The 57,671-nt window shown below is 49.1% G+C and carries 60 protein-coding genes (1 of these 60 running past the window's edge); 12 read left to right on the forward strand and 48 right to left on the reverse strand.

From position 1 onward, the window contains the following. Positions 1-303 precede the first annotated feature (303 nt). Positions 304-1,188, reverse strand: a complete 885-nt coding sequence (locus CLFS41_RS21595; RefSeq protein WP_007866132.1) for a tyrosine-type recombinase/integrase — start codon at positions 1,186-1,188, stop codon at positions 304-306. A 403-nt stretch (positions 1,189-1,591) separates the two neighbouring features. Here CLFS41_RS21595 and CLFS41_RS21600 point away from each other — a divergent pair, with 403 nt between their 5' ends. Both CLFS41_RS21600 and CLFS41_RS21605 read left to right on the forward strand, forming a co-directional pair. Then, positions 1,592-3,004 (forward strand): ATP-binding protein, encoded by a 1,413-nt coding sequence (locus tag CLFS41_RS21600; RefSeq protein WP_045093452.1) that lies wholly within the window; start codon positions 1,592-1,594, stop codon positions 3,002-3,004. Beyond that, complete coding sequence (locus tag CLFS41_RS21605; protein ID WP_007866138.1) at positions 2,997-3,695, forward strand: hypothetical protein; 699 nt, start codon at positions 2,997-2,999, stop codon at positions 3,693-3,695. The genes CLFS41_RS21600 and CLFS41_RS21605 overlap by 8 nt, the downstream gene beginning before the upstream one ends. A gap of 108 nt (positions 3,696-3,803) precedes the next feature. Here the strand turns inward: CLFS41_RS21605 and CLFS41_RS21610 are convergent, their stop codons facing one another. The 13 genes from CLFS41_RS21610 to CLFS41_RS21670 form a co-directional block, all read right to left on the reverse strand. Beyond that, positions 3,804-4,124 (reverse strand): cation:dicarboxylase symporter family transporter, encoded by a 321-nt coding sequence (locus tag CLFS41_RS21610; RefSeq protein WP_045093453.1) that lies wholly within the window; start codon positions 4,122-4,124, stop codon positions 3,804-3,806. Between the two features lie 85 nt (positions 4,125-4,209). Then, positions 4,210-5,121 (reverse strand): LysR family transcriptional regulator, encoded by a 912-nt coding sequence (locus CLFS41_RS21615; RefSeq protein WP_007866143.1) that lies wholly within the window; start codon positions 5,119-5,121, stop codon positions 4,210-4,212. 114 nt (positions 5,122-5,235) lie between these two features. Next, positions 5,236-6,504, reverse strand: a complete 1,269-nt coding sequence (locus tag CLFS41_RS21620) for an aminotransferase class V-fold PLP-dependent enzyme (RefSeq protein ID WP_200895107.1) — start codon at positions 6,502-6,504, stop codon at positions 5,236-5,238. A 251-nt stretch (positions 6,505-6,755) separates the two neighbouring features. Next, positions 6,756-7,844 (reverse strand): amino acid permease, encoded by a 1,089-nt coding sequence (locus CLFS41_RS21625; RefSeq protein WP_200895108.1) that lies wholly within the window; start codon positions 7,842-7,844, stop codon positions 6,756-6,758. A gap of 196 nt (positions 7,845-8,040) precedes the next feature. Beyond that, entirely contained in the window at positions 8,041-9,201 is a 1,161-nt protein-coding gene (locus CLFS41_RS21630) for a UxaA family hydrolase (protein WP_045093454.1), read from the reverse strand. Positions 9,202-9,204: 3 nt separating this feature from the next. After that, positions 9,205-9,489 carry a UxaA family hydrolase gene (locus CLFS41_RS21635; protein WP_045093455.1) on the reverse strand — a complete coding sequence of 95 codons (285 nt, stop codon included), beginning with the start codon at positions 9,487-9,489 and terminating at the stop codon, positions 9,205-9,207. A 22-nt stretch (positions 9,490-9,511) separates the two neighbouring features. After that, on the reverse strand, positions 9,512-10,798 hold the full coding sequence (locus CLFS41_RS21640) for a TRAP transporter large permease (protein WP_045093456.1): 1,287 nt from the start codon (positions 10,796-10,798) through the stop codon (positions 9,512-9,514). Beyond that, positions 10,791-11,288 carry a TRAP transporter small permease gene (locus CLFS41_RS21645; RefSeq protein WP_045093457.1) on the reverse strand — a complete coding sequence of 166 codons (498 nt, stop codon included), beginning with the start codon at positions 11,286-11,288 and terminating at the stop codon, positions 10,791-10,793. The genes CLFS41_RS21640 and CLFS41_RS21645 overlap by 8 nt, the downstream gene beginning before the upstream one ends. Positions 11,289-11,323: 35 nt before the next feature. Beyond that, positions 11,324-12,430, reverse strand: a complete 1,107-nt coding sequence (locus CLFS41_RS21650; protein WP_052665831.1) for a C4-dicarboxylate TRAP transporter substrate-binding protein — start codon at positions 12,428-12,430, stop codon at positions 11,324-11,326. Between the two features lie 206 nt (positions 12,431-12,636). Continuing rightward, entirely contained in the window at positions 12,637-13,479 is an 843-nt protein-coding gene (locus tag CLFS41_RS21655) for a helix-turn-helix domain-containing protein (protein WP_157140323.1), read from the reverse strand. A 234-nt stretch (positions 13,480-13,713) separates the two neighbouring features. Further along, positions 13,714-13,977: a 4Fe-4S binding protein gene (locus CLFS41_RS21660; protein WP_052665833.1), complete on the reverse strand. Its 264-nt coding sequence runs from the start codon at positions 13,975-13,977 to the stop codon at positions 13,714-13,716. Continuing rightward, a complete protein-coding gene (locus CLFS41_RS21665) occupies positions 13,964-15,916 on the reverse strand; it encodes an FAD-dependent oxidoreductase (RefSeq protein WP_045093458.1) in 1,953 nt (650 codons plus the stop codon). Before CLFS41_RS21665 ends, CLFS41_RS21660 begins: the two co-directional genes overlap by 14 nt. A 50-nt stretch (positions 15,917-15,966) precedes the next feature. After that, positions 15,967-17,376, reverse strand: coding sequence for a sodium:solute symporter family protein (locus CLFS41_RS21670; RefSeq protein WP_007866202.1), 1,410 nt, complete (start codon positions 17,374-17,376; stop codon positions 15,967-15,969). 155 nt (positions 17,377-17,531) lie between these two features. On the opposite strand from CLFS41_RS21670, the gene CLFS41_RS21675 reads away from it, so the two are divergent. Then, a complete protein-coding gene (locus CLFS41_RS21675; RefSeq protein WP_045093459.1) occupies positions 17,532-18,179 on the forward strand; it encodes a GntR family transcriptional regulator in 648 nt (215 codons plus the stop codon). 115 nt (positions 18,180-18,294) lie between these two features. Here the strand turns inward: CLFS41_RS21675 and CLFS41_RS21680 are convergent, their stop codons facing one another. Beyond that, positions 18,295-19,194: an ROK family protein gene (locus CLFS41_RS21680; RefSeq protein ID WP_045093460.1), complete on the reverse strand. Its 900-nt coding sequence runs from the start codon at positions 19,192-19,194 to the stop codon at positions 18,295-18,297. Positions 19,195-19,487: 293 nt separating this feature from the next. On the opposite strand from CLFS41_RS21680, the gene CLFS41_RS30275 reads away from it, so the two are divergent. After that, complete coding sequence (locus CLFS41_RS30275; protein WP_152649062.1) at positions 19,488-19,829, forward strand: hypothetical protein; 342 nt, start codon at positions 19,488-19,490, stop codon at positions 19,827-19,829. Positions 19,830-19,912: 83 nt separating this feature from the next. On the opposite strand, the gene CLFS41_RS21690 is transcribed toward CLFS41_RS30275, so the two are convergent. From CLFS41_RS21690 to CLFS41_RS21745, 13 genes are all read right to left on the reverse strand, one after another. After that, positions 19,913-20,413, reverse strand: a complete 501-nt coding sequence (locus tag CLFS41_RS21690) for a 4Fe-4S binding protein (RefSeq protein WP_045093462.1) — start codon at positions 20,411-20,413, stop codon at positions 19,913-19,915. Beyond that, positions 20,410-21,222, reverse strand: a complete 813-nt coding sequence (locus tag CLFS41_RS31035; protein ID WP_045093463.1) for a rubredoxin — start codon at positions 21,220-21,222, stop codon at positions 20,410-20,412. Before CLFS41_RS31035 ends, CLFS41_RS21690 begins: the two co-directional genes overlap by 4 nt. 224 nt (positions 21,223-21,446) lie before the next feature. Next, positions 21,447-21,833 (reverse strand): NifB/NifX family molybdenum-iron cluster-binding protein, encoded by a 387-nt coding sequence (locus tag CLFS41_RS21700; protein ID WP_007866232.1) that lies wholly within the window; start codon positions 21,831-21,833, stop codon positions 21,447-21,449. Continuing rightward, entirely contained in the window at positions 21,805-22,206 is a 402-nt protein-coding gene (locus CLFS41_RS21705) for a DUF134 domain-containing protein (protein WP_007866235.1), read from the reverse strand. Before CLFS41_RS21705 ends, CLFS41_RS21700 begins: the two co-directional genes overlap by 29 nt. Positions 22,207-22,532: 326 nt before the next feature. Next, positions 22,533-22,949, reverse strand: a complete 417-nt coding sequence (locus CLFS41_RS21710; protein WP_045093464.1) for a type II toxin-antitoxin system PemK/MazF family toxin — start codon at positions 22,947-22,949, stop codon at positions 22,533-22,535. 73 nt (positions 22,950-23,022) lie between these two features. Then, positions 23,023-23,562, reverse strand: coding sequence for a transcription repressor NadR (locus CLFS41_RS21715; RefSeq protein WP_045093465.1), 540 nt, complete (start codon positions 23,560-23,562; stop codon positions 23,023-23,025). Position 23,563: 1 nt separating this feature from the next. Beyond that, the gene (locus CLFS41_RS21720) at positions 23,564-25,297 is read right to left on the reverse strand and encodes an ABC transporter ATP-binding protein (protein WP_045093466.1); all 1,734 of its coding nucleotides are present in this window, start codon (positions 25,295-25,297) and stop codon (positions 23,564-23,566) included. Beyond that, a complete protein-coding gene (locus CLFS41_RS21725) occupies positions 25,284-26,060 on the reverse strand; it encodes an energy-coupling factor transporter transmembrane component T (protein WP_045093467.1) in 777 nt (258 codons plus the stop codon). Before CLFS41_RS21725 ends, CLFS41_RS21720 begins: the two co-directional genes overlap by 14 nt. Positions 26,061-26,101: 41 nt before the next feature. Beyond that, the gene (locus CLFS41_RS21730) at positions 26,102-26,704 is read right to left on the reverse strand and encodes an ECF transporter S component (protein WP_007866247.1); all 603 of its coding nucleotides are present in this window, start codon (positions 26,702-26,704) and stop codon (positions 26,102-26,104) included. Positions 26,705-26,812: 108 nt separating this feature from the next. Then, complete coding sequence (locus CLFS41_RS21735; protein ID WP_045093468.1) at positions 26,813-27,295, reverse strand: GNAT family N-acetyltransferase; 483 nt, start codon at positions 27,293-27,295, stop codon at positions 26,813-26,815. A 197-nt stretch (positions 27,296-27,492) separates the two neighbouring features. Further along, the gene (locus tag CLFS41_RS21740; RefSeq protein ID WP_347468747.1) at positions 27,493-28,770 is read right to left on the reverse strand and encodes a [FeFe] hydrogenase, group A; all 1,278 of its coding nucleotides are present in this window, start codon (positions 28,768-28,770) and stop codon (positions 27,493-27,495) included. Continuing rightward, positions 28,728-28,877: a 4Fe-4S binding protein gene (locus tag CLFS41_RS31215; RefSeq protein WP_347468748.1), complete on the reverse strand. Its 150-nt coding sequence runs from the start codon at positions 28,875-28,877 to the stop codon at positions 28,728-28,730. The genes CLFS41_RS21740 and CLFS41_RS31215 overlap by 43 nt, the downstream gene beginning before the upstream one ends. A 316-nt stretch (positions 28,878-29,193) precedes the next feature. Further along, positions 29,194-30,069 (reverse strand): LysR family transcriptional regulator, encoded by an 876-nt coding sequence (locus tag CLFS41_RS21745; RefSeq protein ID WP_007866258.1) that lies wholly within the window; start codon positions 30,067-30,069, stop codon positions 29,194-29,196. A gap of 185 nt (positions 30,070-30,254) precedes the next feature. Between CLFS41_RS21745 and CLFS41_RS21750 the strand changes: the two genes are divergently transcribed. Continuing rightward, a complete protein-coding gene (locus CLFS41_RS21750) occupies positions 30,255-31,295 on the forward strand; it encodes a YeiH family protein (protein ID WP_007866260.1) in 1,041 nt (346 codons plus the stop codon). 161 nt (positions 31,296-31,456) lie between these two features. On the opposite strand, the gene CLFS41_RS21755 is transcribed toward CLFS41_RS21750, so the two are convergent. Both CLFS41_RS21755 and CLFS41_RS21760 read right to left on the reverse strand, forming a co-directional pair. Further along, positions 31,457-32,368, reverse strand: coding sequence for a ketopantoate reductase family protein (locus tag CLFS41_RS21755; RefSeq protein WP_045093469.1), 912 nt, complete (start codon positions 32,366-32,368; stop codon positions 31,457-31,459). A gap of 17 nt (positions 32,369-32,385) precedes the next feature. Beyond that, positions 32,386-33,075, reverse strand: a complete 690-nt coding sequence (locus tag CLFS41_RS21760) for a cyclase family protein (RefSeq protein ID WP_007866264.1) — start codon at positions 33,073-33,075, stop codon at positions 32,386-32,388. A gap of 227 nt (positions 33,076-33,302) precedes the next feature. Here CLFS41_RS21760 and CLFS41_RS21765 point away from each other — a divergent pair, with 227 nt between their 5' ends. Continuing rightward, on the forward strand, positions 33,303-33,950 hold the full coding sequence (locus tag CLFS41_RS21765) for a GntR family transcriptional regulator (RefSeq protein WP_007866265.1): 648 nt from the start codon (positions 33,303-33,305) through the stop codon (positions 33,948-33,950). 92 nt (positions 33,951-34,042) lie between these two features. On the opposite strand, the gene CLFS41_RS21770 is transcribed toward CLFS41_RS21765, so the two are convergent. From CLFS41_RS21770 to CLFS41_RS21800, 7 genes are all read right to left on the reverse strand, one after another. Further along, positions 34,043-35,062 (reverse strand): zinc-binding alcohol dehydrogenase family protein, encoded by a 1,020-nt coding sequence (locus tag CLFS41_RS21770; RefSeq protein WP_007866266.1) that lies wholly within the window; start codon positions 35,060-35,062, stop codon positions 34,043-34,045. A gap of 51 nt (positions 35,063-35,113) precedes the next feature. After that, complete coding sequence (locus CLFS41_RS21775) at positions 35,114-35,566, reverse strand: YhcH/YjgK/YiaL family protein (RefSeq protein ID WP_007866267.1); 453 nt, start codon at positions 35,564-35,566, stop codon at positions 35,114-35,116. A gap of 32 nt (positions 35,567-35,598) precedes the next feature. Continuing rightward, the gene (yiaK, locus tag CLFS41_RS21780) at positions 35,599-36,648 is read right to left on the reverse strand and encodes a 3-dehydro-L-gulonate 2-dehydrogenase (RefSeq protein ID WP_007866268.1); all 1,050 of its coding nucleotides are present in this window, start codon (positions 36,646-36,648) and stop codon (positions 35,599-35,601) included. 64 nt (positions 36,649-36,712) lie between these two features. After that, positions 36,713-37,510, reverse strand: coding sequence for a hypothetical protein (locus CLFS41_RS21785; protein WP_045093470.1), 798 nt, complete (start codon positions 37,508-37,510; stop codon positions 36,713-36,715). A gap of 6 nt (positions 37,511-37,516) precedes the next feature. After that, a complete protein-coding gene (locus CLFS41_RS21790) occupies positions 37,517-39,655 on the reverse strand; it encodes a hydantoinase/oxoprolinase family protein (protein WP_045093471.1) in 2,139 nt (712 codons plus the stop codon). Positions 39,656-39,873: 218 nt separating this feature from the next. Next, positions 39,874-41,268 carry a hypothetical protein gene (locus CLFS41_RS21795; protein WP_007866271.1) on the reverse strand — a complete coding sequence of 465 codons (1,395 nt, stop codon included), beginning with the start codon at positions 41,266-41,268 and terminating at the stop codon, positions 39,874-39,876. A 163-nt stretch (positions 41,269-41,431) separates the two neighbouring features. Continuing rightward, positions 41,432-42,166 carry a GntR family transcriptional regulator gene (locus CLFS41_RS21800; protein ID WP_045093472.1) on the reverse strand — a complete coding sequence of 245 codons (735 nt, stop codon included), beginning with the start codon at positions 42,164-42,166 and terminating at the stop codon, positions 41,432-41,434. Positions 42,167-42,631: 465 nt separating this feature from the next. Here CLFS41_RS21800 and CLFS41_RS21805 point away from each other — a divergent pair, with 465 nt between their 5' ends. The 4 genes from CLFS41_RS21805 (at position 42,632) to CLFS41_RS21820 (ending at position 45,745) form a co-directional block, all read left to right on the forward strand. Then, the gene (locus CLFS41_RS21805) at positions 42,632-43,369 is read left to right on the forward strand and encodes a GntR family transcriptional regulator (protein WP_048929918.1); all 738 of its coding nucleotides are present in this window, start codon (positions 42,632-42,634) and stop codon (positions 43,367-43,369) included. A gap of 192 nt (positions 43,370-43,561) precedes the next feature. Next, positions 43,562-44,341, forward strand: coding sequence for an SDR family oxidoreductase (locus CLFS41_RS21810; RefSeq protein ID WP_045093473.1), 780 nt, complete (start codon positions 43,562-43,564; stop codon positions 44,339-44,341). Positions 44,342-44,391: 50 nt separating this feature from the next. Continuing rightward, positions 44,392-44,907, forward strand: coding sequence for a YhcH/YjgK/YiaL family protein (locus CLFS41_RS21815; RefSeq protein WP_045093474.1), 516 nt, complete (start codon positions 44,392-44,394; stop codon positions 44,905-44,907). A 10-nt stretch (positions 44,908-44,917) separates the two neighbouring features. Beyond that, the gene (locus CLFS41_RS21820) at positions 44,918-45,745 is read left to right on the forward strand and encodes a M28 family peptidase (protein ID WP_045093475.1); all 828 of its coding nucleotides are present in this window, start codon (positions 44,918-44,920) and stop codon (positions 45,743-45,745) included. Between the two features lie 56 nt (positions 45,746-45,801). Here CLFS41_RS21820 and CLFS41_RS21825 read toward each other — a convergent pair whose 3' ends face one another. The 11 genes from CLFS41_RS21825 to CLFS41_RS21875 all read right to left on the reverse strand — a co-directional run bounded on the left by CLFS41_RS21825 (position 45,802) and on the right by CLFS41_RS21875 (position 56,197). Continuing rightward, positions 45,802-46,635, reverse strand: coding sequence for a MurR/RpiR family transcriptional regulator (locus tag CLFS41_RS21825; protein ID WP_007866284.1), 834 nt, complete (start codon positions 46,633-46,635; stop codon positions 45,802-45,804). 4 nt (positions 46,636-46,639) lie between these two features. Further along, positions 46,640-47,524 carry an ROK family protein gene (locus CLFS41_RS21830; RefSeq protein WP_045093476.1) on the reverse strand — a complete coding sequence of 295 codons (885 nt, stop codon included), beginning with the start codon at positions 47,522-47,524 and terminating at the stop codon, positions 46,640-46,642. Between the two features lie 149 nt (positions 47,525-47,673). Then, complete coding sequence (locus tag CLFS41_RS21835; RefSeq protein ID WP_007866294.1) at positions 47,674-48,129, reverse strand: YhcH/YjgK/YiaL family protein; 456 nt, start codon at positions 48,127-48,129, stop codon at positions 47,674-47,676. A gap of 42 nt (positions 48,130-48,171) precedes the next feature. Further along, complete coding sequence (locus tag CLFS41_RS21840; protein WP_045093477.1) at positions 48,172-49,674, reverse strand: sodium:solute symporter; 1,503 nt, start codon at positions 49,672-49,674, stop codon at positions 48,172-48,174. Positions 49,675-49,769: 95 nt separating this feature from the next. Beyond that, on the reverse strand, positions 49,770-50,687 hold the full coding sequence (locus CLFS41_RS21845; protein ID WP_045093478.1) for a dihydrodipicolinate synthase family protein: 918 nt from the start codon (positions 50,685-50,687) through the stop codon (positions 49,770-49,772). A gap of 42 nt (positions 50,688-50,729) precedes the next feature. After that, positions 50,730-51,425, reverse strand: coding sequence for an N-acetylmannosamine-6-phosphate 2-epimerase (locus CLFS41_RS21850; protein ID WP_045093479.1), 696 nt, complete (start codon positions 51,423-51,425; stop codon positions 50,730-50,732). A gap of 273 nt (positions 51,426-51,698) precedes the next feature. Then, positions 51,699-53,207, reverse strand: a complete 1,509-nt coding sequence (locus tag CLFS41_RS21855; RefSeq protein ID WP_007866306.1) for an AMP-binding protein — start codon at positions 53,205-53,207, stop codon at positions 51,699-51,701. 25 nt (positions 53,208-53,232) lie between these two features. Continuing rightward, complete coding sequence (locus CLFS41_RS21860; protein WP_007866308.1) at positions 53,233-53,460, reverse strand: acyl carrier protein; 228 nt, start codon at positions 53,458-53,460, stop codon at positions 53,233-53,235. A 28-nt stretch (positions 53,461-53,488) separates the two neighbouring features. Then, entirely contained in the window at positions 53,489-54,895 is a 1,407-nt protein-coding gene (locus tag CLFS41_RS21865) for a condensation domain-containing protein (RefSeq protein WP_045093480.1), read from the reverse strand. A 20-nt stretch (positions 54,896-54,915) separates the two neighbouring features. Beyond that, positions 54,916-55,860 (reverse strand): alpha/beta hydrolase, encoded by a 945-nt coding sequence (locus CLFS41_RS21870; protein WP_045093481.1) that lies wholly within the window; start codon positions 55,858-55,860, stop codon positions 54,916-54,918. Between the two features lie 19 nt (positions 55,861-55,879). Continuing rightward, entirely contained in the window at positions 55,880-56,197 is a 318-nt protein-coding gene (locus CLFS41_RS21875; protein WP_007866314.1) for an SCP2 sterol-binding domain-containing protein, read from the reverse strand. A 161-nt stretch (positions 56,198-56,358) separates the two neighbouring features. On the opposite strand from CLFS41_RS21875, the gene CLFS41_RS21880 reads away from it, so the two are divergent. Both CLFS41_RS21880 and CLFS41_RS21885 read left to right on the forward strand, forming a co-directional pair. Further along, the gene (locus CLFS41_RS21880; protein WP_007866316.1) at positions 56,359-56,976 is read left to right on the forward strand and encodes a TetR/AcrR family transcriptional regulator; all 618 of its coding nucleotides are present in this window, start codon (positions 56,359-56,361) and stop codon (positions 56,974-56,976) included. A gap of 183 nt (positions 56,977-57,159) precedes the next feature. Continuing rightward, positions 57,160-57,671 carry the 5' portion of a transglycosylase domain-containing protein gene (locus CLFS41_RS21885; protein WP_045093482.1) on the forward strand. 2,308 nt of this gene lie beyond the right edge of the window, so 512 of the gene's 2,820 nt are visible here — the first part of the coding sequence; the start codon lies at positions 57,160-57,162; its stop codon lies off the right edge, out of view.

Genomic DNA, 57,671 nt, shown 5'->3' on the forward strand with positions numbered 1-57,671 from the left:
CACTGTTTAACATGTCCCCTTATTTTTATCCACCACGGAATAATCATTCTGCGGTCAGGCAACTTATTTAAACACCACAGAATAATCATTCTGCGGTATTTTGATGACAATGTTTAAATGAAAATCAAATAAAAATGGGTATTGTGACTTTTGAGTGGAACTTCAAAAGAAAAAATACCCATGACGAAAAGGCCGGTTCATGATTTTATCCTTCCCGGCCTCATTGTATTGGAGAAAAAACAGCTTTATGTATATTGACTCCCCCCACATTTTGTTATAAAATACATACAATGCAGGTTCTCATTATTTGATATGCAGACTCATCACCACAGAATGATTATTCTGTGGTTTTTTATCGTCAAAACCAATTTTCATTTTTTCCATGATTTTTTCATACTGGCTGATGCTGGCTGTTACATAAATTCGGGTTGTTTCTATAGAAGAATGTCCCAGTATATCTGCAAGATTAGCCAGGTTCTTTTCAATGGAGTAAAAACATTTCGCAAACAGGTGCCTGAAATTATGCGGAAAAACCTTAGTTGGTTCTACCCTTGCATCCTTACATAACCGCTTCATGGCATGGCATATATTGCTCCGGTCTAAATTCCGCCCGCTTTTTGTCCTGAAAATACATCCGCTTTGTATATTCTGTATCCTGGTATATTCCTTTAACATCCTGACCAGTTTCTTGGGAAAAATAATGACCCGGTATTTTCCCTTCATATATATTTCCGCCTTTCCCAGCTTTATGGCTTCCACGGTCACAAAAGGAAGTTCGCTGATCCTGATTCCTGTTCCATATAAAACAAGCATCAGATAATATAACTGCTTTTTGTTATTTCGGTCCGCTGCTTCCATAAGTTTTTTGTAATCCAGTTCCGTAAGTTCCCGCTTTTCATCAATATAGGCCCGTTTCTGGACTTTTAAAAATTTGACCCGATATTCTTCCAGATCCATAAATCTTAAAAAAACATGAATGGCAGAAAGTTTAACATTCACAGTCTGAGCTTTGTACCTGCCAGTCAGATGCTTTCGGTATAGCAGTAAGTTCTCTTTGTTTAATTCCCTGTCCTGCATAAAGACCAGCATTTCATTGACATCGTACAGGTATTTGTGAATGGTTGCCGCAGCTTTTTCTTCATTACACAGATAGTCCCTAAATTCATCCATACACTCTTTTTGTTTCATAACTTCCTCCGTGAGTTCTGTTGCGCGGTTTCATTTGGTTGGTTAATTCTTAACTCTGCCTTATAGTTTTTCTATTTTAGAGTATTTTCATTCTTTTATATAGGAATTTTCCACATTTACCAAATTAATCCCTTTGTATGGCATGATAAATATTGCGCCTTCCCGCCTGTGGAACGTTACAACATGGAACTGCTGCATATATAAAAATCACCTCCCGGTATGGTCAGGCCGTACCAGAAGGTGATTTTATTTTGAATTTGTTTTGGCATCATTTTGGCAGTCTTTATATGTCGAATGTCAATTTTTTAATATCCATATCGTTAATTTTATTAACGTTTTTTTGCATTACATTTGACATCTTTAGGTAATTATTATATAATATAATAATCTTGGAGGTAATAGAATGATGGAAAACAATGTAGTGCGTCTTGTCCAGCTAGAGATAAAAAACATAAAAAATGTAGTACGTGGTGTTATTAACTTGGAACGGAAAAATTCAGAAGACAAAAGAATTGGCAGTATTCTAGGAATTTATGGGCAAAATGGGTCTGGCAAGACAGTAGTGGTTGACTGCATGGTATTGTTAAAATGCCTGTTAACAGGACGCCAGATTCCACATGCATTTTATCAGTATATACGATACGAATGTAAATATGCACAGATTTTATATGGCTTTCAGATAAAAAGGAACGGTACCCTTTCATACGCTGAATATGAGGTTACGTTACAAAAAAAGGATGATGATCAGGGTTTTATTGTCAGCGGTGAAAAGTTAAGCAGCAAACGACTCGATTTAGATACCAGAACAAAAATAACACCTGTATTTGAATATGTAAAAGGAAGAAAAGTTTTATTTACTCCGGCAAAATATTATAAAGAATTTGAAAAAGACATTGATTCCATGGTTGCATTGGGAATCGCACAACAACTTTCTGAGAATTTTAATGAAGATAATCAGAAGTCGGAAGTATATTCATTCCTGTTTTCCAGAAAGGCACAGGAGGTATTCTCAAAAGCAGACGGAGAGGCAAAAAAAATTCACGAGATATCATCGGTCCTCCAAACTTATGGGCTAAACGATCTTGCTGTTGTAGAAAATTCCCATTATGGGCTATTAGCGCTTAATATAAAGACGTTTCCCATGAATATTGACTGGCCAATAACCAATTTAGGTAAAACATCGGGAATTATGATCAATATGACCGGAATAAATGTTATTCCCAAAGACTTGTTCCCATTTCTCAAAAAAACAATTGATCAAATCAATGTGGTTTTAAAATCACTGATACCAGATATTGAACTGGAAATTTATCATGCTTTCGATAAACTGATGAAGGATGGTAAGGATGGCGTGCAATTTGAACTGATCACCATAAGGGATACAGCTCGTATTCCTCTTCTTTATGAATCGGCTGGAATTAAAAAAATCATTTCTATCTGTAGCAATTTGGTTGCATGTTACAATCGTGAATCTTATTGTTTAGTAGTTGACGAATTTGATTCCGGTATCTATGAATACCTATTGGGCATGTGCCTGGAAGCAATATCAGAAAAAGCAAAAGGGCAGTTAATCTTCACTTCCCATAATTTACGTCCTCTGGAAGTTTTAGATATGAGTGATTTGATTTTTACCACAATGAATCCGGACGATCGTTATTTGCGTATGTCCTATATTAAGGACACCCAAAATATCCGCCTTTCCTATTTACGCGCAATTAAATTAGGAGGACAGAAGGAAAAGCTTTATCGTGATACCAATATTTATGAGATTGAACTGGCGATGCGCAAAGCGGGAAGGGTAGGGCTGTATGACTAAAAAAATTATCCTGGTTTTAGTAGAAGGTCAAACAGACCAAGATACACTTGCCGTTGTATTTACACGTCTTGTGCAGAATCAGGATGTTGAGTTTGAGGTGATCCGAACGGATTTAACTGCACAGGATAAGATGACCGCCAAGTACATCGAAGCAGCTATACGAGAAGAAATCGATAAATATTTTCGTAAAAACCCCTATCTTATACAGGAAGATATTTTAAAAGTTATACAGTTGATTGATACAGATGGAGCCTTTATACCTCATTCAATGGTCCAACAGTCTAAAGATAGGGTAACATCGTATCATGATGATTATATCGATGCGAAAGATAAAGACCGGCTAATCCGGCGAAATATAAGCAAACGGAACATTGTATATCAACTATACCACCAAAATGAACTGTCCGGCTTTCCTTATGAAATTTATTATTTCTCAAGAAATCTTGAACACGTTATGCATAACGCAAACCAGGAATTAAGTCCAGAGCAGAAAGAGGATTTGGCATTGGAGGCGGCTCTGCGCTATCACGAAAACCCTGAGGCATTTCTACAATTTATCAATGATGAGACTTTTAGTGTTCAGGGAGATTATCAGAAAACATGGGAGTTTATCATGGAAAACGGTAACTCCTTAAAACGATACACAAATCTGGCAGTATTCTTTTATCGTCTGGGGATCGGAATTAAATAGGTTACCACATAAATCTCCGGGAGCTCTTTTTATACGAAAGAATTCCCGGATACTTATTGTTTTTGTTGTAACAGTTCAGGACACCCATTCTCCTGCAGTCCGGAACTGTTACGTTTTTGTTTTAAGCGTATTGAGAGGTGGGTTCCTATCATAAAACACATCCTCATCCATCTCCCCAAGCGGACGTGCTACCAGGGCTGTTCCCACCAGATCGCTCACATTGTCAAGTAATGTATGGGCAGGATCATTCACAGGCCGGATTGCTGCAGGGATGGGAATAAACCCCAAAGGTATACCGAGCATTTCCAACAAAACAGTTGACGAGATGATGCCCGATCCCTTCACACCGGCCGAGCCAATGGATAGTATGATCCTAAGAAATGTAAATTGGGCGATTCTTCCAATTGAAAGATCGAAACTGTACAGCATGTATTTCCCAAGGGATCCCCCATTTTACATACACCGCTTGTGATACTGAAGAATACCAATGGAACAATGAGCATTTTCAGCATTCTTAAAAACGCTGTGGATACTCTAACCTGAATAAATCCGTATTGCTGATAAACTGGTTAAAAATACTCTCAAAGGTACGAATACCGCCTATATTCTGTTTGTTTGGATATTTGTGTTTCACCTTATAACATACCCAGTCCGGCGGCGGATCCTGGATATCATAGATTTGGACATGATAGCTGCCCAAAATGGTTTTTACGCTGCTGAGAGGAACAATGGACCAATACCGCTCATCATCCAAAAAATTGGTCAATGCCGTAACAGAATCGATCTTGATATGAGGGGTAACAGTAGCCGGCCACCAGTAGTCATGCCATTTCATATAATCATATCCCCACGGCTGGAAAATCTCCAGCGAAGGGTCCAGTTCCGATGGGTGGATCTGCCTTGGCTCTCCCGGGCATTGACATGGTTTGATCAAAACAAACTTTTGGCAAAATACAGGTTCTGTGATCAGTTCCGGATAACCGGCATCTGTTGACGCGAACCCGATATCCGCCTCCCTGCTTCTCACCAAATCATATATGACCGGCGTATGCTCTGTCTGTATCCTTACATTTACCTCATATTCCTTTTTCGATATTTCCTTTAGGATTTCGGGGAGAATTGTGGTGATCACACTGTCAATGGAGGCAATGGATAACGCTTTGGAATAGCTGTGTTTCAGCTGCTCCATCTCCTTATGGAGCGCAACCCAGCGCTGGGCAATGGACATAAATTCCTCCCCCCGGATAGTCAGTTCAATATTGCGTTTGCCTTTCTGGCGGATAAATAGCTTATACTGAAGCTCATCCTCCAGCCTTTTCAAACGATGGGTAACCGTGGACTGCGAGACAAACAGATTATCGGCCGCCTTTGTCAGGTTTAATGTATCAGCTGCTGCAAGATATGTTTCCAGGTCGATAAAATCCATATGAACTTCCCCCTTTAACAATGTTATGGATATTATATCGGCGCAGCATCCTGTTTGTCAACGAAACCACGTACGATCCGCTCTTTTCGCACCTTCATGCCTGGCGTCACTTTCTTAAAGGGCTGCGATCTCCTTTGTCACTGCAAGGAACCGTTCAATCTCCTCTTTGCTGTTGCAGTGAAGCGGAGAGACCCGGATCGCTCCATCCAGTCCAAAGGATTCCAGCATCCGTTTGGAATACAGGCTGGATGCCACTCTTTCATAGACGATTACACTGCGTTTTTCATATTCTTTTACCGCGGCAGCATATTCTATATGGTCAAATCCGATTCCAATGATTAGATCCCTCTGTTCCAGGTCAGGATTATCCATAAAGACATGCACTCCTTCCATATGGCGAAGGCCCTGCATTTGCTCCGTACCTTCCAGCATGAGATAAAGAAGGGCGCGCTCCTGAAGCATGATCTTGGTCATACCCTCCACAAACAGTTCTCTCCTGCCCTTTTTTTCCTGGCAGGCTGCCAGGCTGCACACATAATTTACAATTTCGGTGATCATTGCATACTGGGCCGGTGCAGGGCTTCCAAGCTCCCATTCAGTTTTCTTTTTTCCTGCCAGCTTGTGGTGAGGGAGCGCAGAAAACCGGTCAGAAATATATGCTGCTCCGATCCCTCTGACTCCAAAGAATTTATAAGGCGCAAAGGTGACCGCATCCACATCCAGCTGGCTAAAGTCCATTACACCATGAGGTGTGTGCTGCACTGCATCTACTATGATATAAAGGTCCGGCTTTATCGCTTTTGCAGCCTTTATTATTCCTGGAATGTCAAATATGGCTCCGGATATATTGGATGAATACATTACACTTAAGAGACATGTATCCTGATCGATCAATGCCGTAATCTCCGCTGCATCCACTCCTCCCGTATCCGGGTTGCTTTTCGCCACCCGCAATTCTTTTCCTGTTTGATCCGCATAATACCCGGCGGCATCAAAAGCAGAGGGATGCTCCAGTACCGTTGTCACAATATTGGTTCCCGGTATATTTTCCGCAACAGCACCAACCAACTGAAACATTGCCTGGGAAGCGGTCAGGGAAGTGACGATCGCACCTCCTTTTACATTGAATATAGTCCGAATATCATCCTTTCCTGCCTCCTCCAAAGACTGCAGATAAAGGGCCATCTCATGATTACGCTCTGAACAGTCCGGAATCATATCCACCTTCCGGAATCGTTCCTCTGCCTTTTTCAACCGGTAAGAACCTCCTGCATTATCAAAAAACAGCCTTGGGGTTCCATTGGCATCCTCATCCATGTAATAGAACGCATCCCTTACGCGTTTCATTTCCTCGTTGCCCATTAATTTTCCAAATTCCATCATTATTCTTCTCCTCCATATACTTGATTTTTCTTAATAAGATACAGGTAAAGTGGAACCCCTGTAAGTGTACAAACAATTGATATCAGCGCCACAAAGGGCTGATACATGATGGTGGACACCAAAACAAATATCCCGCCAAAAGCCCCCAAAATGGGCACAAGTGGATACAGCGGTACTTTGTACGGCCGTTCACGGTCCGGCCATTTCTTTCTCAATATAAAAATCCCGGCAAACGTCAATATGTAGAAAAACTAGATTACAAATGAACCAATATCGGTAAGTATATTAAAGTCACCGATACAGACCAGCATAATAATAGTGAGGGCCATCAGGAACATTCCGCTGTTTACCGGCATATCGGTTTTTTGATTCAGCTTCCTGAAAAATCCGCCAAAAGGAAGCATATCCCTCAAGCCAAGGGCATATGGAATCCTCCAGCTGGCCCTGACAAATCCGGTCTGTGAACCAAACACGGAAATCATAATTCCAATGGTAATCAGCTTACCGCCAAAGCTGGAGAATAAGATTCCTGCCACATCCGATGCCGGGGTGGCCGTTGCCGCCAAGACATTCGCCGGAAGGACGCGCAGATAAGCTACATTGATGGCTAGATAGATCAGTGTTACCATGCTTATTCCTCCTACAATGGCCTTTGGCAGATCACGTCCCGGATCTTTCATCTCCCCTGCAATATTGGTAACATTCATCCATCCGTCAGTTGCATAAAGTGTGGCCAGCAATGCGGCTGAGATAGCGGCCCCCAGAGGACGGCCCGGGTCAGTAAACGGGATCAGTTCCACCTTTACCGGGTCCGGATTAAAAAGCAGCCCCGCCACTATAATTAAGATTAGTGGGATAAATTTTAAAAATGTTGCTAAATTCTGCAAAATGTCCGTTGCTTTATTGCCGATAGCATTTACAAAGTTCACGAAAAGTACGATTGCAACAGCAATGGGAATGACCGTATCTTTGCCAAGCCCTAAAAGGTTGGCTGCCTGTGTGGCACAGATCACAGTGGCTGCCGCAATCCTGACCGGATAAAAAATGATCGTCTGCACCCAGGCAATCAAATATCCCCAAAATTTCCCATATATAGCTTCCATGTACGTCATCATTCCACCGGTCTGTGGAATCAGCGTGCCAATTTCAGCAATGGTCAGCCCCCCTGCCAGTGCCAGGCCGCCGCCAAGCCCCCAGGCAAGCAGTCCAAGTCCTGCGGTCCCTGTTGCCCCAAACACAGCGGTTGGTTTAAAAAACACCCCTGATCCGATGATCGTTCCAATCACCATGATAAATGCGCTGAATCCTGATACTTCCCGTTTTAATTTGTCCTCTTTCATAAGCATTTTCTCCCAATCCATTATTAGACCAGATCATTTCACATGTGAGTTCCTTTGATCTCTGGCTTTACTATACTACGAAAGGATCATGCTATAAAATGAATTATTTATGGTCAAATTATTGATAAATTTCATAATAAAAAATGAAGGATCACCGAAACTCCAGTGATCCTTCATTATCTTTTTTCTCCACCCACTAATTAAAATTACACAAACGCGCCATGGAAATCTGATTAAACCCAAGTATTTCAGCCGCTGTCTTTTTTCCATCCACCACACTTAACAGTTCTCTCATAAGCGACCCCGCCACCTCGTTGATCGTCCTGTTTCCTTTTATCACATCGCTGGCATCAAAATCCATATTATCCTTCATCTTTTGGAAAGTTTGCGGATTTCCGGTAATTTTTATCACTGGAGCGATAGGATTGCCCACCGGGGATCCTAAGCCTGTTGTAAATATGATCACCTGGGCTCCTCCTGCTACCATACCTGCAACAGACGCAGCATCATATCCCGGTGTATCCATAAAGACCAGTCCATGCTTAACCGGACGCTGTGCATAAGCCAGCACCTCTTTAATTTCTGATTCCCCTCCCTTTTTAATACATCCCAGGGATTTCTCCTCCGTTGTTGAAAGTCCGCCTTTGACATTTCCCTCTGAAAGATTGTCCATAAAAAGTGGCTCCCCCACAATCCTAAACTGCTCATTATAATGTTCTGCATAGTCATATAATTCCTGTACCAGCTTTTTATCCCTCATCCTGGATGCCAGAATATGTTCCCCGCCAATGATCTCCCCTGTCTCACTGAGAATGGATGTGCCTCCATACCCCACCAGCACATCGCTTACCCTTCCCAGCACAGGGTTAGCCGCAATACCGGATGTTGGATCGGAACCACCGCATTCCATTCCCAGTATCAGTTCAGAGAGGTCAGCCGGAACACGCTTTTCCATAGAGGCAGCCTCAGCCATCTCTCTTGCCAGACGTACTGCCTTTTCCACTGTCTTTATCGTTCCCCCGCATTCCTGTATCACAAGTGTTTCTAAAGGTTTGTTAGTCCTCTCACTGATTGCTGCTTTTAATATATCAATGGATAGGTCATCACATCCAAGGGAAACTGCGATTGTTCCATAGATATTGGGATTTGCGGCAAACCCTGCAACTGTATCCAATGTAATCTGCATATCCATTGGGCTTTGTGCACACCCTGACTGGTTATCAAAGGTAACCGTCCCCTTAACCTGTTCACTTATCATCCGGCAGGTATCACTGGCACACACACTGGCTGGCAGGATCAATACCCTGTTCCTGATGCCATACCTTCCATCCGGCCTTTTATATCCGGCAAACTGCATCTGCTATTCCCCCTCGTTCTTTTTAGTACTCTCAATATTATGAATATGTACATGTTGGCCTCGTCTGATGGTTTCCATGGCAATCCCTATGATTTCCCCGTATTTTATCACATATGTACCTTTGGCAATTCCCCTTACCGCTATTTTGTGATAGATTGGTATATCATCAAGGACTCGCACCGTATCTGCTATCTCCCCTTGCATATACCTTATCAGTTCCTGTTTTTCCATTGGTTTGAGTACCACCGCCACATTATCTCTCTCGTCAATCAGTATTCCATTTACCATACCACTATTTTCTCCTTCTTAATCAATATAAAAGATTTACGATTCCCACTGAAAAGATGGGAAAGTACGTTATAAGCATCAGCCATAAAAGGAGAAGCAGATAAAATGGGATTCCCTCTTTTATAAAGTCCTTCATATTGCATTTTGTCACCCCGCAGGACACAAACATCAGGGTACCAAACGGCGGTGTCAAATCTCCTATGGCAGAATTAAATATAAACATGATCGCAAACTGTATCTCATTGATTCCATATGCCATTGCCACCGGTGCCAGAAGAGGGACAAGTACGATCATTGACACATTTCCTTCCACAAACATGCCAACAATTAAAAGTAAAATATTTACAATCATAAGAAACACATATTTTTGATGGATCGCAGACAAAATGATCTCTGTCAAATGCTGTGGAACCTGCTCCTTTGTTAAGATCCATGAGTATGCCGAAGCTGCCCCTATGATAATAATGATGGAGGATGTTGTTGTGACCGTTTCTTTTACTCCCTGGATAAAGTCTTTCATATTCATTTCATGGTATAAGACACCAAGAAACAGCGCATAAATAATTGCAACAGAGCCGGCTTCTGTCGGCGTGAAAATGCCCATGCGGATCCCCCCGATAATAATGATCGGCAGGCACAAAGGCAATGCCGCTTCCTTAAGCGCATGTAAGAATTCCTTACCCGTGATCCCCTTTGTCCGTATGGGAAGATAGCCTCTCTTCTTAGAAATCCCATGGACAAGTATCATCTCTGATATACACAGCATTGCTCCAACCCCAAGGCCTCCGATAAACAGCTTTCCCACAGAAACATTAGCAATGGAGCCGTATATGATCAGCGCAATCCCCGGTGGGATCAGAGGCGTGATCATAGCTGAAAAGGCGGTCACCACAGTTGAAAATTTAAGTGAAAACCCCTTGTCCACCATGGTGGGAACAAGCATTTTTGCTTCCATTGCCGCATCTGCAAGGTTGGAGCCGGACAAGCCTCCCATCAATGTTGACAGAAGGATGTTCACCTGCGCCAGACCTCCGACCATGCCTCCGGTAAGTGCTTCACAGAAATTCATGACACGTTTGGTCACACCGGAATAATTCATAAAAATACCGGCACAGATAAAAAAAGGAATTGCCAGCATAGGAATGCTCTCGCATCCTGCAATGACCCGCTGTGCAAATATCTGCGCATTGACAGAAGGGGTCATAAGAAAATAAACGACTGGCCCGGACATAACTGCTGCCAGTACCGGAACTTTCAGCAGCAAAAAGAATAATACCGCTAATGATGCGAGCAATACAGGGCTACTCACCGTTCTCCCTCCTTTCCCTGTAATGACGTATAGTGACAATTGAATAATCAATGACCATCAGGACACAACCAATGGGTATCACTGTATACAGCAGGTCATATGGCACATGGAGAATACTTGTCACCTTCCCGGTTTTGGCCATCTGCATCAGCAGCCTGTTGGACTGCCAAAAAAGAAACACCAGCACAACACAGGTCACAATATATGCACCAAACTCCACGATTTCTCTAACCTTGCGCGGGAATGAATCCACGAAGATATCCACCGCCACATGACTCTCTGAAAGGAAGGCAGCTCCTGCCCCCAGATAGGAAAGCCATAAAAAGCATCCCAATTGTATTTCCTGCTGCCAGACAAAGGGCGCATTAAACAGATATCTCATGATCACTCCTAAAAATGTTACCAGAACAAGCACACCTCCTATAATTCCAGCCAGGATCACATCTAAATTTTTAAAAATCGTCCATATCAGGATCTTCCTATTCTTCATTTATACCTCCTTAACCGGGACAACCCCGTCTAATATTACTGAGCCAGGATGTCCTGTATAGTCTGGTACAGACCATCTGACCAGTCTTTTGTCACCTGGGGATCTTCATAAAAAGCCTTTGCCTTTTCCTTAAATCCTTCCATCACATCCTGATCAGGCACTACGATCTGAACTCCTTCATCCTCAAACTGTTTCGTATACTCATCTTCCATGTTGCTGCTGATCTCATTATTATAAATCCCAGCCTCTACGCACGTCTGGGTCAGCCATTGCTGCTGATCCTGGTTCAGTCCGCTGTAGATGTCCCCATTACATATTAATGTGGAGAAGTCCTTGACATGTCCGTCCAATATAAGATACTTGGCCACCTCCTGGAAACGGCCATTGTACAGTGTGCTCAGAGGATTCTCTAACCCGTCAATTACCTTTTGCTGCAATGATGTATATACCTCGCTTAAAGACATGGGCGTGGGTACGGCCCCCAGTGCGGAAAAACCTGCAATCTGGATTTCCGTATTGGGAACACGGATTTTCATGCCCTTTAGATCCTCTACGGTTTGTATTGGCTTTACACTTAATGTATGGCGGTCCCCGTACATCCAGTTGGAGGCAATCGTCTTTATCCCATATTTCTCCAGTTTCTCGCATTCTCCAATGTACCAGTTGCTTTCTGTTACCTTCCACACATCTTCCCATGTGTCAAACATATATGGGCCAAACATGATTCCAAAATCCTTTACACCCCGGTCTGCATAAAATCCCGGATCCGCTAATGTAATTATATTTTCACCAGCAATGATCTGATCGATCATCTCATCCTGCGTTCCCAATTGACCAGATGGAAACAGATCAATACGCATGGTCCCCTGGCTGGCTTCCCCCAACAGTTCCGCCCAGCGATTTGCCGCTAGATCAAAGGGCTCCCCCGGGTTATTTTCATATGCCAATTGTAATACAATGGTTTCTTTCACTTCTTTTACATTCTTTTTTTCCTCTGCTTTTACACCTGCCTTAATATCTTCTTTTACAGTTTCCTTTCCATTCCCCCGCTTCTCTCCTGATGTGTTTCCGCTGCATCCAACACACCCCGCCACCAATAACATAACCAATACAAAACCCGCTCTTTTCTCTAACTTATTCATAAAACCCCTCCTGTGTAATAATTTCAATATTTACTATATATCACAATATTTACAGTCTTTCCCCCTCTCTTCTTTCTTTTATAAGACTAATATATCGCTCGGGCTCCATTATTACATTATTATTTCAGCCATGTATTTGTTTATATCGGACATTTTTAAATAATAAAAAAATGAGGGATGTCCCTCATTCTGTCAACATCAAATGTTTATTTCACCCGCTGAATGTCCCCCTTACCTTTCCTGTACATAACTGGTGGAATTCCATATGTCTTTTTAAAAACCTTGCTAAATGATGCCAGATCAGTAAAGCCACAGTCACTGCTTATTCTTGTAACAGAAAAGTCCGTTTCCAACAAAAGTGCACAGGCGTGGTCCAACCTGCATTTTATAATATAGGACATGGGTGTCCGGCCATATATCTTTTTAAACAGCCGCGTATAATGCCGTTCCGACAAATGGGCAATGTCAGCCAGCTGACGTATCACAATATGTTCCACATAGTGGGTTTCCAAATACTCCATGCTTTCCTCCATATTGCAAAAGCTCTCATGGAGTCCGGTTTCCTTTGGCAGATAGCGGCTGGAAAGAAAGATCATCAGGCAAAAGAAATACTCCCGGACAATCACATCATATCCCAACTGTCTTTTCCTGAACGCTTCCAGAGTCAGTTCGCACAGCGCCTTTACAAATTCCAGATCTTCTCCCCAAACACCCATTGTATTTGTAAACAGGTGCCGATACCTGTAATACGGGGAACTGATAAAAAAAGACTGCATTCCTTTCAGTTTCTTTAACTGCTTGTTCATGCTCAGAATTCTGTCAACATCAAAGGAAAAAATATAGTACTCCGTCCCTTCTTCTTGTAAAAAGCAATGCTTAAATCCAGGTACAAGCACTACTACGCTTCCAGTTTCCACCGGTATCCTCAGATTCTCTACCACATGCACGGCTTTACCTGCAGTAAATATGATCATCTCCGTATATTTATGTACATGGATCTGATCATTTAACTGTGCAGCATTTTTCTCCATATAAAATTCAGAATTCATAGCTGGGAATTCCTGTATCTCACAAATCTCCATTCATACCCTCCCCTGACCAGCATTTTCCTATAAGGGTACATGTCTCATTACACTGAGCATAGTACAGTCCCTGGTGAGTGTCAATTAAGTATACTGTCCCTGATATTACATATTCTGCCTGGCTTTTTTATGGACGCAACAAAAAAGGCTGTTCCCGCCGCATCAAGGCCAGGAACAGCTCTTCATAAACTTCATCACCCATCAAACAAACTTAGTCTGATTCATCAGCGGATGTCTCAACCGAATGGCCCCCTTTACAGGGCACGCCATCACACAGGAACCACAGTAGTAGCATTCCCCCGGATACATCACAATGGGATGCTTTCCCTTTTCCGGTGAAGGGATCATAATATCCACCTGACAGACGGACGCACACTGGTTGCAGCCAATGCAGAGCTCCTGGCAAAAGGAAAGGGGCTTAACACTGCATGACACGGGCTCTGCCCGAAACTCATTCTTCTTCATATGCCCATGCCTCCTCCTTTATATAGTCCTGGTTGCAGGCCTCATACTGGGACTTTACGTCCCCGTAATACCGCTTTGGTACCCTTCTGCTGCAGATCTTTCCGTCCTCCTGGCAGATGGTGATAAAGCACTGGTCCTCCTGTGGATCCATCTGGGGATAATCACTGCGTTCAAAGCACAGAGGCGCTGAGCTGGATTTTCTCAGCAGACAGGCATTTAAGATCAGCTTGCACACTTCCAGGATATCCATCACCTCGTGGGCGCGCATCAGTTCATGGGGATTGGCACAGGAAAGGGCGGGCACATATTCCTTTTCATAACTTTCCAAAAGCTCCAGCCCCTGCATCAGCAGCATATCATTCTTTACGCCGCCGCAGTAATTCTGCATGGCCTTGGAGATCGCCTTGTTAAGCTCCCTCCAGTCCATCCCGTCCTCCACAAAAAGAGGGGCGTAAAGCCGTTCCTTTTCCCGGTTCACATCCGCCCGGTCCGGCGCCGTAAGCTCCAGGGCGCTGCTGGCAGCTGCCGCTTTCCTTCCCGCGTAATAACCGGTAGCCGCTGCAAAACCGCAGCAGTCCGAAGCGTAAAGCTGGTCACCTGCCGCATAAAGCCCCTGGATATTGGTCTGCAGATCCCAATCATGGAAAATCCCTCCCGGCGCTCCAAACAGCTGGCGCTCCTGGGCCAGGAAGGCGGCGGACTGCCATCCGGTTCCATAGGACTGGAGACGGTGTTTTGCAGGGTCAAATCCGCGCTCTGTGAAATTCTCCAGAACAGGGATTTTTGTCTTTCCTTCCTCCCCCACCATCATGCCCCAGATCACCCGGCGCTCCTCATCCGGCATCCGGCTTAAATCCGCATAAAAGGGCAGCTGGTATCCCCGTTTCATCAGCTCCTCAAACTCCAGTGTCTCGGGTCCGCGGTATTCATATTTGGGATTGTCGATCACCCCGCCTTTCAGGAAGAATTTCTGCCCCTTGGCAGGATAGTACCGCTCTTTTACTGTTTTCAGTTCCTTTCCGTCCCTGTCCACATAAGGGATCTCCACTCCTCTGGCATCCACCATGGTGGCCGCATACCAGGTGTTATGGTTATTTCCCGTGCTGTAGGGAGGGAAACTCCTGCCCGCGGCTGAAAATTCCCCCTGCACGGATTTCTCCATCATGGTGAACTCCACTCCCGCCCTGTATCCCATGGCATGGCCGCTGCCAATACTCTGGGTTGGACGGAATTCGCTCAGTCCCACCTGATCGGAATCAAAGAGCCAGATCCTGGCCGGACGGGACATGGCAAGAATAGTGGTCCTGGCGCTGAATACCAGGAATTTTGCCGTATGCACATTCATGCCCATGGCGCCGATACAGCGCCTGGTTCCGTTTTCCTTTGCTGTCAGCAATGCCGTGGCCTCAGTCCTGTCATAGATCACCACTCCCAGGCGCTTCAGTTCCTTATAGAGTGCAGGCTTGAAGGTGCTTCCCCACACCCGCACCGTGAACTTATTCTCATAATCGTAGGCAAACATCAGGCCTGTTTTTTCATCCCGGAAATCCGCCCCCGCAAACTCCCCCTGTGTATCCCTGATCTTACCTCCAAAGGACTCCATGTCCTTAAGTCTGTGCCAGCCCTCCTGGCACTCTATGTAGTGGGCGATCCCGTTGCTGTACCCGTCCTGCTCATCAATGTAGGCATTGGCAATCTCCTCTGCCGTCACCTTGGAACAGGGATTGGTACAGGCGGACTCCCAGTGGTCAAAGCCGCTTCCCGCAGCTCCGCTCCTGACCGTTGCCCCTTTTTCCACCAAAACCACCTTTTTTCCTTTTCTGGCAGCTGCTATGGCTGCATAACAGCCCGCGATTCCGCCGCCCAGGACAAGGACGTCCGCAGACACCTGCTCCTCCTGGTCCATCTCATTGGGATAAGGCCATTTAAAATCCGACATATTACCTCTTTTCCGTGCCCAGAAACCGGTCCTGGTTAACTGTACACAAACTAATTTTTTGCTTTCCGGTCAGCCATACTGAATAGGATCAGGAAGGCTGCGGAAATCAGATACGCGATCATCAGTGAAAGATCCGTATTCATCTTCCCGTAAAGTGGGCCGGGTATACCAAATAAGAAGGACACCACTCCCACAATACCGCCGGCAATGGCAGCTGCAAACGCACCCTTTCTTGTGGCTCCCTTCCACACCAATCCGCCCAACAGGGGGATCAGAAGGCTTCCCATATAGGGGTAATTAAATATGATCATGGCATCCAGGATGTCCGTCATATGAAAGGCAAAAAAGATGCCTGCCAGGCTGCCCACAAATACAGTTGCCTGGGAGATCAGCTTGGACTTTGGAAGGTCATCCAGATTATCCACCTCGGGATGGAGGAATTTGTTATAAAAGTCCCTTGCAAAGGAAGCCCCCATGGACAGGATCACACAGTTGGCGCTGGACATGGCCGCTGCCAGGATGGCTGCGATCACGATCCCTGCCAGCACCGGCGGCAGGACTCCGGTTGCCGCTATGGTAAAAATACCGTCCGTAACACCGGGGAACAGGCTTCTTGCAGCCACGCCGATGGTGGAGCAGAATCCGCCTATGATGATGACCAGGATACCGCCTATGATACAGCCGATCCTTGCTGTCTTTGCATCCTTGGATGACTGGATCCGTGAATAGGCATCATAGGAAACAGAGATGGACAGCAAAAAGGGAAGGACCAGATACACGAACCTTGAACCCATTCCGGCAGGGATAAAGGGAGTTGCAAAGATCTCGCCAACACTTCCCCCGGCTCCCACATACCGGATCAGGATCGCCACTGCCAGGATGGGTACGCCCACTGCGATAATGGCGGTCTGGGCCACATCGGTCAGCACAACGCCCCACATGCCTCCCACCGTGCAGTAAATCAAAATAACCACTGCTGTAACCACAACCCCTGTTTTAAAGGGGATCCCGAAACCGGCCAGAATACCGCCTGAAGCCAGAAGCTGGGCAATGAAGATTCCCAGAAGGCTGGGCACATTGCTGATCCAGGCCCACAGACGTATGGCCTTGCTCTCCCCATATCGCTGGGCAAAGTAATCCAAGGGAACATAACCTTCCTGTTCCCTGAGTTTTTTTGTGGTGACCAGTCCTGCGATGATCAGGCCCCCGCCGCATCCAAATGCATAATACATACCGGGCCATACCCCCAGGTCATAGCCGTTGGTGGCGCTGCTGAGCACGATCCCCACTCCGATCTGTACTGCTGCCAATGTTATGGCAGTCATGGTCACATTCAGCTTTCTTCCCGCCACCAGATAATCAGACGTTGCCTTATTCCTTCTTGCGGCAATGACTCCTATGAGAACCATTGCAGCAAAGTAGATGACACAGACAATTACTACAATTTTTTCCTTTTCCATACTCCATTTCCTTTCTTTTTCACTTTAAACCATTAAAGCCCATGTGTATTCTATCACTAAAGGCAAGATTTGGCAATATGCATTTTGCAAAATGCAAAATAATATGATAAACTGGATCATGATCAAACATTTTTCTATGTGAAAGGCAGTAAACCATGGATTTAAAAAAGACTTTATCCGAACAGATTTATGAAATATTGAGAAATGATATTCTTACCCAAGCCATCCCCTGCGGCTCCAAACTGACCCTTAAAATCCTCCAGGAGCGTTTTCAGGTCAGCTCCACTCCTATCAGGGAAGCACTGACCCGGCTGACGGAAGAACAGCTTGCCTCCTACTATTCCAATATTGGTGTTTCCGTGGTCAGCCTGGATGAACGGGATGTAAAGGAAATCTACCAGTTCATGGGGGACCTGGACAGCCTGGCTGTAAGCTACGCCTCCCTCTATCCCGACCAGGAACCCATTCTGGGAGAACTGCGGGAGAACCTGTCCCTGATGGATGCCTGCGGCCTGTCCTCCCCCAAATGGCAGGATCTCTCAGACCGTTTCCACCTGATCTTCTATGATTATTGTCAGAACAGCCGCCTGGTCCATTCCGCCCAGCGGATGCGCAGCCAGATGTCCATCCTGGCCTATCAGTATGAAAAACAGGCCCCAAAGCAGGACCTGATCTTAAACGAACACCATATGATCTTCCGTTTATACGAGGCAGGGGATCACCAGGGGGCCGTGGCCATGATGAGGGAACACCTCAGCCATTCCCTGGAATTTGCCCGGGAAATGCTGCATAGCCCGGCCTGATCTGTACCGGCAGTACTGACCTGCTTTTCTCCGGCCGGTGTTAACCTGATCTTCCCCGGCCGGTACTGACCCGCTTTGCCCCGGCCTGCCCCGTACCGGCTTTGGCCTTGGCCTGTCAGGACAGCCGGGCCCTTGCGATCTCCGCACACCCTACGATCCCCGGTTCCTCCAGGCAGGCGGGCTTAAACAGGATATCCTGAACCGCCTCAGGAACCAGGGCTTTATATTTATGGACGACTTCATCCAGGAACAGGTCCGATGATTTCATGCATCCGCCGCCCAGAACAAACACCTGGGGATTGATCACCATGGAAATAGCGGCGAACATTCTCGCCAGACCGGTGGTCATCCGGTCCACGATCTCCCTGGCCCGGTCATCACCCAACGCAGCCAGCCGGAACACCTCCCCCGCATCATTGATCCTGGGGCTAATGCCCTTTTTTCCCTGTTCCAATACCGCGCTGCCGCTGGCACATCCTTCCGCAGCCCCGGGAGCCAGTCCCCTGAAGGATCGATCCCCTTCCTCCACCAGGATACTCCCCACCTCTCCGGCAAAGCCCTGATATCCCTGGATAATATTGCCCTTCCAGATATATCCGCCTCCGATTCCGGTAGAAATGGTCACGTAATACATGGATTCCACATTCCCTTTGCAGCCGTGGATATATTCACCAAATGCCGCTGCATTTGCATCGTTTTCCACAAATACAGGGATATTCCACACATGCTCAATGGAGGTGATGAACTCCGGGGCCAGCATTCCCCCCGGCAGATTGGTGGCATGCTGCAGGGTTTTATCCGCCATGATCACTCCCGGGAAACACATTCCGGCTCCCTGTATGGGATACTCCTCCATGATCCTGCTTCCCATGGCTATGATCTGTTCCCTGAGCCTGTCCGCATCCGCCGCATCCTTTGTATATGATTCTCTCAGCGCAACCACTGTCCCGTTCCGGTCCACAGCCCCCGCACGTATCTTGGTCCCGCCCAGATCGATCCCCATCCAGTACTCCATCAAATCCCTCCTATGAAAACAGGACACTAACAGGCGAACCTCACCTGACCATGCCCTGCAAACCATATCCGCTAAATTGTGTCCATATTACCACAATTTTTCCCCCTGCGTCAATCCCATATTGCCCCCATTCCGGGCTGCCGGCAGTCTCCAATCCGGTTATTGCAATTTCTCATAAACCCGGTTACAATGTATCCGTAAACAGGGCGGTCTTACGTTCCCACGCTGTCATCCCCTCCCTATCCCCTGCCAAAAGGACGGTTTCATGAATACCATCAGATACATTACCCTCAGTGGACAAGGGCACACACGCCCCAACTGACTTTTCCCGCTATAACCCTGGCGAAATGATATCCTTTGTGGTTCCTCTTTATGTTGGAAACACCACCATCGGCGCGGTTGGAATGGATATAGACTTTGATGCGGTCAAGGACATGGGGATGCCACCAGGGTCTATGACACCGGATACGCCTTTCTCACAGATGACCAGGCAAATGTCAAGAGGAATTGCCGTGTACGAAGAACATGTGGACCTGACGGTCAGTGATGTATTTAAACGTGCAGATGAGGCCATGTATCAAAATAAGATGATGATGAAGGAACGAAAACAGGCAGAAGACAGCCCCTCTGCCTGACGGTGTCCCCCCAGGAAAGGAGCTGTCCTATGCCTTTCCTATCCTCTTTTTTGGGGCAGTTCCCCGGGTATCCCCTGCTACCTCTAATCCTCATTGCAGTGAATCATGTCCAGAAGCCGCCTAACGCTCTCCCCCGGAAAATCCTCCCCCGGAGGGTTGTCCAACAGGGACTGAAGGAACCGGCGGGCATTCCTGCTCTGGGGAAGCATGTATCCGGCCTCCCGAAGAATGTCCTCAGCCATCAGCCGGTTGGATTTCTCCATTGCCTCCGCCAGTTGCACAAGCACAGGATCTCCTCCCCGTGCTGCCAGGGAGCGTGCGGTACTCTCCTGCTCCGCCTTGCTCTTTGCCAGCGCCCTCATGGCTTTTACCACGGCTTCAGACTTGGGCTGCTGGGGCGGATACTCCAGGGGTACCATGGAAATGGCGCCTGATGGACAACTGTCCGCGCATACGCCGCAGCCAATACATTTATCCGGGTCAATGATGCTGTTCTCCGTATTGGTTGCCCCTGTGGGACAGACATACAGACAAAGACAGTCCTTTGTACACAGACGGATATTTCTCACAGCTAACTTTTTCATGCTTGTGACCTCCTCTCCACCTTTGACATTTTCCAGCTGGGAACCTTGCACACAGGGCAGATATCCGGCGGGGTATCTCCCACATAGATAAATCCGCATATATCGCAGACATACACATTGGTATGTTCCAGGAATCCGCTGCCCTCCCTCTCATAGCGTGCCAGAAGGGAATCCATCATAGCGGTCACCTTCCTGCTCCACACAAGGGCCCTCAGGGCGCCACGGTCCGTTTCACCCCCAGCCGCCTGGTCGGCGCTGGGAAATGCCGTGTCAAGGTCATATTCCGTCATTGCCTTCAAAGCCTTAACATCCCCTCCCCCGTCTGCCAAGGTCTTGTCCTTAAAATAGCCTGCCAGCCGCGTAAACAAGAGCGCCTCCTCCTTCAGATACTGCTTTTCACAGCCCCTGGCCAGATTGGAGCAGAGGGCGGACATTTCACCTGGCGTCAGTTCGCGCAGATCCTCCTCTTCCCCAGACGGTCCGGCCTTATCCGTCCCGGATGATTTCTCCCCCGCCTGTTCTGCCTTATCCGGCCCGGATAACTTCTCTCCCGCCTGTTCTGCCTTATCCGGCCCGGATGACTTCTCTCCCGCCTGTTCTGCCTTATCCGGCCCGGATGATTTCTCCCCCGCCTCACCTGCTTCCGGCAAAACCTGCTCCCTGAACATTTCCTTTGCAGCGCCGCACCAGGGGCATACCCAACCCCCGTGCAATTCCTCCCACCTGGTTCCCGGTGCAATGCCTGATGCCGGGATACCTGCGGCTTCATCATAAATAAAACCGCAAATACCGCATACGAATTTCTTCATACCTTGCCTCCTTCTGTCTGGCCTTCCGCCAGCATGATCCGTTGTTTGATGATGATTTAATCATACCAGGAACAGAAAGAAAATACTGTGACTAAGTCACATAAATAATAATTATTATCATTATTATTTTTTTCTTCCTATAAGGCAAGGCTTTCCATGAAAAAACTGCCTGCACAGCCTGTTTCAGGCTGCCGGCAGGCAGTTTCGTGTACGTTCGGCAGTCATCAGTGACTGCAGCTTCCTCCATGTCCATGGCAGCTGTGTTCCCCGCCCTCATGGTGATGATTGCACATGGTATCAGGGTCATATGCCAGATTCCCCTTTAGCAGGGCATCCACCGCCTCATCAGCATTGCCGGAGGCACCCGGATACAGCTCGATCCCGGCCTGGGCCAGAGCGGTCCTGGCGCCTCCGCCGATCCCGCCGCAGATCAGGGTCTCCACGCCCAGGTTCTTTAAAAATACAGCCAGGGCCTCATGGCCGCTTCCGCCCGTGCCTACCACCTGGGATGACAGGACTTTGCTGTTCTCCACCTCGTAAACCTTAAATGCCTCACAGTGGCCGAAATGCTGGAATATCTGTTCATTCTCGTATGTTACTGCAATCTTCATCAAATTCTCCTCCTGGTCTGTTATTACAGCGGCGCTTCTGACACCGGCGCTTCCCGCAGTCCTTGCCGCAGCAGTTCCCTGACTCCGGACACAGACGGTAATTGCCGCCCCGGATCTGCAGCTGCCTTCCATTCACCAGACAGTCCGCCAGCTTTTTCCTGGCAGAATTGTATACTGCCTGGACCGTAGTCCTGGCCACCCCCATCTGCGTGGCGCACTCCTCCTGGGTACAGTCTAAAAGGTCAATGAGACGGATGGTCTCATACTCCTCCAATGTAAGCTCCACCCTGGTTTCAGACTCCTGATTCAATGGGCCAAACACATCTATGGTTGGCTGGGAACAGACTCTTCTGGCTTTAAACGGCCGCGCCATATGTATTCTCCTTATCCGCTGTTTTGTTATTGACTTATGTCATTAACTATAATCCCATTATTGACATATGTCAATATCTTTTTTCATAATATCTTTTTCAGTATATCCTTGATACTGCTGAATTTTCTTATCCCGTACCAGAATTTAATCCCGCAGCCCCGCCAAGCCCACGCCTGGTCCTGACAGCCAATAAAACAGGAAGACAGCCGCGCCGCCTTCCTGAGATCAAGATCCTTTGTCATATTTCGCCTATCATATTTTACTTATCATATTTTACCTATCATATTTTCTCTGTCCTATTTTTACCTGCCCCATACGGCGGAAGGTCATGTATAAGACGGCAGGAATACCTGTCCCATTCCTCCTATGAGATGGCCCAGCCCCAGGCTGGTGACCATGGCCTGTTCGATTCCCTCCATCTGGCCGGAATCCAGATGACCTATGTATTCCTTCAAACGGTTCCGGTCAATGGTACGGATCTGCTCTGCCAATACAGTGGAATCCTGTTTTAATCCTCCGCGCATCCTGCGGATACACACATGGGTGGGAATGGCTGCCTTAGTGGAACGGCTGGTGATAGCGGCCACAATCACAGTGGGGCTGTATTTATTTCCCACATCGTTCTGGATCACCAGCACGGGCCGGATCCCTCCCTGCTCCGAACCCACAACAGGCGACAGGTCCGCATAATATAAATCCCCTCTCATAACGGTTTTGGCTATATTCTTATTTTCTCTATTCATAACATTACCTCACTGATGGATAAATGGTGTTTTCTACTGGAGAGTATCACCACTTTGGAGGCAATTAAACATATCAGTGCTGAATATAACCTTTTTTTTCTAACTCATCCTCAATCATCTGAAGATACCGTTCCTCCCCCGCCGCCACCGTATGGTAGTGGCTGCCGCCTGTGAGAGCTTTCAGGGGCTGGTCACGGGAGGTTTTCATATTAGCCACAAACTCAGCTGCATCCAGGCGGTTATTAATGATCAGGTCCACGGTTATGTGTCCGTACAGTTCATGCTCCACGGATACATCCAGCACCTTTCCGCCATAATCCACAATGGTCTGCAGCTCATCCAGGGTGTCCTCCGTGGCGTGGTTTACACGAAACACGCGCACACAGGTCCCTGCACCCATATCGGGATTATGGAACATATATCCCCGATAGGTTGACATGATCTCTTTGTTATCCGCCCTGAGAAGGGCAATATCCTGGACGATCACCTGGCGGCTGACTCCCAGCCTGCCTGCCAGCTCCGTACCGGACACCGGAGCTGTCCTGTTCTCCAGTATTTCCAGGATGTTCATCCTGCGCTTTTCACCCTCTGTCATCATTCTGCCTGCAGGCATTTTATCTCCCTCCAATCATATCCTCCACTGTGAGGAATGTCCCTTCGTAGCCCAGGAGTTTGCACAGTCCCGTCACATGGGGCTGCTCCAGACGGGCCTCAAAAAGGGCATCCATCTCATAAAACACCGTTCTCCCTGTTCCCCGGGCCAGAATGCGCCCATGGGCCATTACCAGGATCTGCTCGAAATACTCTGCTGCAAAATCCATATCGTGAAGGATGGCCAGTACGGTTTTCCCCTCCCGGCTCAGCTGGTGGACCATGGCTCCGATCCGGTTCTTTCCCCCTGCGTCCTGGGCTATGGTGGGCTCATCCAGGATCAGGACCTGCGGATCCATGGCCAGGACCGAGGCAATGGCCACCATTTTCCTGTCCGATAGGTCCAGGTCATAGGGATTTTCATTCTGAACAGTTAAAATTCCCGCTGTATCCAGGGCTTTTATTGCCATTTCCTCTGCCCTCTTCTTATCCATTCCAAGGTTCAGCGGACCTACCATCACCTCGTCCAGCACGCGGTTTTTAAAGATCTGGTCATCCGGGTTCTGGAACACATATCCTATCCTTCCGGCCAGCTGGGCCACGGTTCTTTTTCCTATGTCCTCTCCCTGCAGCAAAATCCTGCCCTTGTCCGGCTTTAACAAACCCTTCAGCAGCTTTACCAGGGTAGTCTTTCCCGCACCGTTCTGTCCCACAATGGCCGTGGGCCTTCCGTCCAACTCCAGGTTTAGTCCCTCCAGGACCGGACTGCCCTCTACATAGGAAAATCCCACATCCTCAATGGAAAATACAGACGGGCCGGCCTCAGGCTCCTGATCTGCTTTTTTTATCCCCTGCAGCTGTGTCGGAAAATATTCCCTCAAAGCCAGCGTCTGTTCCAATGTCACCGGATAACATTCCTGACCGACTTCTGGATCGCGTTCCGGATAACATTCCTGACCGACTTCTGGATTGCGTTCCGGGCAGCTCACTGAGAAAGCCCTGCTGACCCGGGTATATACCGGAGGCTCCACCCCCAGTTTCTTTAAGTCATCCCTGGCAAATATGCGCCCCGGCGTATCATACGCCACCTGTTTTCCATTGTGGAGAAGAAGGAGCCTGTGGCAATAGGAAGCCAGCTTCTCCATCTTGTGTTCCACCATCACAATGGTGATCCCGGATTCTGCCAGCCGGTCCACCACCCGGAACACATCCTCGCTCCCCTGGGGATCCAGCTGTGAGGTGGGTTCATCTAACACCAGGATCTCCGGCTCCATGGCCAGGATACTTGCAATGGCCACCCTTTGGATCTGCCCCCCGGACAGGTCAAAGGGGTTCCTGTCCCTGTAAGCGCCGATCTCCAAACGTTCCAGGCTGCATTCCACCCGATTCAGGATCTCTTCCCTGGCTACCCCCATGTTCTGTAGCCCGAAGGCCACCTCCCCAAACACCGTATCCCTGGCGCCCGACAGCTGATTAAAAGGATTCTGGAACACCAGCCCCACTTTCCTGCAAAGCTTTGACACAGGGGTCCGGGCCGCCTCCATCCCATCGATGAGGATATGTCCTCCGTATGCCCCTCCGAACATGGTGGGCACAAGACCCACCAATGCCTGGCACAGGGTGCTTTTACCGGCTTTGTTCTCCCCCAGGATTCCAATGAACTGGCCTTTCTCAATCTCAAAATCCAGCCCGTCCAGGGCCAGTTTCTCCGTGTGGGGATATCTATATTTCAGATTCTTAACCTCAATCAACGACATGGATCATCCTCCATATAACAGAACCTGCAATGAGCAGACACATGATCAGGATCAATGCCTTGTCCCTTCCGCCCATCTTTCCGTCTGTGAGAAAGGTCTTCTTTTCTCTGGAATCAAACCCTCTGACCTCCAGCGCAATGGCCCTCTCCCTTGTATTGATCAGGGAACTGCTGACCACGGGCGCGATAAGCGGGATGAACGCCTTTGCCCTCACAAACAGGTTTCCTTCCGTCTCCATCCCCCTGCTCCGCTGGGCATCCATGATGGTATTCATAGTGCCCATCATCTGGGGTATGATCTGAAACACGGAACTTATCATATAACCAAACTTGGGTGAAAAACCGATCTGTTCCAGGTCATCCACCAGCTGATCCGGCTTTGTAGACAGCACAAAGGCCGCAAATGCCAACAGCATGTTCAGTATATTAAACCCGATCCTGGCCGCGTACACCAGTCCCTCCCGGTAGAACTTAAACGGCCCCAGAACAAACAGCACATTCCGGTTGGCCTGGTTAAACAGCCCATGGATCAGAAACACAGTGGCAATGATCGTAAAGGAAAATGCGACCAGGGGGAAAACTCTGGCTGCAATCCTGCCACTGACCAGAAGGCACAGGCTCATTGCAATGAACAGGACAAACACCCACATTTTCCCTGTGATCAGGGGCACCGTGACTGCTGCCAGGATATAGAACAGTTTTGCAAAGGGATGGAGCCTTGTAAGGTATGTATCCTGCTCCACATAAAGGCTTATGCTTTTCATAAATACCCCTTTCTCTTATCTGCATGATATCCGAACACGCCCTAATCCAGGCGCTCCACCTTATTATCCACGTCATACAGGGATGTAAGCTTTTTAGGCAGGCCATTTATAATGGCAAAAACTACCAAAAGGGTGATCAGCTTATCAGGCACATCCACAATCACCTCGTCCAGCAGTGAACCCAGGAATACAGGCATCTTTGCTGCCTGTGACCATGCAAACACAGCATCTCCCCAGACATTTCCCGTTGTCCCTCCCCAGAAAACAATATTTAGCGGGGTGGAGATCACCACCGCGGTCAGGCCTGCCACACATGCGGTCAGGACAGCTCCCCTCAGTCTTCCCATCTGGCCCAGCCGTGCCATGATACCCACTGCCACACCAATGCCCAGGCTGGTGAGTGCATAGATTAACGTAATGGTGTCCCCTGTGGTAAATCCATAGATCAGGTTATTGGCCGCTCCGCACACTGCTCCGATGACCGGCCCTCCTAACACTGCTCCGATGCATGTGCCGATGGAGTCCAGCCACAAGGGCAGTTTTAAAACGGAAGCAAACAGCTTCCCAAGATAGTTGATCCCGATGCACGCAGGAATCAGGACAAAACAGGCTGCATTTAATTTAGTTTTAAACAAATGGTTCATACTCGATCCTCCCAGACTTTTTTTGCTGTCCAGAGGATTTTAACCCAAAGAAGCTGTCTTGTCAACCTATTACAGCTGACAAGACAGTTCTCTTAAGAGTTTATTATTTTATAAGTCCAGAATATAGAAATCACTGTCCTCATAGGGATGATCATAGACCAGAGGCAGCTGATCCTCCCCGATCTTCTGAAAGCCGGCCTTTTCATAAAACCGGTGGGCACGTCCCGTGTTCTTTGGCGTATCTAAAAGCAGGCTTTTTATATGGCGCTGCCGGGCAAACTCCACCAGCACATCATACAGCCGGCGGCCCAGATGCACAGGCTCTCCACGGTATTCCTCATACACAAAGAACTTCTTTAACAGGCCAAGCCCTCCTCCGCAGTCCATCAGGCCGATACTGCCCACGACCCTCTCCTGTTTTACAGCCACCCAGAAGTTCCCGCCTCCATCCAGATACGTTTCCTTTATATGAAGCAGCTCGGGCTGGTCTTCCACCGTGACCATAGGGCGTGTTCCGTCATTCTGGCAGTGTAAGACCAGCTGAATGATCTCATTTGTATCATTTTCAGTAAATGTCCGTATCTCTATCATATTAACAGCTCCCTTCTAATCTCCGTCCAATGATGCTGGTTTTTCGTTCACTTTCATCCGTTCACCGGCATCTGTCCTACAGAAATCTTTCTTAAATTATGATAACATAAAAACAGCTTTATAAAAACCGAAATATCTGAACCATTCATTTAATCATATTGAACTGTTAACTATGCGGCACGGCATCCCTTGTTGCCTTAATCTATTTCCTTCCCTTCCAGCTGTCCCCTTTTATCCCTGTATGATGTGTGGAGCATCTTCTCCGCCAGCTCACTGAGGGGCTTCTTATAAAACTCCTGATACAGGACCTTGATCTCCTCATTCTCATGGCTCAGGCGGACGGTCATGGCGCCATCCCTCTTGTATAAGCTGTCTATACGCTTTTGCCGCAGGGCATCCCCCTCAAACTTCTTATCCTTTGGCTGCCCTCCGCCGCCGATACAACCGCCGGGACATGTCATGACTTCCACAAAGTGATACTGCTTTTCCCCGTTCCTCATTTCCTCCAGGAATCTGCGCAGGCTGGCGGTCCCATATACGACCGCCACATTTACGGTCATATCTGCGATCTGAAGGCTGGCTTCCCTTACCGCCTCCATGCCCCTTACCGGTGTCAGTTCATACAATACCCCAGGTGCCTGTTCTCCTGTTATGTATTCGTAAGCGGTTCTTAAGGCCGCTTCCATTACGCCTCCCGTATTTCCAAAGATAACGCCTGCGCCTGATCCCTGGCCCATAAGCCGGTCATAATCCGAATCCTCCAGGGATGAAAAGTCGATCCTCTTCATCCTGGCCCACTGCGCCAGCTCCCTGGTAGTGATCACATAGTCCATGTCCCTCATATCATCCTCGCCCAGGTATTCCCCTGCCGCTTTCATCTCCTGCCTTCGGATCTCGTATTTCTTGGCAGTGCATGGGGTGACTGCCACATTCACGATCTTTTTGGGGTCGATTCCCATCTTCCGGGCAAAATATGTCTTAATGGTAGGCCCCTGCATACCGATGGGGCTCTTTGCCGTAGATATATGGGGAAGCATGTCCGGATAATAGATTTCCGCAAACTTGACCCATGCAGGACAGCAGCTGGTAAACTGGGGCAGCGGACGTCTTCCTGTTGTTATGCGGTCGATCAATTCGCTGGCCTCCTCCACAATGGTCAGATCAGCAGCAAAATTGGTGTCCAGAACATAGTCCACTCCCAGGGTGCGCAGCAGGGCCACCATCTTTCCCTGGACAAAGCTGCCCTCCTCCATGCCAAACTCCTCTCCCAGTGCCGCACGCACGGAAGGGGAGGTGGATACAACCACGATCTTGTCCGGGTCCATAACCTCTGCGGCCACCATTCCATACTCCGGCTGTTCCCTGATGCTCTCCACCGGACAGACATTGGCGCACTGCCCGCAGTTGATGCAGATGGCGGTATCCCCTGTTTTTAACAGGTCATAGGTACCCAGGACCCGATATAGTCCCGGCACATATCCCTGCACTGTCCGCACTTGATACACCGCTCCTCGTCCCTGAATATGGACACATTTTCCTTTTCAATGGGTACTCTGACTTCTGGTGATAAATGTTTGCTCATAAACTTCCCTCTTTCTTTGGCTGGTATTTATTGGTATATCGTCCTCTAAATATTAATAATAATTACTATTACTGTGTTTGTCAATCACTTTCCACCACAATTTCCGGCCACTTTTCTGATACAAGGCAGAGCCCGCCGAACACAGGCTGTTCATCTGATGTAAAACTGATCCCATTGAACACAGGCCGTTTACCTGATGCAAAGCTAATCCCGCATAAAAAGAGCCGGAATCCATACCGGAGCATGTTTAATCCTTGCCCCGGTACGGATTCCGGCTCTTCCTATTATATTTCATTATATTGCGGCTCGCTACAGCTCACTGCAGTTCCCTGCATATCTCCCTGTACTCGTCCCCGTATATGCTGCCTTTATTCCATATAAATGCAAAGTCGTGCTCCATCTGAAAATCCTTCAGCCGCAGCTCCCTGATGGTCCCGTCCTGAATCCCCTGCTCCACAGCGGTCCGGTAAAGGAAGGTAATACCTGAATCCTTTTCCAGGAGCTGCAATATCACATGCATGCTCCCCACCTCTGTCATATGGGCGAAATCACCCAGGCGTATGTTCTTGATCTCCAGGTTTTTCTCCAGGATATCCCTGGTCCCCGACCCAGGTTCACGGATCAGCAGGTGTTCCCCTAAAAGGTCCTTTAGCTGTCCGGGATCCTTCTTAAACTGATGGCAGGCCGCGCACACAGGTATGAACGGCTCCGTGCAATAGACCAAAGAGTCATATGCCTGCTGGTCATAATATCCTTCCACCAGGGCAAACTGTATTTCCCCGGATGTAAGTTTGTGAAGCAGCTCATCCGTGTTCCCGATGGCCACCTTGATGTTGGCCTCCGGGTGACGATGGATGTAACCGGCCAGAGGCGCTGATATGACAGATTCGCCAATGGTCCTGGTTGTGCCAAACCGGAGGGTAGGTCCCTGCTCCGGCACACAGCGCAGCACTTCCTTTAAAAATTCCTCGTCATTTTTTAAAGTGGTAGACGCCTGCAGAAGTCTCTTGCCTGCCGGGGTAAGATGTATCTTCTTTCCCTCGCTTGCGAACAGCCTGACGCCGTAAAGCGTCTCCAGATACCGTATATGCTGGGACACAGCCGGCTGTGTAATATGGAGCGCCTCCGCAGCCTTTGTATAATTCATATATTCACAGACAGCAAGAAAGGTATAGACTCTGAAATCCAGCATATCCTTAATCCCCCTTATCCCAACTTCTCCATACACCTATTTTTCGTCCGTTTTTGCCCAATCTTTCCTTATCATAACATAACTTTATCAAAATATAAATATATATAATTTTACTTTATGTTTTCCATAAGTTACCATGTAATGCGGATAAGAAAGAAAAAGTGATTACTTAGGAGGTTTTAGGAATGTTAGGATTAAAAAACAAATGGAAAGGACTTTTACTGTGCCTTGCCATCGCACTGCCATCCTGGTTTTTAGGGAAAATGTTTCCCATTGTAGGCGGCGCCGTGATCGCCATCATAGCCGGCATGATCCTCACCGGTTTCATCAAAAACAAAGGCGAACTGGAACCGGGCATCAAATTCACATCGAAAAAGATACTTCAGTGGGCCGTAATCCTCCTTGGATTCGGAATGAACTTAAGCGTTGTGCTGGAAACAGGCAGGCAATCCCTGCCCATTATCCTGTCCACCATTACCACCTCCCTTGTGATCGCATTTGCTTTACATAAGATCATGCATATACCGTCAAAGATCTCCACCCTGGTGGGTGTGGGTTCTTCCATCTGCGGCGGATCAGCCATAGCTGCCACCGCGCCGGTCATTGACGCGGATGACGAGGAGGTGGCCCAGGCAATTTCCGTTATTTTCTTCTTTAATGTTCTGGCAGCCATCCTGTTTCCCATGTTTGGTAAAATGCTGGGTTTTGACACAGCCTCAGGCAATGCCTTTGGAGTATTCGCAGGCACGGCCATCAATGATACCTCCTCCGTGACAGCGGCTGCCGCCACCTGGGACGGCATGTGGAAATTGGGTTCAGCAACCCTGGACAAGGCGGTTACGGTAAAACTTACCAGAACACTGGCCATTATCCCCATCACCCTGGTCCTGGCATTTATAAGGACCAGAAACGAGGAGAAGAATGACAAGGCCCAGGGGCAGGCCGTGAGCTTTAAAGATATCTTCCCATTTTTCATCCTGTACTTTATGGCCGCTTCCATCATAACCACCATTGCCCTCCAGGCCGGCGTGCCCATGGCTGTCTTCCAGCCGGTCAAAGAACTGAGCAAATTCTTTATCGTGCTGGCCATGGCTGCCATCGGACTTAACACTAATCTGGTCAAGCTGATCAAAACAGGGGGGAAACCGATCTTTATGGGCGCCTGCTGCTGGGTCGGGATCACGGGCGTCAGCCTGATGCTGCAAAGGGTATTGGGGATCTGGTAGAACCGGCCTGGCAGGACCGCTCTAACAGGACCGCCCTGGCAGGACCGCCCTGACAGAACTGCTCCGGCAGGACCGCAATGCTTAAAAAGGAGCCCCCGCGCCGGTTTGTCTTCCGGTGCGGGGGCTCCCTGTCTATTCCATTAAAAATACTCCCTGTAATTTCAGTTCTTACCTTCCAGCGCATGCACCATATTCACCACAAATTCATGGCTTGGCACAGGTACGCCCACTTTTGCGGCAGCGCGGACCACGGAACCACTGATGGTATCCACCTCTGTCCTGCGTCCGTCCCTTAAATCAGCCCGGATGGAGGTACAGCCATTGGGCGACATCTCTGATGTCTTCTTTACCTTGGCCATGATCTGTTCTTCATCTGCGGTAAGGCCCATGGCTTTTGCCACTGCCACCGCTTCCCTGATCAGGCTGGTTGTCATGGCCCATGCATATTCATTGGCCGCAATGTAACCCATATCCACCTGAAGGATGCCGGTCACAGCGCTTAATGAAACATTGGTAAAAAGCTTATCCCAGATCAGCTGCTGGATATTTTCATGTATCTTTACATTAAAACCGCAGCAATCAAAGGCTTCTTTTAATTTAGGAAGAAATCCATTCTTATCCTCGGTCAGCATGCCCACATTGGTGTTGCCCGCGCCGCCGCGCCTGATATGGCCCAGGCCCAAAACCGCGCCGTTATCCTCGGTGGTCCCGATAATGATATGGTCCTGATCCACAAACTCTCCCAATATATCCTCATGGCCGGAGCCGTTCTGGAGAGTCATCACATAGGTATCCGGTCCAATCAGGCCGCCGTTGCCTGAGAGGGCCGCCCTTGAAAACAGCGCCTTCACAAACAGGATCACCAGATCCACGGTCCCTACGCCCTCAGTGGAGGTAACTGCCATGGGGTTAAACAGGATATCCTCTCCATTTTCCTGGAGTTTCAATCCTTCCTTTTGAATATGCTCCACAACAGGAGCTGCCGTATCTACAAGATATACCTCATTGTGCTGTGACAGATGTCCGCCATAGATGGAGCCCATGGCCCCTGCGCCGATTACAGCTATTCTCATATTGTTCTCACCTTCTATTATGCAGTAAATCCCGGCAGGCCCTCGATGGCATACGCACGCACCGGCATGGAGTCGGCACCGATCAGTGGTAATGGAGTATAGGACATGAAGAACGTGTCAGTGGTCAGATCCTCCAGGTTCTTTAATACTTCCAGGAATACAATGTCAACTTCCATCAGGATATCATGGAACGGTTTTACATCCTCGTTGCAGTTTTCAATGGAAACACCATCGCCAAAGCCAACACATTTAACCTTATGGTTGCGGAACCACCATGCACTCTCAGCATTGATGAACAGACGCTTGTCATCAGGGCTGTTGGTAGCCGGTGTAAATGGAGGGAATTTCCAGTTGCTGTCAAGGATCACAATGTCGCCCTCTTTGATGCGGTCGCCGCAGGCACGGTCCAGATCAGCGGCGCTGATATGTGAGTTGGGCTCCAGGAAATCGATATTTACATAAATGGCACGGCCCATAAATGTGGTCAGCGGAAGCTCTCCAACCGACTTGCCATCCTCAAAGTGATGGTAAGGACACTCGCAGTGTGTTCCCAGATGTGTGGTCAGATCCAGTGCTGTGTGGAAATCCGGGATCGGGCCGCCTGTGTTGTAACGGATCAGATGACACCTTCTTGACTCTGTTGCGGGATCCAGAACCTTTGTTAAATCAACCAGTCTTAAACCATTACCTAAATCATATACGCTCATTACTATACCTCCTGCTTCTTTATGATACATTGTTTGTTGAGTTCATTATACCAGTATACCGGTATACCGGTCAAGTGTTTTTTCATTGACTTTGGGGACTATCTGGGGTATGATTAATTCAATATTTTCCGCGTGCTTGATCAGCGTGTTTGATCCATGTGCCTGAACCGAGTATTGATCCCCATGTTCGCACCATCCATACCAACGGGGAAGTAAGGAGTTTGATTATGGTTATCAAAAATTCACTGCAGTCACAAGCTTATGATACATTAAAGGAGCAGATCCTTTCCAACATCCTGACACCCGGGGTGCTTTATTCCGAGACAAAAATCTCCAAGGAACTGGGTATCTCCCGCACTCCCATGAGGGAGGCGCTCCAGTGCCTTTCCCAAGACGGGTATATCACTATCATTCCCAGCCGCGGCTTTAAGATACGCCAGCTGAGCAAGGAATCCATGAGGGAATCCATACAGATCCGCTGTGCCATCGAGGGCTTTTGCGTCCATCTGATCGCATCACAGCCCTCTGAGAAGCGCTGCCAGAAGCTGTTAAAAGACATGGAGCGCTCCCTGGCCCGGCAGAAAAAGGCGCTGGCCTCCCCGGCCTCCCGCAGCTCCTTTATCGAGGAGGACCACCGGTTCCACCTCCTTTTAGTCCACTATGCTGACAATGATGAGTTTAACCATCTGTTCCAGCGCCTCATGTACATGATCCATCTGACCACATCCAACGCCCTGTCCATTGAAGGGCGGGTCCAGGCCACCTTTGAGGAACACCAGGAACTTTATAACTGCTTAAAATCAGAGGACGGGGATAAAGCCTACAGGATCCTGATCGCCCACCTGCTGATGCCCCTTAATATGGATATTCTGTGATGTGGACAAAAAATGCATCTTACCACAGCCTTCTGCTGTGGCAGGATGCATCTTTAAAGTTGCCAAAGGGCAATTCATAGGATCAAAGATCTTTAATCCATCTTTACAACAACCTTCATATAGTTTCCCGGGTTCTTCTCAATGTCCCTGATGGTCTCAGGAGCTTCCTCCAGCCCAATGGTCTTTGTAAGGATCTTTGCCACATCCACTTTTTTGGTGTAGATCAGCTCAATGGCTTCCTCAAATTCCCCTGCGCTGGTGCGCGCACCGCGGATATCGATCTCCTTGCGGGTAATGACATCGGTGGGGATCGGAGTTTCCTTTGGCGGCCATCCGGTCAGGGTGATCCTGCCCGCGTGGCTGACCAGGTCAAGGGTCTGAAGCACCGCCACATTGGCGCCGCTGCACTCCATTACCTGCTGTGCCATTGTTCCGCCCGTGATCTCACTGACGCGCTCCACCGGGTTTTCTTCCCTGGAGTTGATCACATACTCAATTCCCAGTTCCCTTGCAAAATCCAGACGTTCCTGAACCAAATCCAGAAGGATGGCGTGTGCGCCGTATGCCTGGGCGATCATGCCTGCCAGAAGTCCGATGGGGCCTGCGCCGATAATGGCACAATACTCCCCTGCCTTTAAACCGCCTCTGTGGATCCCGTGAAGGGAAATGGTCAGCGGCTCAGCCATGGCTGCATCGGTCCAGTCCATATCTTCAGGCATTTTCACCAGCATGTCCGCCGGATGGCAGTAATATTCAGCCATTCCCCCGTCAATATGTACGCCCAGAACCTTCAGGCTGGTGCAGCAGTTGGTGCGGCCAATGCTGCAGGGATAACATGTTCCGCAGTAAAGATACGGATCCACGATCACTTTGTCCCCCACCTTTAATCCCTTGGGATTGTCTGCCGGGATCTCCTCAATGATGCCTGCCAGCTCATGTCCGATAATCCTTGGATAGGATACCAGCTTGTTGGTTCCCCTGAATGCACCGATATCGCTGCCGCAGATACCGGCTGTCTTAATGCGGATCAGGGCCTGTCCGGGACCTGGTACCGGCTTTTCCAATTCAACACAATCCACCTGTCTTGGTTCTGCCAGTTTAATTGCTTTCATTTCCGTTTCCTCCTTGTTACAAGCGCTTGAACCAGTGCCTGCACTGTCCAATTATAACGCCACTTTCACAACTACCTTTTTTACTTCACATGGCCCGCCTGCCTGGCATCTCGGCTTATGAGCATCCTCTGGGGCAACCACGATCAGATCGCCTTCTTCCAGGAATACGCTGCCTGAAAATTCAGGCTCCTCATAGAAGATCAGGTCATTGGCCTCATTGCGCTCTTTTTCCACCAGTCCGTCTCTCTTACACACCCCGAACTGCTCCCTGCCGGATACCATGTACTGAATGTCAAAATATTTCTCGTGAGTCTCAAAGGAACCCTGGCTTGCAGGAAATGTGGTATATTCCTGTACATTGGCAACCACCGTATCACCCATGATCGGATAGCTTCCCGCTGCCAGGGACTTGATATCAGTCTCAGCCAGCCACTTATAGGCGCAGGTAAATTTTTCTTCCAGGTAATTGTACTTCTCAGCAATACTTACATTTGAAAAAAACATTGTCATGACCTCCTTGTCCGAACCATATGTTATTATCTGCTTGCAATATCTTCTGTTTCCATATTTCCCGCTGCAAGGGACTGGACCTGCGCCCAGATCGCCTCATCCACGCAGACACCGTCTGCCATGCTCTTTGCACGGGTGGTAACAGTGCGCTCGCCCGGGCAGGTCACACGGCCGCCCTCCCGCTCCGGATGGCTTGCATCCGCCGCGGCCACACGTTTGTTGAGCATTGCCTGGATATCCTCCTTGTTTCCGAACAGATATGGGTCAAATGCAATAAAGATCTGGCAGCAGCCGGTACAGCTTCCGTTGTTCGCCTCATCCATGTCTGTTCCGCAGTTTCCGTTTGCCATAAGAGCCGCTGCCATGTCCAGGGCAATAGCCATTCCGCTGCCCTTCCAGTATCCGGTAGGCAGGATACGCTTGCTCTCCTCAATGGCTCCCGGATCGCTGGTCAGGTTGCCGTCCTTATCAAATCCGCCCGGGAAAGGAAGCTCCTTGCCGGCCAGACGGTAAACGCCCAGCTTACCGTAGGCATACTGGCTCATGGCCATATCCAGCACAATGGGTCCGTCTTCCCTTGGGATGGCGATGCAGAACGGATTGTTGCCAACTCCCGGCTCATCGCTTCCCCACAGAGGCATGCAGCTCTCAGTATTGATCCAGCTGATCCCCATGAATCCGGCCTCCGCCATACGCCATGCGTAGGTGCCGCCCCTCATCCAGTGAGTGGTATTCTTAAGGGATACACAGCCTATTCCGTGAACCTTTGCCAGTTCCATGGCGCGGTCAGCACAGTACAGGGCATTGGTGATGCCGATTCCAAGATGGCCGTCATAGTTCTCCACAGCGCCCTTTGCGCCCATTAACTCCGGCTTGCCTTCCAGGTTGATCCAACCCTTCTGCACATACTCTGCAAAGCGTGGAATACGGTTAAGCCCATGGCTCTCAACTCCGTCCGCGCTGGACTGGGTATGGATGGCGGAACATACCTCTGCCTGCTCCTCGCTCAGTCCCAGGTTTAAAAATGCAGTCTTTACAGTGTCTTTGACAGTATCATAGGGGATACGTAAACTCATAGTCCTTCTCCTTTAAACACATTTATATGATTGATTCTATGACCGATTCTATCCTTGCTCCGGATCAGTCCGGATCCGGCGCCTGTTCAGGTGCAAATGGCTCAAGCCCGGCAAACTCCATCATTTCCTCGTAAAGGCCGCTGGCTTCTTCGGGGGAATAGCCGTATACAAGAAACACGTCCATGACATAGGGGGCATAGGGGATGCCCGTTATCTCTTTTGCAAATGCCATGGCCGCGATCTCGCTGAGTGCAATGATGGTGGAGTCATTGTGTACAGGGCCCAGGGACCACAACCTGATCTTTTCTGTCTTTGTATAGATCTCGTGCTTATATTTTTCTTCCACATTATGGAAGAGCTCATGGGCCAGCAAAAGCCTGCTTATGTTCAGCCCCTCCGTCAGGATCTCCCTGATCTCCGGCTTTTCCAGGAATTTCTTTGCCTTTTTCACCGCATCCATGTAGATGCATATGGTGTCCGGAACCCGGTATTCGGCAAAGAGCACCCGGTCCGTCTTCTCCGGATAGGTGGGGTAGGACACCTTCATGCCCATGGCCTTTGCTATCACCTCAGGATCGGAGCTTTTGTACTCCTCCATCACCTTCCTGGCATATTCCTGCCCGCAGGCCAGAGCCTGCTCCATCCAGCTGCGGCGCTGCTCATCTGTAAATTTTCCATTCAGCGGCTCCCTTGAGAACACATACCGGAACCACTCCACCGGTTCGATGGCGGCCAGGTCCCCCAGCATCCGGTCCAGAGGCCGCAGCGGAAAATGGGGACGCTCATAGCGTTTCGTCCCCTGTTTTCCGAACAGCCCGTCTGTTATGGGCTTTAAAGCTTTCTGAAACTCTTCCTTGTTCATAATAAATTAAATCTCCGTCACTGATGCCACAATGAGGATATCCTCATCAGGTTCCCTGTCACCCAGATCCAGATCCATCAACAGGTAGATCTGATCCAGGTCAACTGCGCTGTAATCGCCCACACGCGGTCCCACACATACGAAGAAGTCAGGTCTTATGACCGTATCGGTCTTAAACACAGCCTCATCCTTCCACATCTGCTCAACCACTTCCTTATAATCTGCGACCTTGCACTTCACAACATTACCATTGGAACACTGAACCTTGATAAATCCTTTCTTATCAACGATACGCAGCGGATGCCTGTCATCACGCAGACCCTGGTACACATAGAATTTATCAGTCATTTCCGCCAGCGCGATCTGGCTTACCTTTGGCCCAAAGTCCTGGGTGGCCAGCTCACATGCCTCTGCCTCATCACATTCCTTTAACAGGTCCGTGGTCTTAACCTCCGTAGAACCGGTTGCAATGGCAGTTACCTTACCGGTCTGGTTGTCGATCTCGATATGGACTTCAACCGTATCCGGTGATGCGCCGGAGCTTACAGCCATATCAGCCGCTTCCTTTTTAAGCTCCCTGATATCGTCCTGGGAAGGATTAGGGATTACACGCTCAACCACGTCACGCACCATGGAAAGGGCAACTCCGATAGAGGAGATAACCTCCGCATTCTCAGGAATGCTGTACTGAAGTCCCATCTTTCCTGCACAGTAGGGAACCAGGGATGCAGCTCCGCCGCCGCAGCCCACCAGCTTCATGCTCTCATGGTCAAGCTGATATTTCTCTGCCAATGCATTGATACATGCATTTACTTTTTCAAAATCCTTATCCAGGATCTGTGTGGCCAGTTCTTCCACTGTAATGCCCATTTTATCCGCTACGGGCTGCATGGCCTTGCGGGCCGCATTGGCATTGCCGTGGGCAAAGTACTGCTCCTCGATCAGCCCCAGCACGTTAGCCGCACATGTATTGGTAAAGCAGATGCGCTTTCCATTCTTTAATCGGATGGTCACATAATCGTTCGGATCCCCCGGCTTGGGGCTTACCATTTCGATCTGCGGATCCTCGATCTCCTCCTCTGGAGTAAAGCATGCATACTCACAGCCTGCAATATGGGCAGAACGAGGACCAACGTCCACCACTGCCTTGTCACTGATACGCACCATGGAACCGCCTGCGCAGCCCAGGATACGCACATCCAGGGAACTGATGTAAGTGTCGTGCCCTCCGATCTGGGCATAGTCAACACCAGGACGGCCGTTCTTGATCACACCGATGTTGGTGGTGGTTCCGCCCACCTCAAAATAGATGGCATTGGAAGCACGCAGATACATCAGGGAACCCATAACGGAAGCAGCCGGTCCCGACAGTGCTGTCAGGATGGGACGCTTACGCATCTCACTGATTTCCATAACGCCGCCATCGCCTCTCATGATCATCAGAGGAACGGTAACGCCTGCCGCACGTACGGATGACTCGGTTGCATTGGCTGTCATCATCATTTTGGGCAGGATGGATGCATTGATTGCTGCAGTACGTGTACGGCGCGTAAGTCCGTACAGCTTTGTAATATCAGAAGCCATGGTAACCGGCACATTTTTCTTTTCCGCACAGCCATGGATCATCATTTCCTCATCCATGCTGTCCACACCAAAGGCCATGGAGGCAACAATTACCTGTGAGCCCTGGTTCAGTAATTCATCAATATTTTGGTTGATCACGTCTTCGGTCAGCATTTTCTTCTTGATAAAGGTATTGTATACCTTGATCATCCTGCCAACCTTTTCATCCAGAATAATGTCTTTAAGGGCCAGCTGGCGCTTTGCCAGAAATCCTTCCAGGCCGCCGCCTGCAACGCCGACCACGCCGACGCTTGCCACATCGCCTTCAATAAAAGCATTGGTAGCCTGAGTGGTAGAGTGGGCAACGAACACAACATCTTCTGGAGCGATGTTGTTCTCGCGCATACAATTCTGAAAGCTCTTTACAACACCGGCAGCAACGCCGCTCTTGTCGTCATGTGTAGTTTTAACCTGATTTTTTCCAATAATTTCATGGGTCTCATTATCCATTGCAACGCACTTGGTATAAGTGCCACCAACGTCAATCCCCATACGAACAGCTCTATGATTACGCTCTGCCATATTATCCATTCCTTTCACTCTACAATACTTTTCCAAGATTCTTTTGATCGTGGACCTTTATTACTGCTATAACGAAACATTTGTCGGGAGATATCCGGGCGCACATGATATACGCCCGGTTAAACAGAATATGCTTTTATTTTTTAAGAGAAATTCATTGTCAAATTGTAACTGTTCAGGACGGCTCATCTTCCTGACCTGAACTGTTACGTCAAATCTTAGATGAACCAAGCAGCTCCGAGTCCGCCTAACAGGATGAATACGGCAATATACTGGATCACACCTGTAAGGTAAGAGTTGGGAATTGATAGTTTCAGGAAGTCTCTGGATTCTACCTTGGTATAAGCAAGACCCCATGCAACCCATGACTGGGTGATACAGCTTCCGATATTAACAGTGATGGTTGGGATGGCAAATACGCCGTATAAAAATGGTACTGAGAAGGATGCAACATTAGATAACACACCCAGTGTAGCAGCACCACAGCCAACCAGTGTCATAGGTCCGCGGAACAGGCCCATGAAAAGCAGTACAGCAAATATTATACAAACAGCCAGTTCGCTCTTAGGCATTACATTTCCTAAGATCGCCTTGAAATAAGGAGATGCATAGGTAGCAACCTGGTTGAACATAGGCAGTGTAAGAAGGAAGCCTACCAGTGGAGCGGTATCAACCACACCATCATAGTAAAGCTTGTTAACCAGCTGACAGTTCTCTTTGAAGGATCCCTTCATCCTGCCGCAAAGGAACAGGGCCAGGAAACCAGCAATGATGAATCCGCCGATAACGGAGAAATCCAGCCAAATTTTCAGTACAACCGGTACGATTGGGAGGATCAATGTATACATTGGCGCATTCTTCTGGTCAGGAGAGGAATTACGGCTCTGAGCTGCCCATGAATGAACTGTCTTTGACTTCTTAAGGTAAACAGCAGCCAGTACAGTGGTTGCCACCAGCATGATGATCAGTGCTGCATAACCCCAGTGAGCCGCATACCATCCCAGTGTGAATTCAGGCATCTCATCAGGAGTGATGTAGAATGCACGGTACTGTGCAAAGTTAACAGGGTTCAGGTAGATACCTGCTGCAACAGATCCCATGAAAGAGAACATTGCAATTGCCTTTGGTACGCCAAGAGACATTAAAATAGGAAGTACGATAACGCCGATAGCGATAACAGGGCCAGCGCCGGTCATGGCGGTGAAGATCAGTGCTGTAACGATGTTTAACAGTGCGATGGTAACCATTGGCTTATCTCCGCCCAACTCAACGGTCTTACGGATCAGGGTAGATGCAATACCGGTATCCATCAGTACACGTCCAAACCATGCACCCCAGCAAACATTAACCAGTGTGGTACCCCAGCCTTCGGGAGCACTCTGGAAAATCTTGTTCAGGATAGACACCAGCTTTGTGTCTGTGCCTGCGCCAAACTGCAGAACAGGGTTGGCTTCAATGAATGCCTGGCTGGCGAACATGGTTCCTACCAGCGGCAGAACGGTCCAGACAACGGTAATCATCAAGAATCCGATCATCAGGTTGTGGCCTTTGATACAGTAGTATGCCAAGCCGAAGAAAGAAAGTAACAAAATTATACCAATAACGTATTCCATGGTATTCCTCCTCATATCTTTTTTTATTTTCCTACACGTGGAACTGCTTTGGGTTCCTGTTGCTTCAGGTCCCCTTCTCTCTCAAAACATCAGGATATTCTGGTTTCATCTCCCTTCATTATGTAATAAATATATTTCCATCCAGACCAGGCATACTCTGACCTTATCTGGAAAAGAACTGTGGATAGATTCCCTGGAGTGTATCCATGTTCCAGAGAATTGTGTTGAAATGGTTGGAACAGATCAGGGAAGCAGCTTCCGCATCCCCCCGCATAATGTTGTCAACCAGCAGGCGTCCCTCCACCTGGGTGTGTTCCCACCTGGTCAGGGAGGACATATAGACCTTAAAATTAAAGGTGCTGTACTGGAGATAGTTGACCCGCATCAGGTCACAGTCCATGGTCCTGAAATAATCCCATATATGCTCCTTGCCGCAAAAAGTGGACAGCAGGTAGCGCAGATGTTCATCCGCTGCCAGAAGTTCCAGCACCTCATTATCCCCTGTGATCTCCTTCTGTTTTGCAAGGGTCTGTTCCAGGGCCTCTCTCTGCTCCGGGGTCAGCCCCTGTCTGCAGATCTCCTCAATAACCGCCTGCTCCAGAACAATGTGGGTGTGCACGGACTGTTTGATCCGCTCAGGGTCGATCATGGTGACCACGGTCCCTCTCTGGGGATAAACCACTATGTAACCTTCCTCGATCAGCCGGGCCAGCGCATCCCTTACCAGGGCGCGGCTTACGCTCATCTGGGAGGAAAGGGAATTCTCGCTGAGCATCTCCCCGGGTTCGATGGCCAGGCTTAATATCTGATTGCGCAGAAAATTATAAATCTCATTTCTGGAATCGGCTTTCACAATCTTGTCTTTTACCTCAGGCACACTCTCATCCCCTCTCAGCACGCTTCGCCCCCCTGCCCGTAACGGGGGGTGCCAGGATTGCATACAAGTTATTTTCGCTTTTGCATACCAGTTTAGTTCAAAATTGCATATCAGCTGCGGAAATAACGGGTTGAATAAATTGTATTATTCTCAAGACATATACAAGATAACACATTTATCTCATGAGTGCAACACCTTTTTTATCATTTTACACATGATTTTCGTTAATTTTTTATTTAGTAGTTGCTTTTTTCACAAATAATGATAAAATTATATTAGAAAATGCAGTGGGAAAAATTGCATACAAGTTTGAGTTGGAATTTATTTACATTTTCTCTGTTCTGCTCCAATGTTTTAATATAGTGGAAATGCATTCTTATCAAACCTATCCTTGTATGCTATAATTTGATTTATGCCATTGACCGTCAGTGGAATACGTACCTGAACCGACTTGATTTTTACAGAATATTAAGAAAGGTGATTGCTATGTCACTACTTCCTTTTAATGATCCTAACAGCCGTATGATTGCGCGCCGCCCCTCAGAGGACGCACGCCAGTATGCATACCGCGTGATTAAAAACTGTATACTGGAGCTGTTCCTTCCTCCGGGGCAGAAGATGAATGAAATAGACCTGGCTTCCTCTTTAAATGTAAGCCGTACGCCTGTACACGATACCTTTACAAAACTGTCCAGGGAGAACCTGGTAGATATCATTCCCCAGAGAGGGGCCTTTGTATCCAGGATCGACTCGGAACGGATCGAGCACGCCATCTGGCTTCACACAAAGCTTGGCACCTCCATGCTTCACACCATCTTTATAAGGAATGTGAAGAAGAATGATCTGGAGTCCCTGTATTACAACCTGCGCCAGCTGGACGACTATCTTTACCAGGGCAACCTAAACCAGGCCCCCAGGCTGCTGTCTGATTACTATCATCAGCTCTATATACTGGCCGGGGACATGGACCTGGTATGGGAATCCCTGCAAAAGGTGGATATGGACCTGCAGCGGCTTTTGTACCTGGCCACCAGCAGTTCCGCGGTAGTGGAAGGTTTCCTGTGCGAGCTCACCAATCTGACCGATGCCCTGGCCAACAGGAACAATGACCAGGCCTGCCTGATCTACAGCCATCACATGTCCAGGATGCTGCTTCTGCTCCCGCCTTTAAAGCAGCATAACCCGGAATATTTTATATGCGGCAGCAGTGATGCCGCGTCCTGATCTGCAAAAAGAATCGCACGTAAGTGCCAGTGACATGTATCGCACGTAAGCGCCTACAGGACAGGCGCTAAGTGCTCATAACGAATCACTGCACTAAGCTCGTTTAAGACCTCGCTAAGTGCCAGTGACATGTATCGCACGTAAGCGCCTACAGGACAGGCGCTAAGTGCTCATAACGAGGAGGTATGTGATATGGAAAATTATAGGGATCTGTTCTCCCTGGAGGGCAAGACAGCACTGGTTACAGGAGGAACGGGAGGACTTGGAAGCGCCATTGCCCTGGCTTTTTTACAGCAGGGAGCCAATGTGGCCGTGTGCGGCGGCCATCCGGAAAAGGCGGCCGGACTGGCTGACTATGCGGCCCAGGCAGGCAGGAAGTTCCTCTCCATCCGCTGCGATATCCAGAAACAGTCAGACATTGACAATATGTTAAATGAAATCGAGGAACAGCTGGATACCCTGGACATCCTTGTTAACAGCGCGGGTATGAACCGCCTTCTGCCGGCTGAGGACTACACGGAGGATGCCTTTGACCAGGTCATGGGCCTGAACGTAAAAGGACTTCACCTGGTGACAAAGGCGGTGGGAAAGCGCTTTATGATCCCCAGGAATTACGGCAGGATCCTCAACCTGTCCTCTGTTAAGAGCCTGATCGGTACAACGGAAAATTATATTGCATACTGCGCCAGCAAGGGCGCTGTGAACATGTACACCAAACAGCTGGCCTGTGAATGGGGCAAATATAGGATCACCTGCAACGCCATTGCACCCACCTTTGTCCGCACACCCATCAATTCCTTTCAGCTGGACGATCCGGCTTTCTACAAAAAGCTGACGGACCGTATTCCCCTGGGCCGTATCGGACAGGAACGGGACATAGCGGCAGCGGCCCTGTACCTTTGCAGTGACGCGGCGGAGTTCGTAAGCGGACAGGTGCTGGCCGTGGACGGCGGGCTTACATCCATGCAGTAATAGTCGCCTGTGAGACTCCAAAATTACACTTTATAACAAGGAGGAAAACCATGATATTCGGAAATGTAAGTAATGAATTTTTTGATCAGCAGATCGCTGTGCTTCCGGCCGCCCTTCAGAGCGCCATCCGTTTTCTGAAGGAGAATGACCTGGCAGCCCACGAGCCCGGCAGATTCGACATTGAACTGGGCGGCGTCCCCATGATACTTCAGGTCCTGGACTTAAACACCGCTCCCCGCGAAACTTTAAGGCCGGAGATCCACCGAAAGAATATAGATGTCCAGTTCCTGGCTGCCGGCGGACCGGAGCGGGCGGGATATTATAATGATGACCGGACAAACCAGGTGGATGAGGATCTTCTCGACACTCCAAGAGATATCCTTTTTTATCACAATAATCCCAATGCCCCGGAAGGGACCATTGAACTGGTTCCCGGGACCTATGCTGTTTACTTCCCATGGGATGTGCATATTCCGGCTGTCCAGACAGGAGCCTCCCCTGCGCCGATCCGCAAGATCGTAATCAAGGTTCCCATGAGTGCCTGCGCCCCCGCGGCAGAAAACTGAGGTTTTGATTATGGATATGATCACTCATCTGGAAACCCTTGCCCAAAAGGATCCTGACCAGCGCCGCCAGGCACTGGCAGGGGTGCTTGAGGCCGAGGGGCTTTCTTATACCCTTCAGGAGGAGGAAGCCAGCTTTAAGAATCCAAGAGGCGTGGCAAATTACCTCCTGACCCCCTGGCAGGAAACTCCCTGCCTGCTTTTCTGCGCCCACTATGACGCGGTGCCCGGAAGCTTTGGGGCCAATGACAACGCGGCATCCCTGTGTATCCTCATTGCCCTTGCAAAGGAATTAAAAAGCAGAAATCTTCCCGCCCGGTTTGCTTTCTTTGACGGGGAGGAAAACTGCAATGCCGGCAGCAGGCTCTACGCCGCCCAGATGGATAAGTCCGCTGTTACGGGGATCATCAATCTGGATGTGTGCGGATTCGGCGATACCATTGCCATCTGCGGCAAGGGCCATGAGACCAAGCCGGTGCTGCGCCCATTTTGCGACAAAGCCCTGTTGGACAAGCACAATGGGCAGGTACTAAAATACCTTCCCAAAAGCGATGAGGTCTCCTTTGCCGGCAGCCGGATCCCCACCATGAGCCTGTGTGTGGTCCCCCGGTGGGACATCCAGTACTTAAAGGCCATGGCCACCTATGGAGACGGCTTTCTGGGCCGTCCCCCTGAGTTTGATATGATGCTGGAACAGATGGAAGTCATAACCACCATGCACGGCGGCTACCGTGATAATCCACAGTATGTGGAGGAAGATGCCATGATGCAGGTCTATGGGTATCTCCTGGAAGGAGTAACGGCCCCGCCTGCTGCGAAAAAGCGCTTCGGGCTTTTTTAGGAACCGGTTGAACCAACCGGCATTTAGATTAGGTTTAGATTGGTCTCAGGCCGCCCCTACCATACAGGATCATGCCGGCCTGTTTTCCCCAAAGCCTTAAGGGTACTGTCATGTAGGATCTCCCTCTCATACTTATCCTGTGACACATAGCAGGAATAAAAGATATCGGTCATCAGGAGTATGGGAAACTGAGGCGAGATTACATTTCCATGGTTCAGGTGAAGAAGGGACGGGATCAGCAGCACTTCGTCACAGAATCCATCGTACTCCGGTTTATTCTTGGCAGTGAGCAGGACGGTCCTGGCCTTTTTCTGATGGGCTTCCTGCAGCAGGAAGATCACATCTTCCGTCTCACCGCTGATACTGACTCCCAGCACCAGGCTGTTCTCATCCTGGAACACTCCCCGCATGCGCATCATGTCCCTGTCATCCATGGATGTGATGTCCACGCCGATCCTCATAAAACGCAGTTCCATCTCCCTGGCTGCCAGGCCGGAGCTTCCCATGCCGCACACAAACACCCGTGCGGCTTTGTTCATGTAACGGCAGATGCGCTCCACCTGTTTTTCGTTCACCAGGTTATAGGTCTTGTTCAGCAGTTCCTGATATGCGTTGAGTACGGTTCTTGTGTTGCCGGTCATGGATTCCTGCCGGACCACAAAATGTTCCCCATACTGGTAGATAAATTCCCTGTATCCCTTAAATCCGCATTTCTTGGCAAACCGTGACAGGGATGCCTCTGATACAAACAGCTTTCCCGCCACTGCTTTGGCGGAAAAGTCCGTCTCCTCCCTGTTGTAGATAAAAAAATCCGCTATATTCCTCTCCACCGTGGTGAAATTGTCGTAATTTGACTCGATTACCGGTATCACTGATTTCAGATATTCCATCCCATCATCCCTGTCTCTCTTTGAAATGGTAGTAGGCCCCTCTCATTCCGGCATCATTTCCGTGCTCTGCAAAGGCCAGAGCAGTCTTTTCCCGGATGCTGGATACAAGGTACCGGTCCATGGCCACCTGGATCCTGGGCCGCAGATACTCCTCCTGGGCCATGACGCCTCCCCCCAGCACCACCACCTGGGGATTGATCACATAGCATATATTGGAGATTCCTTTTCCCAGCACATCACACATGTCGTCAATGGCCTGGATACACACGCTGTCCCCTGCCTTGGCCAGTTCAAAGATGCGAAGGCCATTCCACATATGAACCGGTTCCCCCTTTGCAAGAGCCACCTTTGAGGCAAGGATACTGGCTGCTCCCAGAGTCTGGAAATCGCTGCCCTCCATATGCATGTATCCAACCTCACAGGCGCTGTTGCTAAAGCCGTGGTACACGTTTCCGTCTATAATGATACAGCCTCCGATCCCGGTCCCCACTGTAAGACACAGAGCGGACCGGCTTCCTGCCGCTGCCCCCGATACGGCCTCTGAAAGCCCTGCGCAGTTAACGTCATTTTCCACTTCACAGGGAAGGCCAAACTCCGATTCCATCCTGGCTTTGATCTTTGTGCCCGCATAATCAGGGATCAATGGGGCGGAGTAAAAGATCTCCCCCTTTTCCACATCCACCATGCCGGCCGTGGATACGCAGATCCCATCCACTCTCCACAGCTTCAGATATTCCCTTACAATGCCCACCGCCTTTTCCAGCAGGCTGGGGCCGCCCTTAAATGCCTCGGTAGGCATCTTATCCTTGGTCAGGAACAGTTCATTTTCATCCAAAACGCCGTACTTGATCTCTGTACCGCCAATGTCAATGCACACGTATTGTTTCATCCTTACTCTTCTCCTTTTTCTTCCTTGTTTTATTCTGCCGCAAAAGGCAAACCTGCCCTTTGCAATGGTTTGCCTTTTACATCTTCCCTATATTACTTACCTGTATTACTTACCTGTACTGCTTGCCTATATTAGTTCCTTGTACTGAATCAGTTATCGATCCTTACTTTAAAAATGGCCTTCTTGATCTGCTTTGGGCCATCCACCGCCACTGCGGTGCGGTGTCCGTCATGGGGGTAGCAGATCAGGAAATCTCCGGGACGCAGCACTGCGTGGCTGTTGGGTTCTCCCTCCAGAGGAAGGAAATCATCCTTTTGCACAAAATCCTTCTGCTCCATGTTCTCTATAAAGTTTAAATCAATCTGCTCCTGTCCGTCAAGCATTAAATGTACATCCAGGTATTTTCTGTGAGCTTCCCAGAAACGCTTTTCCGGTACAGTGGTTTCATATTCCACTACATTTACAAACAGGCGCTCTCCGTCTATGGGATGGCTGCCCTTTTCAAATCCGAGGAGATCATGGGCCAAGGCGTACTCAAAGCATTCTCTTACTGCCTGCGGCAGGAATCCATAGGTTCCTTCCTGGGTTATATTTCCAAAGATCATAGGTTATCCTCCTGTTCTGCCCTTGTCATTTCATGTATCAGATCAATTATGATAAATGGTTGCGTCCGCCGCCGGTTTGGATGTATCCCCGTCCATCTTTCTGGTGATGATACTTACCGGAAGACCCACAACCAGGGAAATGGCAATGGAGATAATGGAGTAGGACCAGATGGATACCGCGCCTGCCGGTGCCATGTATTTGATGCAGACCATGGTGATGGCTGCCACAAAGAACGCCACGTAAGCGCCTTTTGCATTGGCCACTTTGGTAAAGGTTCCCAGTACAAAGGTTCCTCCCAAAACGCCCAGCACAAGGCCCATAAATCCGTTAAACCACTCATATGCCGACTTGATCTCGCCGTTGGCAAGGATCATGGATACCAGGATGGCCACAACGCCCACGCCCAGGGATACGTACTGGGCAATCCTTGTCTGAAGGGCAAAGCTCATTTCCTTTTTGGACAGACGCTCCTGGATATCCAGTGTCCAGCTGGTTGCCACGGAGTTAAGTCCGGTAGACAGGGTGGACTGGGACGCCGCATAGATGGCTGCCAGCAGAAGTCCTGTAATGCCTACGGGCAGCTCATATGCGATATAGGAAGCAAAGATCTGATCCTGCTGCGCTGCCGGCGGGAGGGCATTCTGGCTGTAGAATACATACAGTCCCGTGCCGATCAGGTAAAATACGGTTGCAATAAAAATGGACAGCGCTCCGTTGGTCAGCATCATTTTGTTCAGTTTCTTTGTGTCCGTGGTGGTGGTGAAACGCTGTACAATATCCTGGCTGGATACATAGGAGGAACAGGTGTTAAATCCAGCGCCCACGATCAGCAGGAACACGCTGTCCTTTAAAATGTTGGGATTAAAAATGGGCTGGTCAGGTGCCAGGAACTTGCCCTGTCCCATGGTGGAAAAGATGGAGCCGAAACCGCCGTCAATCCCGTGGGCCAGGTAAAAGAGTGCAAAGGTAACACCCACCAGGAGCACGCTGCCCTGGATAAAGTCGGTCCAGAGCACGGATTTAAGGCCGCCTGTATAGGAGTAAATGATGGCGATCACGCCCATGGCAATGATCAATACATTTACATTGATGCCTGTCAGGTTGGACAATACCATGGACGGCAGATACATGATGATGGACATACGGCCTACCTGGTACACGATAAACATGACGGCGCCCAGGACGCGCAGGCCCTTGCTTCCGAAACGGATCTCCAGGTAGTGGTAAGCTGTATCAATATCCAGCTTGCTGTATATGGGCAGGAAAAACCGGATGGTGATGGGGATGGCCACCAGCATTCCAAGCTGTGCAAACCACATGATCCATGTTCCTGCATATGAATTTCCTGCCAGGGACAGGAATGAGATCGGGCTTAATAATGTTGCGAAAATGGACACGGAGGTAACCCACCACGGGATGGTTCCGTCCCCCTTAAAGAATTCCTTTCCCTTCATCTCCTTTTTGGAGAAAAAGAGGCCGGCAAATAATACTGCTGCAAGATATACAATAAGAATGATCAAATCAATTGTTGTGAACCCCTGCATATTTAAACTCCTTTTCTATCTGCCATGTCATTCCCGGCCCCTTTCATCCCTCCTGAAAGGGGCGGTGATGTTTTCCCTTTTGTGATGCCGCTGCATTAACAGTATTTGCCCACAGCCTCTCTTACCATACGCGCTGCTTCCCGTGCAATGGGAAGATCTTCCTCCACAAGCTGTGGAAGAGGTTCCCTTACCCCGCCCAGGTCCAGGTTCTCGTTGATCCGCAGCATTTCCTTAATGACTCCGTACATGTTGCCGTGGCAGGAGCACATTTTGTAGATAACCTCATTGGCCGCATACTGGACTTCCTTTGCTTCCTCCAGCTTTCCTGCCTTTACCAGCTCATCCATCTTAAGGAAAAGCTCCGGCATTACGCCGTAGGTTCCGCCGATCCCGGCTTCCGCGCCAATGACGCGGCCGCTGATAAACTGCTCGTCCGGACCGTTGAATATGATGTAATCCTTGCCTGCAGCCGCCTTGAACATCTGGATATCCTGCACCGGCATGGAGGAGTTCTTAACACCAATGACCCTGGGATTTTGGCGCATCTGTGCAAACAGTCCCTGAGTCAGAGCAACCCCTGCCAGCTGGGGGATGTTGTAGATGATGAAATCCGTGTTGGGAGCAGCCTCGCTCATGGTGTTCCAATATGCTGCAATGGCATATTCCGGGAGGCGGAAGTAGATGGGAGGAATAGCTGCAATGGCATCCACGCCCAGGCTCTCCGCATGTTTTGCCAGCTCCACGCTGTCCTTTGTGTTGTTGCAGGCAACATGGGCGATCACTGTAAGCTTGCCCTTGGCAACCGCCATTACATTTTCCAGCGTGGTCTTCCGGTCCTCCACGCTCTGGTAAATGCACTCCCCTGAAGACCCATTTACATAAACGCCCTTTACGCCTTTTTTAATATGATACTCGGTCAGCGCCCTTACACGCTCCGGGCTTACATTGCCCTCATCATCATAACATGCGTAAAATGCCGGAATGATACCTCTGTACTTTTCTAAGTTTGCCATAATCTTTTCTCCTTTCCCAATCAGGCGTCTTATGTCCGCCTATTAACCCTCTGCTTCAATTGCCTGGGCAAATGACCTGGTGATCAGCTGCGGCCTTGTAATAATGGACCCCACTACCACGCTGAATACTCCCAGTTCGATCACCCGTCTTGCTTTTTCCGGTGTGTTGATATTCCCCTCTGCAATGACCCTGTGCTTTACCTTTGCCACAATCTCACGTATGATGGAAAAATCATCCGACTCGATCTTCAGTCCCCGGCTCTGCTCCGTGTATCCCACCAGTGTTGTCCCAATAAAGTCAAATCCCAGTTGGTCCGCATGAAGTGCTTCCTCCACCGTGGAGCAGTCTGCCATCAACAGCTGGTCCGGATAGGCAGCCCTGATCTCCCGGTAAAACTCATCCAGGCTTTTTGCCCCCGGCCTCAAATCCGAAGTTGCATCCAGCGCAATAATCTCAGGCTTTACCTCCATCAGTTCCTCAATTTCTTTCATGGTGGGGGTGATGTATACTTTGCTGTCCTCATAATCCCGTTTTACGATTCCGATCACAGGCAGGTCCACCTGTTTTTGGATCTCAGCGATGTCCTCTTTGGTGTTGGCCCGAATCCCCGCCGCCCCGCCTTCCTTTGCTGCCAGAGCCATGCGGCCCATGATAAAAGAAGAATGAAGCGGTTCCCCGGGCAGTGCCTGGCAGGAAACAATCAGTCTTCCCTCTAGGTGTTCAACCCTACCATTCATGTCTGTTTCCTCCTGTTAAGGTTTTGTTAAGTTCTTGTAGCTTTAGTATAGCAGGTTTGTTTTTATTTTCAATAGTATCGGTATGTTCTGAAAGTTCTTTCATAAACTTTGAAATTCATCTGCCCTTTCGCACAATTTACAACGATAGTTTTTGTATAAAATGCACAATTATGCGGAGGTTGTTTCTCTAAAAATACAAAATCAGGAGGATTTCCCGGACAAAAAACTGGCAATGGGGAAATCCTCCTGTGATTTTGCTGGATTATTTAATTGTTAAAACCGCTTTATCTTCTTAGACGGCGTCTTCTCAAACTCCGCCTCCCTTACGATCAGGCTGTAGATCCTTTTATACACCGGCATATCCTTATTAAACTCGTCTATAAGCTCCCGAAGCCCTCCTTCTATATCCTTCACATGCCTCTTTCTGGCATACTCATAATCAGGGAATATCTCCGCCTCGATCACCTTGTCCTTTTCCCTTACCAGGACTTCCTTCACCAGGTCTGAGCGGCTCAGCTGGTTTTCCAGTTCCTCGGGAGATACATTTTCCCCGTTTGACAGAATGATCAGGTTCTTTCTGCGGCCTGTGATATAGAGGAAATTGTCCTCATCCACATACCCCAGATCACCGGTCTTAAGCCATCCGTCCTCCAGTGCCTGGTCCGTCTCCTCCTGCATCTTATAATAGCCCTGCATCACGCTGGTGCCCCTGACCCAGATCTCCTCATCCACGATCTTGGCCTCGCAGTTGGGAAGGAGCTTGCCCACGGAGCCGGTCTTATGATCCCATTCCAGGTTTGTGCTGATGACAGGGGAACACTCCGTCATGCCGTATCCCTGGAGAATGGTGATCCCGTACTCCTTAAACCGTTCCACATAGTCCGGGTCCAGATAGGCGCCGCCGCTGCATATAGTCTTCAGATTTCCGCCAAATGCGGCCTTGGCCACCATTTTCTTTGGCATCAGATTACCCGCATCCCGAAGCTTTCCGTAAATGGATTCGATCACCAGCGGAACCAGAAGCACGATCTCAGGTTTAAACAGCTTCATATTCTTCTGTACATGCATGATGGAATCATTGATACAGATGACAAGTCCGATGTAAAGTCCCTTGATGATATCCATGGTCAGGCAGTACACATGATTGATGGGAAGCAGGGTCATGGAGACCGTTCCTGCAGGAATCTTCATATCCAGGCACACTGCATTATCCACCAGGTTCCTGTGGCTGAGCATGACTCCCTTGCTCTTTCCCGTGGTTCCTGAAGTAAACAGGATGGTGCAGACCTGGTCAGGGTCAATGGCTGTCTCATATTCCCCGGTGTGGATCGCCATCTGCATGGAAAGGGACTGGATCCCGTCTCCGGGCTCAGCTGCCTGCATGGAAATGATCTGACGGACGCGGGGGCATTTCTCCCTCACCGCCTCCGCCACGTCCCGGCGTATCTCATCAAATATCAGCATTTCCACGTCCGCCCGGTCCAAAAGCCCGCACACTGCATCGGCGGGAAGCTGGGCATCTATGGGCACCGCAACGCTGCCGCTGCCCACGATCCCAAAATAACCCACGATCCACTGGTACGTAGTGGTGCCGATCAGGGCAATGTGTTTTCCACCCATGCCCATGGACTCCACCATGCGGCTCACGGACATGGAATCCCGGTTCACGTCCTGGTAGGACCGGTCCACGATCTCCTTTTTTACCTTATACCGAAATGCAGCCTCCGCCCCATAAGCCTCTGCCCCATGGCGGATGATATCTCTCAATGTTTCTACCGGCATAGCGTCCTCCCTTTTCTGTCTGCCATCAGTCCTGAAGCGACCGGATGTATTCCACTGCGTCTTTTACAGTCTTTACATTCACCACTTCCCGCTCCTCCACTTCCACATCAAACCGGTCCTCGATCTCTCCCACCATGCTCATAAAGTCATAGGAGTTAAACCCTAAGTCCTCAATAAAGCGGGATTCCTCGCAGATCGCCGAGGGTTCCACATCCACATACTCACAGATCAATTCCTTTAATTCCTCAAACATTGTTCTTCTCTCCTTTCAGTATTGTATCCTAAACCATATCGATTACTTGGCCCACTGTGCGGTCCGGATCCTCCACTCCCCTGAATATGATCCTGCACAGATAATAGTAAATATATTCCAGTTTTTCCGGCGTCACTACCCCGGTCTGGTATTCAAACCCAAAGTCCAGACCATTGTCCGAAGCCCTGTGGCTCACGGTGAGATACAGGGTATGGGCCGCAACTCCGTTGGAATAACGGGCTGTCTTATACTTGATATCCCCCAGCTTATCCAGTCCCGGTCCATCGTATTTCATGGCAAGGGGCTGGTAGGTCAGGCTTAAGGGCTCATAGGTCTGTCCGTCCCTCAGCTTGTAATAGTCATGGCGGTAATTAAAATACTCCGATGGACTGTAGTTTGCATGCCGGAAATACTGGTTCTGGGCATCCCGTATTTTCAAAAGGCCTTCCATGAATGTATCTTCCTTTGGCACAATGGTCCTGAAGGGAAAGCAGTGGATCCGGCTACCGCCGCAGCGCTTTTCCAGCAGCGTGGCCCGCCTTGCAATGGTAGTGGTAATGGACACGTCCTCCTGGTCATTTTCCTTCTGAAGGTAGGTACGCAGGCCCATAAGCAGCAGACAGGTCATGGAAACGCCTCTGCTCTCACAGAAATCCAAAAGCTTCCCGGAGGGCTCCCCTTCCAGATGGAAATTGGTGATATTTGCTTCCACATTGTCGGAGGTGTTGGTGGCTGCCCGGAGATTTCTGTTGCGGGTGGATCTTCTCTCCTTCAGCAGTTTTTCCGGACCGCATATGTCCGTAAATATGGGCTCGGAGGAAGCGATCATTTTCTCAAAAAACTCCCTGTCCTTTTCGCTGGACCGGCTGCCTGCCTCGTAAGCCAGATCCTTTTCCAGCTGCCTGATATAGGAGGACATTTCCTTGGGATAATGGATTTCCTCGTACAGACGGCTGCAATACAGCTCAATCACGTCCTTAAAAAACACGATCAGGGACTGGGCATCCATGGTCATATGGTCCACACATATGTAAAGGCCCTGATATCCGTCCGGCATCTTGATCATCACAATGTGGTGCATGGTGGAATCATAACGCTCAAAGGGGACCTCCGTCCACCGGCGCAGCATATTCTCTGCATCCTCTTCCTTCCAGCCTGTGAAGTCGAAGTGTTCGATCTCCCTGGTCTCCTCTTTTACCACATATTGGTAAATAGTTCCGTCTTTATCCCTGGCAAACCTAAGGCGCATGGATTCGCATCTGGCAATGGCTTCCCTGATACACTCCCGGAGCACATCCCAGTCCAGGTCGCTCTCAATGGTCAGGCTGGATCCGATATTCAGCACCTGTTTTTTAGGACAGTACTTAAGACAGTAAAAATGCAGTTTCTGTGCAGATGTCAGCGGGTACACTTTATAGCCTTTTCTGGTTTTCATGTTTTCCCCTTTCTTATTCCTCAATGATCCAGATACCGGCGGATCAGCTGATCCACCGCGTTTTCATAGCTCTCCGTATCCTTATAATAAGCTTCCGCATGTCTGGCCCCGGAAACCACCAAAAGTGACTTGGGGGACCTGCATGCATTGTAAAGATCATAAACCATGGAACAGGGCACAAATGTGTCCTTGTCTCCATGTATGAAAAGAATGGGTATCTTTGCCCTCTTCACCTCATCCCTGGCATTGCACTCATTCAGGCCGTATCCGGCCTCCTCCCTTGCCATGCGGTCCGCGATCTGCATCACGGGAAATGCAGGCATGTGGTACATGGATCTCAGCACATGGCTGAACACCTCCCAGGCAGAGGTAAAGGCACAGTCTGAAACCGCGGCCCTGACCTGGGGAGGAAGGGTTAGTCCTGTGGTCATCAGCACGGTGGCGCCTCCCATGGAAATGCCGTGAAGCATCAGTCCACAATCCTGTCCCAGGCGGGATACCACGTACCGGATCCACCCCAAAGCGTCATGGCGGTCCAGGCAGCCAAACCCAATGTAGGTTCCCTCACTTTTTCCATGGGCCCTCTCATCCGCCACCATCAGATTGAATCCTTTTTCCAGATAGAATCTGGCAATGCTGGAAAAATCATTCAGCCCTTCACTGGTATATCCGTGGAAACATACCACAGCCCGCTTGGAGCCTTCACAGGGAAAGAATGTCCCGTGGAGCCTCAACCCGTCAGCAGATGTGATAAACACGTCCTCCTTCTCCTGCCCGGCCAGCCATTCCTTGCTGGCCCTGATTCCGGGAATGTATGCATCCCAGTCGGTTCCCGCCATTTTCTGGGTCCGCTCACGCTTTGCATTGCCGCGCATCACGGTCCGGTGGAAAAAGTATCTGGCAATCCCGTATTCCCCTGCGGCGCCTGCCGCGGCCAGGCCCATGAACATGCCCATTCTTCCCATATGTACTCCTTTCCATGTCCTAGACAAACTTCTGAAGCATCAGCGCCTTTTCAAGGCTTCCTTCCACCTTCAGCTTTCCTGTTGTAAATGCAAAAACAGGATCCAATTTTCCGGCTGCCAGCTTTAGCAGCGTATCTGCTGAGCAGATAAAAATTGCATCCCTGTCATAATACTCATATGGCTCCACGTACAGCTTTCCCTCTTTTACCTCGGCATAAAAAGTCCCCTGGCCCTCGCCTGTAATATCAAACTGAAAGGCCAGATGCTCCCCTATCCCGCTCACATCCGCTTTCATGAAAATTTCCCTGACTGTTTCAAATAATGTTTCATACGTCATATGGTCTCTCCTCTGCCCTTTTGGCATTCCCATCTTCGACTAGCGGTCGAATCTGTGGTAAGCTAAACATATCACGTTTTCGACCGCCAGTCAAGTATGGTGTTTTCCTTTGTATTCTGCTATACTGGAAAGTATTCTAAAGAAAATACAGAGGATTTTTTATGCAAAACCATAATAAACGGGAACAGATTCTGGATGCCATGCAGGAACTTATGGGTTCCTCCAATGCCCAGGCCATTTCCGTAAGCGATATTGCCCAAAAAGCAGGGATTGGAAAGGGAAGTATTTATTACTATTTTTCCTCCAAAAATGACATCATAGATGCGGTGATCGAGCGTTCCTATTCCCGTGTGCTGGACGCAGGCAAGGAATTGGCTGCATCCTCCCACATGGATGCCTTTAAGAAAATGGAACTCATATACCATGCCTGTCTGGACTCCTCCACGGAGCTGAGGCGCCAGGAAGCCATCGGTACCTTTAACGAACAGCAGGAAAGCGCATTCATCCACCAGAAGTTTGCCCGCATTATCATCACCAGGCTGAAGCCCATACTGACTGATATCATCCGCCAGGGCATGGAGGAGGGTACCATACACTGTGAGTACCCGGAGGAGACTGCCCAGATCGTACTGACCGTGCTGACCATTACCCTGGATAACAACCTGATCCCTGCTGATCAGGACCAGATCGGGCGTATCCTTACCGCCTTTACCCAGATGCAGGAAAAGAGCATGGACATACCGGCCCATACCCTGGAGTTTGTGCTGCGGAAAAATTAAGCCCAATCCATATCCGCCAGGAACATTTTAACCAACCAAAAGAGGTATTTCCCCACTTTTCCCTACCCTTTTTCCTCATTCTGGCTTATAATATCTATGGCTTAACGGGCTGGCAGATGTTTCCAGCGCAGGAAAGATGAACGACAGCGCCCTTCTCAGGCGCAGAGAGGATACACAGGAATTATGAAAGACTCACAAAAGCAGGTCCTTGTTAAGGTTCTCCTTGGCATCCGCAATACCGCAGTGGCCATACTGGGTATATTCGGATGGCTTTTTCATGCCTTCCTGGCAGTACTTACCGCAGGGCTGATCTGCGGGGCCCTGGCAGGGATCCTTATCTATGCTAAGGTGAAACCGGAACTGGACCAGTGCAGGGTAATTGCTTACGACAAGCTGGCCCAGATGGAGAGAACGGATTTCTCCATGCTCAGCGACACTGTCATCTATGACAAGGACAACAGGCAGATCGGCCTGATCAATGCAGGCCATTACCAGTATGTGGACATCTCCCACATCAGCATGAATATCCAGAATGCGTATATTGCTCAGGAGGACAGGCGTTTTAAGAGCCATACCGGCGTGGACTGGATCGCCACCTTCCGTGCAGGGCTGGCCCTTATAAAACACGGCGGGACCGTGACCCAGGGAGGCAGCACCATCACCCAGCAGGTGATCAAGAATACATATCTGACCCG

The sequence above is a fragment of the Clostridium sp. FS41 genome (genome assembly GCF_000954015.1).
Taxonomy (GTDB): Bacteria; Bacillota; Clostridia; order Lachnospirales; family Lachnospiraceae; genus Enterocloster; species Enterocloster citroniae.

Coding starts and splice junctions, on each gene's coding strand:
- CLFS41_RS21720 (WP_045093466.1), bottom strand. CDS start 25,297: ATGTCGTTGATTGAGGTTAAGAATCTGAAATATAGATATCCCCACACG.
- CLFS41_RS21680 (WP_045093460.1), bottom strand. CDS start 19,194: ATGGAGTACTGGATGGGGATCGATCTGGGCGGGACCAAGATACGTGCG.
- CLFS41_RS21870 (WP_045093481.1), bottom strand. CDS start 55,860: ATGGGAAGAATGGGCATGTTCATGGGCCTGGCCGCGGCAGGCGCCGCA.
- CLFS41_RS21690 (WP_045093462.1), bottom strand. CDS start 20,413: ATGAAAAAGTTAGCTGTGAGAAATATCCGTCTGTGTACAAAGGACTGT.
- CLFS41_RS21595 (WP_007866132.1), bottom strand. CDS start 1,188: ATGAAACAAAAAGAGTGTATGGATGAATTTAGGGACTATCTGTGTAAT.
- CLFS41_RS21820 (WP_045093475.1), top strand. CDS start 44,918: ATGGATATGATCACTCATCTGGAAACCCTTGCCCAAAAGGATCCTGAC.
- CLFS41_RS21825 (WP_007866284.1), bottom strand. CDS start 46,635: ATGGAATATCTGAAATCAGTGATACCGGTAATCGAGTCAAATTACGAC.
- CLFS41_RS21645 (WP_045093457.1), bottom strand. CDS start 11,288: ATGAAGAATAGGAAGATCCTGATATGGACGATTTTTAAAAATTTAGAT.
- CLFS41_RS21670 (WP_007866202.1), bottom strand. CDS start 17,376: ATGGAAAAGGAAAAAATTGTAGTAATTGTCTGTGTCATCTACTTTGCT.
- CLFS41_RS21625 (WP_200895108.1), bottom strand. CDS start 7,844: ATGAAAGAGGACAAATTAAAACGGGAAGTATCAGGATTCAGCGCATTT.
- CLFS41_RS21760 (WP_007866264.1), bottom strand. CDS start 33,075: ATGAGCGTATATGATTTAGGTAATGGTTTAAGACTGGTTGATTTAACA.
- CLFS41_RS21855 (WP_007866306.1), bottom strand. CDS start 53,207: ATGCCGGTAGAAACATTGAGAGATATCATCCGCCATGGGGCAGAGGCT.
- CLFS41_RS21765 (WP_007866265.1), top strand. CDS start 33,303: ATGGTTATCAAAAATTCACTGCAGTCACAAGCTTATGATACATTAAAG.
- CLFS41_RS21815 (WP_045093474.1), top strand. CDS start 44,392: ATGATATTCGGAAATGTAAGTAATGAATTTTTTGATCAGCAGATCGCT.
- CLFS41_RS21805 (WP_048929918.1), top strand. CDS start 42,632: ATGTCACTACTTCCTTTTAATGATCCTAACAGCCGTATGATTGCGCGC.
- CLFS41_RS21850 (WP_045093479.1), bottom strand. CDS start 51,425: ATGAATGGTAGGGTTGAACACCTAGAGGGAAGACTGATTGTTTCCTGC.
- CLFS41_RS21750 (WP_007866260.1), top strand. CDS start 30,255: ATGTTAGGATTAAAAAACAAATGGAAAGGACTTTTACTGTGCCTTGCC.
- CLFS41_RS21835 (WP_007866294.1), bottom strand. CDS start 48,129: ATGATCTTTGGAAATATAACCCAGGAAGGAACCTATGGATTCCTGCCG.
- CLFS41_RS21620 (WP_200895107.1), bottom strand. CDS start 6,504: ATGATGGAATTTGGAAAATTAATGGGCAACGAGGAAATGAAACGCGTA.
- CLFS41_RS21785 (WP_045093470.1), bottom strand. CDS start 37,510: ATGAACAAGGAAGAGTTTCAGAAAGCTTTAAAGCCCATAACAGACGGG.
- CLFS41_RS21710 (WP_045093464.1), bottom strand. CDS start 22,949: ATGAATAGAGAAAATAAGAATATAGCCAAAACCGTTATGAGAGGGGAT.
- CLFS41_RS21865 (WP_045093480.1), bottom strand. CDS start 54,895: ATGAAAACCAGAAAAGGCTATAAAGTGTACCCGCTGACATCTGCACAG.
- CLFS41_RS21790 (WP_045093471.1), bottom strand. CDS start 39,655: ATGGCAGAGCGTAATCATAGAGCTGTTCGTATGGGGATTGACGTTGGT.
- CLFS41_RS21840 (WP_045093477.1), bottom strand. CDS start 49,674: ATGCAGGGGTTCACAACAATTGATTTGATCATTCTTATTGTATATCTT.
- yiaK (WP_007866268.1), bottom strand. CDS start 36,648: ATGAGTTTACGTATCCCCTATGATACTGTCAAAGACACTGTAAAGACT.
- CLFS41_RS21730 (WP_007866247.1), bottom strand. CDS start 26,704: ATGAACCATTTGTTTAAAACTAAATTAAATGCAGCCTGTTTTGTCCTG.
- CLFS41_RS21610 (WP_045093453.1), bottom strand. CDS start 4,124: ATGCTGTACAGTTTCGATCTTTCAATTGGAAGAATCGCCCAATTTACA.
- CLFS41_RS21630 (WP_045093454.1), bottom strand. CDS start 9,201: ATGCAGTTTGCCGGATATAAAAGGCCGGATGGAAGGTATGGCATCAGG.
- CLFS41_RS21860 (WP_007866308.1), bottom strand. CDS start 53,460: ATGTTTGAGGAATTAAAGGAATTGATCTGTGAGTATGTGGATGTGGAA.
- CLFS41_RS21745 (WP_007866258.1), bottom strand. CDS start 30,069: ATGCTGGATTTCAGAGTCTATACCTTTCTTGCTGTCTGTGAATATATG.
- CLFS41_RS21880 (WP_007866316.1), top strand. CDS start 56,359: ATGCAAAACCATAATAAACGGGAACAGATTCTGGATGCCATGCAGGAA.
- CLFS41_RS21635 (WP_045093455.1), bottom strand. CDS start 9,489: ATGGTAAATGGAATACTGATTGACGAGAGAGATAATGTGGCGGTGGTA.
- CLFS41_RS21665 (WP_045093458.1), bottom strand. CDS start 15,916: ATGTCGGATTTTAAATGGCCTTATCCCAATGAGATGGACCAGGAGGAG.
- CLFS41_RS31035 (WP_045093463.1), bottom strand. CDS start 21,222: ATGAAGAAATTCGTATGCGGTATTTGCGGTTTTATTTATGATGAAGCC.
- CLFS41_RS21735 (WP_045093468.1), bottom strand. CDS start 27,295: ATGATAGAGATACGGACATTTACTGAAAATGATACAAATGAGATCATT.
- CLFS41_RS21755 (WP_045093469.1), bottom strand. CDS start 32,368: ATGAGAATAGCTGTAATCGGCGCAGGGGCCATGGGCTCCATCTATGGC.
- CLFS41_RS21845 (WP_045093478.1), bottom strand. CDS start 50,687: ATGGCAAACTTAGAAAAGTACAGAGGTATCATTCCGGCATTTTACGCA.
- CLFS41_RS21675 (WP_045093459.1), top strand. CDS start 17,532: ATGGATTTAAAAAAGACTTTATCCGAACAGATTTATGAAATATTGAGA.
- CLFS41_RS21875 (WP_007866314.1), bottom strand. CDS start 56,197: ATGACGTATGAAACATTATTTGAAACAGTCAGGGAAATTTTCATGAAA.
- CLFS41_RS21705 (WP_007866235.1), bottom strand. CDS start 22,206: ATGGCGCGGCCGTTTAAAGCCAGAAGAGTCTGTTCCCAGCCAACCATA.
- CLFS41_RS21810 (WP_045093473.1), top strand. CDS start 43,562: ATGGAAAATTATAGGGATCTGTTCTCCCTGGAGGGCAAGACAGCACTG.
- CLFS41_RS21770 (WP_007866266.1), bottom strand. CDS start 35,062: ATGAAAGCAATTAAACTGGCAGAACCAAGACAGGTGGATTGTGTTGAA.
- CLFS41_RS21650 (WP_052665831.1), bottom strand. CDS start 12,430: ATGAATAAGTTAGAGAAAAGAGCGGGTTTTGTATTGGTTATGTTATTG.
- CLFS41_RS21600 (WP_045093452.1), top strand. CDS start 1,592: ATGATGGAAAACAATGTAGTGCGTCTTGTCCAGCTAGAGATAAAAAAC.
- CLFS41_RS21615 (WP_007866143.1), bottom strand. CDS start 5,121: ATGGATTTTATCGACCTGGAAACATATCTTGCAGCAGCTGATACATTA.
- CLFS41_RS21775 (WP_007866267.1), bottom strand. CDS start 35,566: ATGTTTTTTTCAAATGTAAGTATTGCTGAGAAGTACAATTACCTGGAA.
- CLFS41_RS21725 (WP_045093467.1), bottom strand. CDS start 26,060: ATGAAAAGCATAAGCCTTTATGTGGAGCAGGATACATACCTTACAAGG.
- CLFS41_RS31215 (WP_347468748.1), bottom strand. CDS start 28,877: ATGAGCAAACATTTATCACCAGAAGTCAGAGTACCCATTGAAAAGGAA.
- CLFS41_RS21655 (WP_157140323.1), bottom strand. CDS start 13,479: ATGAATTCTGAATTTTATATGGAGAAAAATGCTGCACAGTTAAATGAT.
- CLFS41_RS21700 (WP_007866232.1), bottom strand. CDS start 21,833: ATGAAGATTGCAGTAACATACGAGAATGAACAGATATTCCAGCATTTC.
- CLFS41_RS21660 (WP_052665833.1), bottom strand. CDS start 13,977: ATGAAGAAGAATGAGTTTCGGGCAGAGCCCGTGTCATGCAGTGTTAAG.
- CLFS41_RS21830 (WP_045093476.1), bottom strand. CDS start 47,524: ATGAAACAATACGTGTGCATTGACATTGGCGGTACAGAGATCAAGTAC.
- CLFS41_RS21605 (WP_007866138.1), top strand. CDS start 2,997: ATGACTAAAAAAATTATCCTGGTTTTAGTAGAAGGTCAAACAGACCAA.
- CLFS41_RS21795 (WP_007866271.1), bottom strand. CDS start 41,268: ATGGAATACGTTATTGGTATAATTTTGTTACTTTCTTTCTTCGGCTTG.
- CLFS41_RS21715 (WP_045093465.1), bottom strand. CDS start 23,562: ATGCCTGCAGGCAGAATGATGACAGAGGGTGAAAAGCGCAGGATGAAC.